The organism is Dactylosporangium cerinum (genome assembly GCF_042653625.1).
In the GTDB taxonomy this organism is placed as follows: domain Bacteria; phylum Actinomycetota; class Actinomycetes; order Mycobacteriales; family Micromonosporaceae; genus Dactylosporangium; species Dactylosporangium cerinum.
This window is the reverse complement of sequence record NZ_JBHSIU010000003.1, coordinates 1-57,671: the sequence shown is the minus strand read 5'-3', so window position 1 is coordinate 57,671 and position 57,671 is coordinate 1. Positions and strand designations below refer to the sequence as shown.

Genomic DNA, 57,671 nt, shown 5'->3' with positions numbered 1-57,671 from the left:
CGCCGAGCACACACGGCTTCCCGCTGTACAACCGGCAGCAGCACCTCACGAACGGACCGCAGACCGGGCAGAGCCCGTCCCCGGCGACGGGTGGCGGCATGCTGACCTTCATCCACCCCTGATGCGAGGCGACCCATGACGGTTCGTTCCGGCCTCAAACCCACTTCGGCCTCCCCGGCGCCGCGCCCGCTGCGCCGGGGAAGCCGGCGCGCACGCTTGGTCGGTGGCCTCGCGGGCATCCTCGTGACGGTCGTGGTCGTGGGGCTGGTGCTGTGGCTGTCGCATGCGTTCGACAGTGGCGCGAACCGGACGGCGACGAATGTTCCGGTGTCCTGGCAACGCCCCGTCGTCACCGCCGATGCGCTGGTAACGCAGAGCGGCGTGAAGATCACGCAGGTGGCGGTGACCGGCGATGGCGGTCTGGTGGATCTGCGCTACAAGGTCGTCGACCCGGCGCGGGCGAACACCCTGCACGACCCGAGAACACCACCGGCCGTGGTGGACGAGGAGTCCGGTCTGGTGGTTCACCAGCTCCTCATGGATCACTCGCACACCGGCCCGTACAAGACCGGCGTCACGTACTACCTGGTCTTCAACAACCCCGGCAACTGGGTACACCACGGCAGCAGGGTGAGCGTCATGCTGGGCAACGCGCAGGTCGAGCACGTGCTGGTGCCGTGAGCTGGCGCTACGCCCACAGATCTCCACAATTGAGCGAGTGGGGCTCGTGTAGGCCAGGCGTCCACCACCGCCACCTTTGCTGCGGTGCTGGTCCCCGCGCCCGCCCCGCCGCCAACGCCACCAGGATCACCTCAACACCGGTCGCCGTGATCACCTTCCGTCAGGACAACAACTGGTGGATGCAATCGTGCTTTTTCTCCTTCTTGAGCCGCACCTTCTGGGTGACCGGAGGGGCTTGGGTGTAGCCAGTCCCGTCGACACGGTAGTAGACCGTGGTTTCAATCGTCGCGTCGCCCGGGGTGAACTTGCCATTGGTGAGATTGAGTCCGGTGCTCCACGTATGTGCCTTACGGTCGCATGTGGGCGTGAAACCGAACAACCCCTCGACTTTGCGCTGTGTAATCTTGCCGTCCAGTAATGCAGCAGTGGCGGTGGTGCACTTGAACGTTCCTGAGATCGTGACGTCGCCTGTCCGGGAAATGCTGCCCGTCGGGTTGACGGTGAGCTCGAATGGCAGCCCCTGAGCAGCGTGGGCAGCGGGGACCGACACTCCTATAGTCAACGCGGTCGCGGGTAGCGCGGCAAGCACAAGCGTGCCGAGTCGTTTAGCGAATCTCATCTGGGCCTCTATACTTGATCGGCGACCAATTCGGCGATATCTGCGCAACCAACGTCGCACGCCGGACATCTCAACATCGCGGCGATGCGTGAAAATACCCTGTGTGAACGGGTGAAATTTGCCTCTGTGCTGTGCCACCCGAACGGCCCCCCACGGCGCCCGGCCGGCCGCATCCGCTCCGAACGCCGATGGGGCCAAACCCCGACCCGAACCGCAGCTTGACCCCGTGGGGCTCGTCACAGCCCCGAACCGTATTTACGAGCCCCACAGGGCGACAACGATGACCGGCATGAAGCGCAGTCTCCCGGCAGCGTCCGAGCAGTTGATCGCCGCGCTGATGCCTCAGCCACTCCCCCGTGTACCCGTGCCAGAACTGTTCGCACAGGGTGTGAGCCGTCGTTTGTGACTGCCACGCAGGATCGGGTGCTTGGCTATTCGGCTGCTGTACCTGCGCGATTCACTTGGGCCGCGCCTCCGGCTTGAACCTCGTTGTGCAGGAGAGGACGGCCCGCCCTCTCATACGACGGCGCTGCCCGCGGCGCGCGTCACCACCGCAGTCTCCGGGCTTTGCGTCCGCCCAACGCGTTCAGCGACTTGCGGTACGCCACCATGTCGGCCGGCTGGCCGCTCGCGAGCGAAGCGTGCAGGTGGTCGATGGCAACGTTCGCGAGTTGGTGCAGGATGTCGTGCCGGTCGACGCCGGCGGCCAGCAGCCGCTGCGCCGCCAGCCACGTCTCCTGCGGGTCGTTGTCCCAGAGCTGGTTCGTGACGACCGCATGCATAGCGAGGTGCAGGCGAGGGTTGACCCCGTCGACCTCGCTACCCTCAACCGAGGGGCCGGACAGGACCTCATGCCACTCCGGGTGTTCACCCAGGATGAGGACATCGCGGGCATCGGGGTCCGCCGGATCGAGCTCGATGTAGTCGTCATCACCAATCAGGGTGCTGAGCTGCGGCACCGCAAACAGCCGCCGCTCAAGAACGGCCTCCGCTTCGGGACTGTCCTCATCGACGTCCGCCAGGTAGGGCTCAGCGTCGATGTCATCGTAGGTCTCCACGAGGTGGCCGGCGCACCCCTCGGCTTGCTCGACAACGTTCGTGACGGCGGCCGCGGGCAGCTGCGAGCGCTCACCGGCCCAGCGCGTCCAGGCGACCAGGACCGCGGGCATGGCCTCGACCACCTCGTTGTCGAGCTCCTCGTCCGGCAGCCAGTCGTGCACGAACATCTCGACCTTGGCCGGGCTGACGCGCAACGGCCGCCCCTCGTCGAAGTCGGCACCGAAGTCCACGATGACCCGCGCGCAGGACCGCGTCTCCGGCGTATCGGGCAGTTCCTTCGCCTCCGCCGAGCCGAGGAACTCCTCGACCAGGCGCGCACGCTCCGGCTCCGGCACCTCGACCGGGTCGGCGACCGGTGCCGGCTCCGGCATGACCCGGCACCGGGCAAGGGCCAGCGCGCGGAACTCGCGGAACGACTCGGGCACCTCATCTTCATCTTCCCCGATCGGGCCGAGATCCCCGACCGCGTCCCGCTCGACGATGCCCTCCTCGATCATCCGGCGGGCCTCGGCAGGATCGATCCGGTCGAGCACGGTGAGCTCCGGGTCGTCGGCGGCCTGCTGCCGCACGCCCGCGAACAGCTCGTCCGGGTCGTTGGTGATCCACGCGTCGCTCACCCACCCGACCGGGTCGCTGTCCAGCAACACGGCCAGCGCATGCCGGTCTGAGCCATAGCGGAACTCGCAGTAGATCGAAGTCTGGTCGCCGTACACGTCACTGAGCCGCAAGCACTCGCCGACCTCGGCCCGGCCGATACTCTCCGCCCAGGGTGGATCGGCCACGCCGCGCTCCGCCAGCGCGTTGGCACCCGCGTCCGCCGCTTCCCGTAGCTCGGGCGTCGCGGCGACGGCGGCGAACGCACGCAGCATCGCCTGCGCTGCCGGCGTGCCCTGCTGCAGCCCGAACTGCACAGCGCCGAGCCCGATGACGTCGGCCGAGCCCTCGTCTGGTGGCACCCCGTGCCACCAGGCACCCACCAGGTCCGAGGTGAACACCTCGACGTCCAGCGGCTCACCCTCCGTAGTCATCACCTGGAAGGAGCGCACCATCTCGGCATGCACCGAGGCGAGCGACGGCGCGCCGCGACGGGCACGCGTCTTCTTGGTCTTCCGTCCGCGACTGACCGGGCTCATCCGGCCATCCTCGCCCACCCGTCCAGCCGCCATCCGACGGGGTGCCTGGTTCGTCACGCTCACATTTGCAGCCCCGGCGAGCGTCGTACGCCGTCATCGGCGACCCGATGCCCGCGATGGGCCGCTGGCACCCCGAACGCGAACAACTGATCCGCGCTTGCGGCATTCCCGCGACGCTCCTGCGGCCCTGCGGCTTCACAACCAACGCCTTCGACTGGCTGCCCACCCTCCGCGAGGAGGACTACGTCCTCGACCCGATCGGCCCAGTCCGCGCCGCACCGGCCGAGCCACCTGGCGCCGACATCGCCGTCGCCGTCACGCTGACCGAGTACGGCCATGAGTGCGAGGAGTACCCGACCTCAACCGGACGCGGCGGCTGATCGCCCGGGCAGCCTGGCTGCCGCAGCCCACGGTAACGTTCGGCGGCGAGCTCGTCGTCCGCCTGGCGACGCTCCTCGCCGTCGAGACCTACGGCGCGGCCTACCGTCAACGCCTTCGACCCCCGGACCGGAGCGACTGGCATACCGTCTATCGGTCGCGCGAAGAGTCGCCTTGGTGGTACGCCTTCCGCACGCGGCAAACCGACGCAAGGCAAGAGGGCCTCAGCGGTGGCCTGGCCGCAAGTCCGGCGCTGGACGGCAACGTGGCCCGGGTCAACACCGACGGGCTGCGGCGGCTCTCAGGGGCCGACGCCGGCTCGGCCAGCCTGTCCGTCCCCCGGACCGGCACGCCGAGCCCGGACCTCACCGACGCTCCCCGCTGGCCACGACTGCGGTGGCGGCGGCCCGTCGTCTGTGCCCACGCCGTTTCCCGCACCCCTATGGCTGTGGAAGGCCGTGGCGGCCTTGGTCGCGGCGCTGCTCACGCCGGTCTGCGTCATGTGGATCGTCCACCGCCGTCGCCGTTTGCCGCGGACGCCGACGATGGTGCCGGAACCGACCGGGCAGCCGGTCCGCTCCTGACACCGCAGCGGACCGCTCCTCCATGCGAGCGCGCCGCAAGGACACTGCGGATCCTCGGTCGCGGTGTTGTCCAGCGCTGCTTTCGACCGCGGTCGATACAGCGGACGCTCCATTGGCAGGACAATGGTCGGGGTGGCGGCGCCGATCTCCGTCGTCAGGGTGGCATCGGGATACCGGCGCAGCCGCAGGGCATGGGTCTCGATGCTGCGGAGCAGGTCCATGACCCGCCGGTTCTCCAGCCAGACCTGGTCGTCGAGGAAACGGCGCAGCTGCTCCGACAGGAGCCGGACCGTTGCCTGGGTCCTTTCCGCCGCGTCGAGCCAGTCGTAGTGGATGCGGCGCATCCGCGGGTCCGGGCCGCCGATACCCGGCAACGCCTGCACCCGGTCCAGCAGGGTCGTGAACTCCGCCTGCCGGGCGTGTGAGAGCAGGAAGTCGTAGAATGCGTGGAAGCTGCGGCCCTGATCGGGGTCGGCGATGGTGCTGCGGTCGCCGAGCACCTCGTCGAGGAACGCACCCTTCGAACCGTTCCACAGCGCGACGCGCTCCCGGAGCTCACGGTCCAGCGCGCGGAAGTTCGCCTCGACCTCACGGAAGTCCGCCAACAGGTCACGGGCGGTCGAGGTGAACTGCTGATACCGGTCGCGTTGCGCGGTATCGTCCAGCAGCGGCAGCTCTCCGCCGCGGATCCGGGCGATCTCCTCGTCGATCTCCGCGCGACGGCGGTACAGCTCGGTCAGCCGCACGTCCGGGTCGGTCTCTGCACCGAATGCCATTTGCCGCAGCAACTCGAAGACGATGTTGAGCCGCGACTCTGTGCCTACGAACGAGCGGGCCTGCAGCGACCGGACCCACGCCAGGGCCTTTTCCACCGCCGGTGTCGCGTCGAAATGCGCCTCGTCGGAGCCGGCCGGGTAGTACTTGCGCAGCCAGTCAGCGTCGGCATGGGCCCAGTCGTCCAGATACGCCCGGGCCGGCCGCGGGAATCTCGGCTCCTGCTCGTTGAAGCCGGACAGTTCGTCGTCGAGCCGCGCGGCGAGCTCGACCGCGGGTACCGATCGAGCGTTCTCGTCGACGAAGACCTTCCCCAGGAATGCCAGGATCGATGCCCAGCGGCGTCGGCAGGGTGTCGGTCGTCAGGCTGGCGGCCCCGGTCGTCACAGCACGGCTCCTTCTCCGACGCGACGCCCGCACCTACGACGGAAGGCCGACGGCCGCGCCAACCTACCGAATGTGGGTTACCCCTCCCCCGGGATCACGCACGTCGGCGGGCCATGATGGCGAGGCCTGTCACGGCGAGCAGCGCGGCCGCGGCCGGGATCAGGAACACCGCGGGGAGTCCGATGACGGCGGCGCCGATGCCTCCGGCGGCGCCGCCGAGCGCGGAGCTGACGGCGGTGGAGCTCAGGAAGACGGCCGAGGCCGTGGCCACGGCGGTGGGCAGCAGGTCCTGGGCGACGATGATGCCCAGCCCGGCGAAGATGCCCCACACGCCGCCCATGAGGACCTGCCCGGCGAACAGCCCGGCGGCCGTGCCGGTCGTGGCGAAGCAGACGTTGGCGGCGACGCCGAACGCCGCACCGATCACCATCAGGCGCATCATCCCGATCCGGCGGGCCACGAGCACCGCCACGGGCATCAGAATCAGTTCGACCAGCGGTTGGATGCCGATGACGGCGCCGCTGAGCGCGGCCGGGTAGTGCAGCTGGTCGGTCATGTAGATCGGCAGGTACGCGTACTTGATCGACTCGCCGGCGTACACCAGGACGTACAGTCCCGTGAACGCGAGCAGCGGCAGCATCGCGCGCAGGCGCGGGCCGGGTGCCGACGCCGCGGCCGCGGGGGCCGCGGCCGGCGAGGTCTTGAGGTTCCCGAGCGGGACGATCTGGGCGAGGGTGGCGACGGCGGTCGCGAGCAGCATGGTGCGCAGCGAGGTATGTGCGGCCAGGAAGGCGCCGGTGGCCGGGCCGACGACCCAGCCGGCGGTCAGGGCCATCCGCACAATGGAGACCACGCCGTCGGTGTTCGGGTTCGGGTGCGCCTTCGTCTCGTCGTGGATCGCGGCGAACAGCTGCGACGTCGCGGCGCCGCCGAACCCGCCGATGATGGCGCTGAGCACGAACGGCATCCACAGCTGGGTCGAGTACGCGATGGCCGCCCAGCTGACGAACCCCGCCACGGCACAGACGCGGAACAACCCCAGGCGGCGGCCGGTGCGGTCCGACCGCGCACCGACCAGGTAGCCGGCCACCGGCGCCGTCAGGTTGGTCAAGTAGAACAGCCCCGCGGCGGTCAGCGAGCCGCCCAGATCGTTGACCAGGAACCTGGCGATCTGCGGGGCCGCAGCGGAGAACCCGAGCCCGGACAGGAACATCGCGATGGTCGCCCCGCGGTACAGCGGTGAGGCGAGCGCCAGTCGGACCGCCGACCGGTGCACCACGGGCTCGGTGAGCGGCACGTCTGTGGGAGGCGCTGATTCGGGGAGTGCCATAGCTGTGCCCTTCCGTTTGCGTAAGGGCGCACGGTAGGGGCGAGAGCGCTCTCATGACCAGGTCAGGCTGGTGCCGTGCTCTCCCGCACGATCAGCTCGACCGGGAAACGTTGCCGGTAGCCGGTCGGGACGGGGCCGTCCAGCAGCAGCCGCACCGCCGCGGCGGCCATGTCCTCGACCGGCATCCGCATGGTGCTCAGCGGCGGGTTCGCGCACACCGCGGCGATACTGTCGTCGAATCCCACCACGCTGACGTCCTGCGGGACTCGCCGGCTGGTCGCAGTGATCGCCTGGACGGCGCCGGCGGCCGTCAAATCGCATGCCACGAACATCGCATCGACGTCCGGGTACCGGTCGAGCAGATCCCGCGCGGCGCTGAGGCCGACCTCCCGCCGGAACGCGCCGCCGGTGCTCAGATCCGGCAGCCCCAGTTCCGCGACGGCCCGCACGTATCCGGCCCGGCGGCTGGTCCCGCACGTGTCGTCGGCACCGTGAATCGCGGCGATGCGCCGCCTGCCGAGCTGATACAGGTACTGCACGGCGGCGTGCGCACCGCCGGCGTTGTCCGCCTCGACGGCCGGCACCGACGGCGCCGTCGCCACCAGCGACACCACCCGCCGGCATTGCCGGTGCAGCCGCGACGCGAGGGCCGGCGAACCGTCGGCCAGCACCAGACCGATCGACGCCCGGCGCGCGATCGCGTCGACGGCGTCGGCATCCTCCGCGGCTGCGACCGAATGGATGCGCAGCTGCACGTCCCGGCCGGCGAGCACGGTCATGATCCCGGCCAGGACCCGGCTGTAGTACGGGTGCGAACCGATCCACCCCACTGCGGGCGCAGGCGAGGCCACCACAACATCGATCGCCGGCTGCTGCCGCGACGCGAGCGCCCGCGCCGTCTGGTCAGGCACGTATCCCAGCTCGGCGATGACGTCCTTGACGTGCTGCCGGACCGCCTCGGTGGCACCGGGCACACCGTTCATTACCCGCGACACGGTCGACCGCGACACGCCGGCCGCACGCGCGACGTCCTCGATCGTCAGTTTGGAACCAGCCATCTTCGGCACCCTTCACGGACCTGCAACGTGCTGCCAGGCCCAATGCAAACATATTCAGCCCCGTTGCCCGTTGCCCGATGCCGCGAGCCGCCCGGAAGCGGTCCACGTCGGTCGTCTCGGGCGGCGGTCGGCGGTCGCGCTGGCGTTCGGCCCGTGGCGTCCCCGTACGCCGGCGGCCCCGGTGGGCATCGAGGCGTCGTTGCGTTGTGGGACCGGCGGGCGTGTTGAGCCCCGTGTCGGGTCCGCTGGTCAGACGCCGGGGCGAGTTCGGTAACGCAACGGCGACTCGCGTGCCAGGCCGGGCGTCGATGGCGAGTTCGTAGTGACCGCGGCGAAGGTTCTGCATGAAGGCATTCACCGAACTCGCCCGGGCGATCTGACCGTAGACCGACACGGGTTCAACGCGTCCGCCGATCCCGCAACGCAACGACGCCTAACCGAGTCCTCCACGATTCCAGGGGATTGACAGGGTCACTGGCGCGGTGGACCTGGGTATGCAGGCCGCGCGGCTCGAAGTGCCTAGTGCCTGAGGACTTGTCGATCTTGAGAGTATTGCGCGTCGTTGAGTTCAGGCGCTGGCGGCGGTGATGTGCAACGGGTCGTCGAGGAAGGCGTCGAAGCCGAGCTCTGCGGCTCCCAGCAGGGCCGCGTTCTGGCCGAGGATGCCGGGCCGCAGGTGGATCGGCCGTCGGGTGTCAGGCGTGGTGTGATGGGCGATCCTCGCGTGCACCTGTTCTGCGGCGCCGGCGTATAGGTAGCGCAGCGTGCCGTCGAGGATGACGACCTGTGGTCGGATGAGAGTAATCAGGTTGGCGACAGCGATGCCGAGCCAGTCGCCTGCGCTGGCGAGAGCTTTCGCCGCCGTATGGTCGCCTGCCGCGGCGTCACGCACCATCGCCCGGACAGCGTCGCGATGGCCAGCCTCGGAGTCACGTCCCGCGGCCGTCAGCAGGGCGTCGCGTCCGAGTTTGGTGTCGAGGCAACCGAGTGAGCCGCACGAGCATGGTAGTCCGTGCTGTGGATCGACCAGCATATGGCCGATGGCGGGCGGCTGTCCGTCGTGGCGGCCGAGTATCGCGCCGTCAACAACGATGCCGCCGTCCACGCGGTCGCCGCCCTGGAGGTAGACGACATCGCGGAAACCGGCCCCGGCGCCTCGTTCTCGCTCGGCGACGGCGGCCAGCTGGGCCCGGCGACCGACAACGACCGGTCGTCCCAGCAGGTGTCGCAGGTCGCTCCCAATGGTCGTGGGTTCTGCGCCGAGCGCGGCTCCCGCTCCTACACACGCGGAGCCCGGTGTGGCTGACTGCTGTATCTGCTGGCCGAGTTCCGCAAGGACGTCACACATGTCCCGGTCGGAGGCGCGCGTGGGCGTGTCGGCTTCGCGTCGGTCCAGCAGTTGCCCGCCGAGGCCGACTCGGGCGGCTGCCAGCCGGTCTGTTCCGATGTCGAAGGCCAGGACATAGGCACGCTCCGGTCGCGGGCGGACGACCAGCGATGGGCGCCCAGCCCCTGAGCCTGCGGCCGCATGTTGGTGCTCAAGTAGGCCAGCGGCGGCAAGTTCCCTTGTCAGGGCCATAATCGTGCTGCGGTTGACGCCCATCCGGCGGGCCAGAGCAGCGCGGGACATCGGACCGCTGCGATGCACATGCTTGAGCAGGGTGCCCAGGCTCGGCCGGGATCGGCTCATGGTCGCCGGCCGTTTGACCGGGGCTGCGGCCGGGTGGCGTCGATCACCTGGACCGTCTCGGCCAGGCTGGTGAACAGGTGGGTGTGCAAACCGAGGCGTTCAGCGGCGTGCACGTTCTCGGCGCGGTCATCGATGAACAGCACACGATCGGGTGCCAGGCCGAGTTCGCGGCAGCACCAGAGGTACGCGTCTGCGTCCGGTTTCGCCCGGCCGATACGGCAGGAGAAAGCGACGAGGTCGAAGTGCCGCAGCCACTGGCCGTGGTGCCGTTCGTAGTAGGCGGCCAGGTCCTCGGGAATGTTCGACAGCAGCGCCAGGCGTACACCCGCGGCTGCGGTCCGTTCGATCAGGGCGACCATGTCGTCGTCGATGACGCTCCAGCTTGCGACGTCCGCGGCTATGAGGGCGGTGACGCGGTCCTCGTCGAAGACGGTGCCCAGCGCGGTTGCGACCCATCGCCAGTACTCGGCGCCGGTGATCTGGCCCAGGTCGTAGGGGGCGCGCAGCTGCCAGTAGACGTCCCAGAACGCGGGCGCCGGGACGCCGGTGGTTGCGGCCAGTGTGCGCTTGGCCACTGGGGATTGCTGGCGGGCGATGACACCGAACAGATCGAGCAGGGCGACGTCGGGCATGTCGATCACACCTTGTGGACGATGGTGCCGGCGGCGGCGAGGGCGGTCGTGTCCTCGTCGGATGCGTCGTCGGTGGTGACGACCAGGCTGAGGGCGGAGACGGGCGCCACGAACGCCAGGGCGGTGCGGGAGAACTTGGCCGGTTCCGCGGCCACGATGACGCGGTGGGCGGAGGCAATGATCGCCCGTTTGATCGCGGCGTCGGCGAGGTCGTAGGCGGTCATCCCGGCCGGGGTCAGCCCGCAGCAGCCGAGGATCGCGGTGTCGAAACGCAGCGCGGCCAGCGACGCCTCGGCGAGCGGCCCGGTCAGCGCGAGCTCGTCGCGGCGGGGTTCGCCGCCGGGCAGCAGCAGCCGCAGTTGCGGGGCGCTGGCGAGGGCGTTGGCAGCGTGCATCGACAGCGGCATGACGGTGAGCCGGCGCGGCGCGAGCAGGCGGGCGACCTCCAGGCAGGTGGTGCCGCTGTCGAGCACGACGGCCTCACCGTCGACGATCAGGCCGGCGACCGCCTCGGCGATGCGGCGCTTGGCGTCGCTGCCCTCGTGCATGCGCACGGCGAAGGGAGGCTCCTCCCCACGCAGGGTGAGGCTGCGCGCGCCGCCGCGGTAGCGCTCCAGCATCCCTTGGTCGGCCAGCTGCTCCAGGTCCCGCCGCACGGTCATCTCAGAGGTGCCGGTCAGCTCCGCCAGCTGGGTCACGCCGACCTGACCGGCCTGCTGCACGGCGTCGAGGATCCGCCGGTGGCGGTCACTGATCGTCATGCCGCTATTGAACACTACTGCGGTGGCAGATGCAACATTCCGAACGCGTTTGATGTGCGTTATGTTTAAACGAACGTTCGTTACTTTGCCGGCGGCCCGGGCTGCCACCTTCGCCTACTTCCTGCTGTGCGGCATCGTGCAGGGGGTCTGGGTCGTGCACATCCCGGCCGCCGAGCACCGGGCCGGGATCAGCCACGCGACGCTCGGCTGACTGCTGCTCCTGCTCGGCGGCGGCGCCTTCCTCGGCATGCAGGTGATGGGCCCGCTGGCGGACCGGTTCGGCGCCCGCCGGGTGGTGCCAGTGGGCGGAGTTTTCCTCAGCCTCGCCCTCGTCCTGCCCGCCCTGGCGGCCAACGCCTGGATGCTGGGTGTGGCGCTGCTCGTGCTCGGACTCGCGCACGGCTGCCTGGACGTGGGCACGAACGCCCACGCTGTCCAGGTCGAGGCCGCCTACCGGCGACCGGTCATGTCGGCCTTCCACGCCATGTTCTCCATCGGCGGAGTCCTCGCCGCCCTGCTCGCCACCCGCACGCTCAGCTGGGGTTGGAGCGCCGGCACGACCATGACGGCGGTCGCGGCCGCCGGGGTGATCCTGGCTCTGGCCTCCACCACCGGCCTGCTGCCCCGCGCCGAGCCCACGATCGCTGCGCGGCCCGCCACCAAGCCCGGCCGCCGCTCCACCCCGCTACGGATCTGGATGCTCGCCGCGCTCGCCCTGATGCTCATGCTCGGCGAGGGCGCGGCCGCCGACTGGAGCGCCCCGGTGATGCGCGACGTCCTCGGCGCCGACCCGTCCACCGCCGCCCTCGCCTACGGCGCCTTCTCCACCGCCATGACCGCCGGCCGGCTGCTCATCGACCGCATCGCCGCCCGCGTCGGCCCGGCCGCCGTGCTGCGCTGGGGCTCCGCACTGGCCGCGCTCGCCATGGCCCTGGTTGTCTGGTCACCGTCGATTCCCGTCGCACTCGCCGGATGGACAGTCTTCGGCGCCGGACTGGCCGGCACTATCCCGCAACTGTTCAGCGCCGCCGGGCACATTGACCCCGCTGCCGCCGCCACCAACGTCTCCCGCGTCGCTGGCCTCGGCTACCTGGGCATGCTCGCCAGCCCCGCCGCCATCGGCGCCCTCACACATATCGTGCCGCTCAACATCACCCTCGCGCTCGCGCTCGCCTTCTGCATCATCGCCGCCCTCGCCGCGACGGCGGTGCGAACCAGTCACAGAGCGGATCGCATCTGTCCCGCACCACCCCAACCCCGGCCACGGACGCCGACATCCGTCCAGGTCAAACGCCCGTCAATCGACTACGCAAACACCCTGGCGCTCAATCCGCGGCCCTACCATCGCCTCGTCACCGAGCAGGTCGCGGAGTAGCCGCCACCGGCCGATGTTGTAGAGTGCGTCGGACTCGTACAACAGCGATAGAAGTCAGTGGTCACCTCGCACACGACGAACCTTTTACATAGGAGCCTGGCTATGGTCGACCCGGATTCCGAGCTCGCCGCGCAGCTTCGTTTCGATGTGCCGCACGCGGCGCGGATCTGGAACTACTGGATGGGCGGCAAGGACAACTTCCAGGCCGACCGGGCCGCTGGGGACGCAGTGGTCCAGGTCTATCCAGAGATCGCCGTCATGGCGCGCGAGTCCCGGCAGTTCCTCATCCGGGTCGTGCGGTTCCTGGCGGCCGAGGCGGGCATCCGGCAGTTCCTCGATATCGGGACGGGCCTGCCCACCATGCAGAACACCCATGAGGTCGCCCAGCAGGTCGCGCCCGAATCCCGGATCGTGTACGTCGACAACGACCCGATGGTGCTGGTGCACGCCCGTGCCCTGCTGACCAATTCCAGCGCCGAGGGCCAGACGGACTACGTCCACGCCGACTACCACGACCCGGAGCTGATTCTCGCCGAGGCGGCGAAGACGCTGGACTTCTCCGAGCCGGTCGCCGTGATGTTCATGGGCGTCATGGGCTACGAGCCCGACCTGGACGTGGTGCGTTCCATCGTCGGACGGGTGATGGACAGCGCCGCACCCGGCAGCCACCTGGTCCTGTGGGACGGCACCGACACCACCCCGGCCGTGGTCGAGGGCGCCAACAAGCTGGCGGAGAGCGGCGGTGTCCCGTACATCCTGCGCAGCCCCGACCAACTGGCCGGATGCTTCGAGGGTCTCACGATGGTGGACCCCGGCCTCGCGCCGATCACGCAGTGGCACGCGGAGGACCCCGCGGCCGAGCACATCGACGCGTATGGCGCCGTGGCCCGCAAGCCGTGACGCGTCCCTGATCGAACGGGGCTGCGTCCCGGGAGGTGTGCCGCAACAGCCGTCGAACAGGGCGTCAGTCATGGTCGGCGGGGCGTTGAGCCTCAGGAGCCGGGCGAGGGTGGCGCCGCGCGGACGGCAGGTCACCGTCGGCGCTGCCTGCGATGCACAGCAGTTGGGCTGACGGGCACCGACCTCGTGCAGCGCCCATGACGTCTCAGACGTCATGGGCGCTGCTGCTTCCGACTGCGGGTTACGGGGTTACGGTGCTCGCGGTGGGCGTGTAGTCGCCGTCCTGGTCCACGAAGAAGCTTCCGTTGGTGAGGCCGTCGATGGCCGTGCGCCGCAGCCATTGCTCGGACAGGTCGTGCAGGACTCGGGACTGGCGCTCCCAGGGCATGAAGTGACCGGTGCAGGCCACTCGGAACATCAGCTTGCGGGCACCGGGGACGGCGTCGTAGAGCGCGGGGACCGAGAAGTGGAGCACGGGGCCCGAAGAAGTCGGCGTGTTCGCCTGGGTGTCCAGGTCTCCGTACACGATGAGCACGGGCACCGTATTGCCGAGGGTGCCGTTCAGCGGCACAGTGGTCTTGTTCCAGCCCCACCAGAAGGCGTTCCGGATCCGCATCACACCTTGCGGCGTTCCGGACTGCACGGGTCCCCAGGTCCGGCCGACCGCGTCGTTGTCCATGATCGCGTTCCACACCGCGTCGACCATGCCGCTCTCCCGCTGTTTATTGCAGTGCACCTCGCTGTTCCATGAGGTCTCGAAGGCGGCTTTGGTGCCGATTCTCATCGGGAATCCGAACTGGGCCGGCGGGTTGGACAACGGCAGTTGGGCGGGCTCGACCGCCGTGCTGTCGGGCGGGAAGATCGGTGCGAGCAGGAAAACGCTGGACACCTTTTCCGGGTGCTGCAGCGTATACGGTCCGACCTGGAAGGCGGCCGCGGAGTAGCCGACAAGAGCCACCTTCTGCACGTTACGCAGGGACCTGATGTAGTCGACGACGGTGTTCAATTCGTCCCAGTCGCTCTTCGCGTTGTTCAGCTGATGCGGATAGTTCGCCGGGCACGCGGCCGGCAGCGGATTGGGGATCAGGACGCCCTGTGCGGCCGGGTCGGCATTGCATGGATCGTCCATTTTCGGGCGAGGTGAACGCCCGGATCCCTGCAGTTCCATGATGAACACGTCGAAACCCGCCTGTGCCAGATCCAGGGCCCAGTTGTAACGACCGGTCCCGAAGTCGAGTCCCGCGAGCGCCGGAACGGTCCTGCCGTGCAGCATAAGGACGGCCTTGCGTGGCTGGTGCGGCCGGGTGCCGTTGCGCTCCCGCACGAAGAGCTTGACCGACTCTCCCGCGTTCGCGGGGACGGTCGAGATGTGCGGGACCGCATGGTCGGTGGCAACGATGCGCCTCGTTGTGATCCGATCCGTCGAGTCGGCACCAGATGCATTGGGGGCGGCTCCCACGAGGAGTCCGAGCACGACCGTGAGTGCGGTGAAGCTTCGTAGTAGGGCCGCCTTCTTCATGCCATTTCCCTTCTTTCGGCACCCTTTCGCAGGATCTGCAATATTCGCGCGTCACGCATCTGCGCGCATGGATCAATGCGAGGTTCAGGGTACTCGTGAGGATGGGAAGCCGTGTCGCCTGAGATGCCAGGCAAGGCTGGATGATCGGCCCATTACTCGGGTTTCCTGACGATCATGTGGCCGAGAATCCACGAGTTGACCTTTCGTCACCGACCCGCATCCGTCGGTGTTGAAAATCGGAACGGCGGCTTTTCACTAGAACAGTCCCGCGCCTGGGGCACGATCAATTGCCAATAGCGAAGGTCGACTCGATACATCGGGCGGTCGGCCCGTCCGGGAACCGCAGGGCGCTGAGGCACCGGGTCTGACCCGCATCAGCCGGCGATGTGCGCGGTCATAGCGGCGATCTCCGCCTCGCGGGTGGCGCGGTCCTTGGGCCACCCCCGCGCGTCCGGGCGAGTCTGCCATGGCAGTGGTCCGGTTCCGGGCCGGTACTCCACGCCGAGGGCGTCCAAGCGGCCCAGGTGCGTGCCCAGCCGGTCCCGGAAGCCGGCCGGGTCCCGCTCCGGCGCCGACCACACGGTCTCGGCGAACGCGCACAGCCGGGGGAACGCGGCGTAGTCGACGGCCCGCGCGGACGCCAGGTGCTCGGTCCAGATGTTGCACTGCGCGCCGAGCACCCGGTCCCGCTCGGCGCCGGTGAGCTGCGCGGGCAGCGGTTCGAAGGCGTAGACCGTCTCGACGTCAAGCACCGTGCCGACCGGGATCGGCTCGTCCGGGCGGTCGGACTGGCGGTAGTCGAGGTACACCGAGGTGTCCGGGCAGAGCACGACGTCGTGGCCGGCGCGGGCGGCGGCGAGCGCGCCGGTGGTCCCGCGCCACGAGGCCACGGTCGCGCCCGGGGCGAGGCCGCCCTCGAGGATCTCGTCCCAGCCGAACAGCCGCCGCCCGCGCGCGGTCAGGTGCTCGTCGAGCTGCCGGACGAACCAGCTCTGCAGCTCGTCCTCGTCGCGCAGGCCGAGTGCCCGGATCCGCTGCTGTGCCTGCGGGCTGGCCCGCCACTCGTCCTTCGGGCACTCGTCGCCGCCGACGCCGATGTACGTGCCGGGGAACAGCTCGAGGACCTCGTCGAACACGTACCGGTAGAAATCCAGGGTCGTGTCCGCGACGTTGAGGACCCGACTGGAGACGCCCCAGCGGGTGGACACCTCGACGGGATCGCCGGTGTTGCCCAGTGCCGGGTACGCCGCGATGGCGGCCTGCGAGTGCCCCGGCACGTCGATCTCCGGCACGACGGTGACGAACCGTTCCGCGGCGTACGCGACGATCTCGCGGATGTCGTCCTGCGTGTAGTAGCCGCCGTGCGGCCGGCCGTCGAAGCGCTCGTGCTGCCGGGAGCCGACCATCGACTCGCGCCGCCAGGCGCCGACGCGGGTCAGTTCGGGGTACCGGCGGATCTCCAGCCGCCAGCCTTGGTCGTCGGTGAGGTGCAGGTGCAGCACGTTGAGCTTGTGCACGGCGAGCAGGTCGACGAGGCGCAGCACGTCGGCCTTGGGCAGGAAGTGCCGCGCCACATCGAGCATCGCGCCACGCCAGCCGAACCGCGGCGCGTCGGTGGTCTCGCCGCACGGGACGAGCCAGCGCGCACCGGCGACGGCAGCCTTCCGGTACACCGCGGCGGGCAGCAGTTGCCGCAGTGTCTGCGCGCCGTAGAAGACGCCGGCGGGGTCACCGCCCACAATGGACACCTGGTCGGGCTCGACGCGCAGCCGGTACCCTTCGGCGGGCACGCCGTCGGACAGGGCGAGCGTGACGGCGCCGGGGCCGGGCGGGCCGGGTGGCAGCGACAGCCCGGTGGGCGGCGCCAGCGCGCCCCGCAGCCAGCGCGCGACGCCGGCGAGGGCCGGTGGCGCCGCGATGACCGTCGCGTCGTGGAGCCGGAATGCGCCCTCGCCGGTGGTGGACACCATGGGCTGCGGAATGATGGCGTTCAATCCTTCACCGCCCCGCCGAGGCCGGACACCAGCCGGCGCTGGATGAAGACGAAGAACACCAGGACGGGCAGCGTCATGAGCGTCGAGGCGGCCATGATGCCGCCCCAGTCGTTCTCGTCCGGTTTGAAGAAGACCAGCAGCGCCGCGGGAAGGGTCTGGTTCTGGGTGGCGCTGATGATGAAGGTCTTGGCGAAGATGAAGTCGTTCCAGGCCGTGATGAACGAGAATACGCTCGTGGCGGCCAGCCCGGGCGCGACGAGCGGCAGCAGGATGCGCCACAGGATGGTGGTGCGGCTCGCGCCGTCGATGAGCGCCGCCTCCTCCAGCGCGTCGGGCACCGCCGCGACGAACCCGCGCAGCATCCAGATCGCGAACGGCAGGCTGAACGCGAGCTGGACCAGCACCAGCGAGGCCAGGGTGTTGAGCCCGACGCCGGGCACGGTGCGGCCGAGGTCGCGGAACTCGAAGAACAGCGGGATCGTGAGCGCCTCGACGGGCACCATCTGCGCGACGATGAACAGCACGAGGATGGTGGTGCGGAAGCGGAAGCGGTACTTCGTCAGCGCGACGGCGGCGAGGAACGCGATCGCACCGGCCAACCCGACGACGCAGAGCGCGACCACGGCGCTGTTGAGGAAGTAGCGACCGAACCCGCTGACGCCGAGCGCGTGGCGGAAGTGTTCGAGGGTCGGGTGCCAGGTCCACGGCCGCGGGTGGGCGGATTCGATCTCGCCGGTCGGCCTGAACGCCGACAGGACCATCCAGTAGATCGGGAACGCGGTCACCAGCGCGGCCACGACCGCGATGCTGTTCGGCAGCCAACGATGCCTCATAGGTCCTCTCCGGTCCTGCGCAGCGCGCGAAGGTAGAGCAGCGTGACGACGACGAGGATCGCGGTCATGACGACGCCGATCGCGGAGCCGAGGCCGTACTGCGAGGAGGCGAATGCCTGCTGATAGGCGTAGACGTTGAGCACCATGTTCTGGCCGGCGATGCCGCCGCCACCGGTCATCACATACACCTGCGTGAAGACCTTGAAGTCCCAGATGACCGACTGGATGACCACGATGGTGATGATGGGGCGCAGCATCGGCACCATGATGCGCCGCCAGGCCAGCCACGGCCCGGCGCCGTCGAGCTCGGCGGCTTCGAGCACCTCGTGCGGCACGGCCTGGATGCCGGCGTAGAGCGTTACCATGACGAACGGGAACGAGTGCCATACGACGACGGCGCCGATCAGCGTGAAGGCCACGTCGCGGTCGTAGAGCCAGTTGTAGCCGTCCAGCCCCAGCACCTCGTTGACCAGCCCGAGGTTGGTGTCGAACAGGAACATCCACACCACGGAGCCGGTCATCGCCGGCGCCGACCACGCGGCGAGCGCGGCGAAGGACAGTAGCAGCCGCGGGACGCGGCCGACCCGGGTCAGCAGCACGGCGAGGGCCGCGCCGACGGCGAGGGTGGCGGCGACGCAGGCTGCGGCGAAGCCGACCGTCTGGGCCAGGACGGTCCAGAACTCGCCGTCGGAGAACAGCGTCGCGTAGTTGCCGGTGCCCAGGAACCGGGCCGGGACTCCCCCGCTCACCTGTGGCTGGCCGAACTCCAATGTGGACAACAGGCCGAGCTGGTAGAGCGGGTAGGCGAACAGCGGCACCAGCACCACGAGGGTCGGCAGCAGCAGCCACAGGGGCACGAGCCGGCTGCCACGCCGCCCGCCGCGCCAGCGGGTCGGGGAGGTCCCCGGGTCCGCCGGCACGGTCCTGGTCGGCAACGTGGTCGTCACCGGTTCCCTACTTGCCCGCGAACGCGTTGTTCATCAACGTGTTCGCCTCGTCGGTCGCCTGGTCGACGGTTGCCTTGCCGGTGATGACCTTCTGGAGCATGGTGATGACGACCTTCTGCGAGTCGATCGTCGTCCATGCCGGGTCGGCAGGCACGAACCGGGTGCCCGCGGCGATGGTGTCGATGAACGGCTTGAGGAACGGGTCCTTCGCGACCACCTCGGCCCGGGCGGACGTCATCGTCGGCAGGTTGCCGAGCGCGTCGTACAACTTCAGCTGGTACTTCTTGCTGGCCAGCAGCTCCGCGAACTGCACCGCCAGGGTGCGGTGCTTCGTCGAGCGCATGATGCCGAGGTTGTTGCCGCCGGCGAAGGCGGGCGCGACCGATCCCGGCTTGGCGCCCGGCAGCGGCACGACGGCGTACTTGCCCTTGGCCGGGCCGGCGTCGATGGCGCTGCGGTTGAAGTTGCCGATGATGCCCATGCCCGCGGTGCCGGCGGCGAAGGTGGAGACGGTCTTGCCGCCGGTCAGGTCGACGCACTGCTGCGCCGGGCAGATGTCGGCGGCGAAGAGGTCGGTGTAGGCCTTGACGCCGGCCTTCGAGGCGGGCGAGTTGATCGTCGCGGTATAGGTGGGGCCGGACCTGGTGGCGAGGTCGCCGCCGGCGTCCCAGACGAACGGCATGGCACCGAAGACGTACTGCCCGCCGACGGTGATGCCGACCATGTCGGGGTGCGCCGCACGGATCCGCCGGGCGGCGGTGACCAGTTCCGCATACGAGGTCGGCGGGGTGAGACCGAGCGCGGTGAAGAGGTCGGTGCGGTAGTAGAGTGCCCGCACCCCGACCCACCACGGCAGCCCGTAGACCTTGTCGCCGACGGTCACCGTCTTGACGAGGTCGGCCGGCAGCTCACCCTTGGCCTCCCAGGCGTCGAGGTCTTTGGTGACGTCGGCCATCCCACCGGCGGCGACGTAGCCGGCGAGGTCGGTGCTGCCGAACTCGGTGACGTCGGGGGCGCTGGCGGGGTCGTTGAAGGCGCCCTTGAACTTGGCGGCGCGGGCCGCCGCGTCGGTGGCGAGGTAGCTGACGTCGACGGTGACGCCCTTGTGCGCGGCCGTGAACTCGGCCACGGCCTCCTTGACGAGCGCCTCCTTCGGCGCCCGGCCGGCCTCGTCGAAGAGCCAGACCCGCAGGGTGCCGGTCTGTTCGTCGCCGGTGTCGGTGGGCTGTGCGGTCGAGGGCGCGCACGCGCCGAGTGCGAGCGCGGCGGCCAGGAGCGGAGCGCTGACGAGCATGAGTGTTCGTCTCACAGGAGGCACCTCTCGCGAAGCGTATTAACGGACCACGTTCGGAAATGGTTCGTTGTTGGGGGTTGCTTCATCCTGCGCGCCGGACCCGCCCCGGTCAAGGGTCAGAAGTAGGTGTCGATGAGGTCGGTGACCGCGTAGTCGTCCTCGATCACGGGGATGACCCGCCACTTGTCGAAGGCGGTGCACGGGTGGGAGATGCCGAAGCAGACCAGGTCACCCGGGCGCAGCCGGACCCCGGCGCCGAGCCCGAGATACGTGTGGTGGTCATTGAGCCGGCGCACCTCGATGCCCCGCGCCGCCTCCACCGTGCCGTCCCGGCGCCGCACGCTCCTCGGCACCGGCAGCCCCTCGTCGTACGGGGCCTCACGTTTACCCAGGCCCACGATCGCGAGGCCCTCCTCCGGCGTGGAGATCACCTGGGCCCAGAGCTCCAGGGCGGGATCCAGCGAGCCCTCCTCGGGGATCCGCCGGAACGGCGTCCAGCCGCGGTAGATCCCGTCGTCGTGCGACACGTACGCACCGCTGCGCAGCACCGTCCGCAATGCCCGTCCGGGGAGCCACGCGCCACCGAGGTGCACCGGCACCAGGTCGAAGTAGCGGCTGCCACCCGCGGTGACGGTCACGTCGGCACCCAGCAGCCCCTCCGCCGCCAGCTCCAGGGTCGCCGAGCGTACCGAGGCGAGGTACGCCCCAGCATCCTCCACTGTGGACAATCCACCTTCATATCCCGCCACCCCGGCCAGTTCCACGCCCGGCGCGGCCACGGCGGCACGGGCCACCGCGGCGAGCTCGGAGACGGTGCGGCACCCGGTGCGGCCGTTGCCGTGGCCCAGCTCGACCAGCACCCGCAGCGTCCCGCGCCCCGCGGCGGCCGAGGCGACCGCGTCCACACCGTCCACCGAGTCGACGTAGCACAGGAACTCGAAGTCGGGCCCGACCTCTTCGGCCAGCCAGCGCAACGGTGCCCGGTCGAGCAGTTCGTTGGCGAGCAGCACCCGCGGCACGCCGAGGCGCCGCATGGCGAGCACCTGGTTGGCGGTCGCCGCGCTGATCCCCCATGCCCCGGCGCGCAGCTGCGCGGCGAACAGCGACGGCGCCATCGTCGCCTTCCCGTGCGGCGCGAACGCCAGGCCATGGCGGGCGCAGAACGCGGCGAGGGTGTCGATGTTGTGCTGCAGGGCGGCACGGCGGGCGACCATGACCGGCCACGTGAAGGCGCCGTCGAACAGGTCGTGCCGGGCGACCGCGAACTCCTCCCGCGTCCGCGCCCCGTCCGGCTGCCAGAACCCCTTCGTGCGCCAGTCGACGCCGGTCACGGCCGGCTGAGAACGGCGTCGACCTCGATGTCGAAGCCGTCGAGGGCGACCGGGATCGTCGTGCGGGCCGGCAGGTTCGCGGTGCCGAAGAACTCGACGTAGATCTCGTTCAGCTCCGGGAAGTCGGCCATGTCGCGCAGGTACACGCCGACCCGCACGGCGTGGGTCAGGTCGGTGCCGGCGGCCTCGGCGACCCGGGCGAGGTTGGTGAAGGCGGCCCGCGCCTGCTCGGCGAAGGAGCCCCGCACCCAGGTGCCGTCCGGCCGCACCGGGCACGCGCCGGCGAGGAACACCAGGCCCCCGGCGATGACCGCCTGCGAGTAGGGGCCGCCGGGCGGTGCGGCGAGATCGGTGGAGACCACGTGCTTGGTCATGTTCACGATGTCCTTTCGTCGTCAGGTGTACGAGCCGGGCGCGGAAACTGCTCGCTCAGCCCTTCCGCCGCCACGAGCGGCGCGGTGAGCAGGTCGCGGACGCTGCCGGTCCGGCGGCGCACCGCGGAGCGCTGCGTGTCGGTCAGCGGCACCCACGGCCGGGGCTCCGCCGGCAGTGCCGGTGGCAGTAGCCGGCCGCCCACGTAGGTCGCCTCGTTGACGAGCCGCTGCAGGGCCGTGCGGCGCTGCTCGTGCGAGTCGACCACCTCGAACGGGCCGTCCCGCACCGTGAAGACGGCGATGTCCGCCGGTGCGCCGACGGCGAGGGTGCCGGCGCCGCCGGGCAGGTCCAATGCCCGCGCCGGACGCACGGTGGCGGCCGCGACCACGTCGGGCAGCGGCAGCCCCACCGCGAGGAGCTTCGTCATCGTGGTCGGCAGGTCGAACACCGGCCCGTACAGGCATCGCGCGTGCAGGTCCGAGGAGATGGTGTGCGGCACCAGCCCCGCCTCCAGCTGCGCCTCGAGCACGTCGAACGCGAAGCCGCCGGAGCCGTGGCCGAGGTCGAACAGCACACCCGCCGCGTACGCCTCGCGCAGCGCCGGCTCGACCCCACCCCTGCCCACGACGCCCTCGGCGATGCCGCTGGCGCAGTGCGTCAGGATGTCGCCGGCGCGCAGCAGGGGCAGCATTGCATCGACGGTCGGCGGTGCGACGCCGACGTGCACCATCACCGGCACGCCGGTGGCCCCCGCGACCTCCACCGCGCGGCGCAACGGCTCTAGGCCGTGCCGGCCGACGGTGTGCCGATCCATCCGGACCTTCACACCGGCGACGAGGTCGCGGTTCGCGACGATGGTGGCGATCGCCAGGTCGACGTCGCAGTTGGCGAGGTCACGACTCTCCCCCGTGGCCCCGGTGAGGCCGACCGCGGAGATGTTGAGCAGCACCGGCACGCGGACCCGGAACCCCGCGGCGGCGGCGCGCAGCGCGTCGAGCGTGTACGCCCCGGCCGAACCGGCGTCGACCCAGGTGGTGACGCCGGTGTACCAGGCGACCGGGTCGGGGGCGATCCCCCAGTAGGTCGCGGCGGGGTGCACGTGGGTGTGCAGGTCGATCAGGCCGGGAACGACGAGCTTGCCGCTGACGTCGACGACCTCGCGGGCGTCCGCGTGTGGCAGGCCCGCACCGACCGCCGCCACCCGGCCATCGCGCACGGCCACGTCGAGCCGCCCTGCGGGGCCGCCGCCGGCGTCAATGACGTCACCGCCGGCCAGCAGCAGATCGTAGGACATGATCCTCCCGTTGCTCGTCTTGCGCTTTTGTTCTGCCGTTCTTCGTCCTGGCGGGCTGCCGCCGGGGGCGTCAGCCGGTCTCCGCACCGCGGATCGCCTCGGCGATGGTCAGCCGGTACAGCCGCGTCGGCCGGCCCTTGCGGTGGACCTGGGCGCTGCCCTCGTCGCTGACCAGACCGGACTCGCTCAGCTTGCGGATCAGCCGGCGGCCGCTGGGCTCGGTGATGCCCAGCGACTTGGCGAGGTCACTCGGTGAGATCGGCCGGCCCTCCAGGCCGCCCTCGAGCGCGGCGAGCCGCGACAGGGTCGCCGCGCTCAGACCTGCGCCGCGGGACAGGTGCTCGATGCTCGCGCCGTGCTCGCGGTAGGTGAAGGTGAGCGGCGACCCGCCCGAGCTCAGCGGACCGATGATGACCCCGCTGTCCTCGATGAGGTACGCGCTGGGCCGCTCCTCCTGCTCGGCCCGCGCCGCGGCACGCTCGGCCAGCAGCACCGACGTGCGCGCCGAGGCGCCGACCCCGAACCCGGCGGCGACGCGGATGCCCAGCGTCTCCTGCGCCTGGGCGAGCGCGGGCAGCGACACCCAGTTATGGGTCACCCGCTCGAACAGCGCCTGGTGCGCGAACACCACGACGCCGCGCCGGTCCCGGTTCTCGATCCACGCGTCGGCGAACTCCGGGGTGTTGACGAGCAGGTTCATCACGCCGACCCGGGCCCGGTCGAGGTCGGCCGCCGCGTCGCGGTTGACCACCACGAAGACGCCGGCGGCGAACCGCAGCGCGGCCGCTCGCCTCGACTGGATGCGCAGCGCGAGCTCGTGCAGCTGGGCCCGGATGGTGGCCGCGCCCGGAACGCCGCTGACCACCGGCACATCCGCGGACAGCCGCGCGGTGACGGCCGTGCGGAGGCTGATGACGTACTGACCGCCGAACCGCTCCAGGTGACGCCGGTGGAACTCAACGATCTCCTCGACGCTCTGCGCCGGGTCGTAGGGCAGGCAGGCCACCTGGTCCGGGTCCAGGTCGAGCGCGCGGACGACCTCGTCGACGGTCTCCTGGTCGAACGTGTCGATGCTGACCGGGGTCGCCGCCCGGCCGCGGCCCAGCGCCCGGCAGAACGCCAGCGAAAGGTCCAGGCCGGCGGAGCGGACCACCGCCACGGACAGGTCGTCGGGCAGGAGGTCACGGCACTTCGCGTACGGCACCGGTCCGAGCATCAGCCCGTCCAGGTGACCGCGGGCCAGCAGGTCCTCGATGCCGGGCCGGATGCCCGCCTCGTGCTCATAGGTGACCCACGCGATGCTCACGCCGGCGAGGGTGCGGGCGGCGTCCTCGAAGACGGCCCGGTGACTCGCGTGCAGCACGAGCCCGATCACGATCGGCATGACACCCCATTGCGAACCAGGTTCTGAAGTAGTTCGTTGATGGTCGCACATGAGTCACCACCGGACAAGCACGCGCCGCGCGGGCTCCTTTCGCGCACGACTCGCCGGACGTTCACGATCCCTACAGGCGCGTTCCATCCCGTTCCATCGCGTCGCGCCCCGCACGACGCACGCGGACGGGCCCGGTGCCCACTGGGGACACCGGGCCCGGCCGTGTGCGGTCAGGGCGCCCAGAAGTTGCCGCTGGCGACGATCATCACCTGCAACTGGATGCTCGTCGAGTAGTAGTCGTTGCTGGTGAACGAGGTGTTGACCATCTTGGTCCACAGCGCGTCCAGCCAGGCCTGGCCGCCGGGGTCGGTGAGCGCCGCCACCGCGAAGGGTGCGAAGAACGCCGGCTCGCTGCCCGACGAGATCGCCGATCCGCTCAGCGAGTAACCGACCGCGATGCTGTTCGGGTTGCCGCCGGTCTTGCCGCGCACCCAGGTGTTGAGCTTGCGGGCGGAGGCGAGCGACGCGGCGTCGCCGCTGGTCACCGCGTCCGCGCCGATCCGCCATGGGGTGCGGCACGAGTTCCAGAAGTACTTGCCGTCGTTCGGGTCCTCGAGCACCTCGCCGGGCGCGGGCTTCGGTGTGGTGTTGGTGTTCACCACGAAGTCCGGCAACAGCCCGGTGCCCGACGCGTACTGGGCCTGCAGGTTGGTGATGAGGTTCTGGTGCGCGGTGCGGATCGTGTCCCACGCCGTGTCGCCCGTGGCAGCCCTGAACGCGCGGATGTGGTCGATCATGAAGTCGGACGGCCGGGTGGTCCAGTAGAGGCTGTCGCCCGGGGTGCTCCAGTCGCCGAGGAGCAGCAGGTGCGTCGTGGGGTTGACCTCGTTGGCCTTGATCGCGTTGATGTGCCTGATGGCCAGTTGCTTGTAGTTGTACGTTCCGGCGCTGCCCCACTGCTTGTCGGCGAGCAGCAGCCCATACGCGACGTCGAGGTCACCGTCGGTGGCCGAGTCAGAACCGTTGACGCTCTTGCAGGCCGTGTCCTGCTCGGCCGCCAGCAGATCCGGATTGTTGACGGAGGGATGCGCCAGCATGTACTTGACCATCCCGTCGAACACGGTCTTCGCGTTCGCGTCGGCGCCGGCCATGGTGGCCACGATCACCATGCCGTAGCCCTGCGCCTCGGCGACGTACGGGTGATCGGCGTCCGGTGAGATGACCTCGTACCAGCCGTTGCCGCAGTTCTGCTTGACGAACGCGGCCTTCCACTTGTTGTAGTAGGTGACGACGGCCTGGTCCAGGGTCGACTGTGAGCCGGTCGGCTTCAGCGTGCCGGCCCGGTACGGGAAGAGGTGGCTGCCGAAGGGCACCGCCGGTCCGGTCGGCGGGGTGGTGCCCGCGTCGACGCTGAGCCAGTCGACGTTGGGACCGCCGTTCGCCGTCGTGGCCGTCGCCCGGATCGTGTTGGTCCCGGCGTTCAGGGTCGCCGTGATCGTCTTGCTCTGCCAGGTGTCCCAGTTCGTGGTGCTGCCGAACGCCGTGGCCGCCGCGACGACCGTGCCGTTGACGGCGATGTCCATCGGCCGGTTGGTGGTGGTGCCGTTGGCGTAGCGCAGGACGATCGTGGCGGCACCGGCCGCGGCGGCGGTCACCGACCACTGCACCGACGAGCCGACGACGTTGTCGTAGTTGACGAATCCGGTTCCGCTGAATCCGGTGTGGTTCGACTCGACCACACCTTGCGAGATCGTGGCCGATTCCGCCTCGTAGCGGGTCGCGGCCGCTGCCGCCGGCGTCGCCGGCGACGTCAGCGCCGCCACGACCCCGAGCACCACTACCGGCAGACCGAGCTGCTTGCGTCTCATGGGCTTCCCTTCTCAGCCGGTGTACTGGACGAAGATCTTGGTGTACGCGTATGCCGCCTGCGAGACACCGCTGCACGAATCGGCGTCGGAGCCGCTGCCACAGGCCCGGTCGCGGTTGACCGACCAGAACGTCAGGCGCGCCAAGTGGTGCTGTTGTGCGTACGCCAGGATCGTCTGGAAGTCGGCGAGCGTGACCGTCTCGTCGGACTCGTCGGTCACGCCGTTCATCGACGAGATGCCGATCCTCGTGTAGGCCACCGCGTCGCTGTAGCCGTAGGCGTTCTTGACGGCGTTCTTCAGGCCGTTGGCGGCGCTGACCGACGCGGCGCCCATCGTGCCGCTGTGCCCGCCGAAGTCGAACGGCATGATGGTCCAGCCGTCGTTGCTCAGGCCGGCCGCCGCGCCCTTGTTGATGAGATCGATGCCGTCGGAGTCCGGCCCGGTCGGGGTCGTGCCGAACGTGACGAACGTCTTGATGCCTGGGTTGTTCGTCTTGATGGTCTTCAGTGCGGAGATGACCCGCTGCCGGACGGTGGCGTTGGAGAACTCGGTCGCCTCGATGTCGATGTCGATCGCCTTGAGCCCATAGGCGTTGATGACCTTCTGGTACGCGCCGGCGAGCGCGGATGCCGACGAGCACTTCTCGCCGAGCTTGTTGCCGCTCCAGCCGCCGAAGGAGACGATGACGTCCCCGCCAGCGCCGCGGATGGCGTTGATCTTCGCCTGATCGTCGCCGCCGGTCAGCGGCCGCGAGCCGTCCCACAGCGGGTTGCATCCGCCGTCGGAGAGCATGAAGGCGAGCGTGAAGAACTTGATGCCGGTCGCCGACATCACCGACGTCGGGCTCTGTGGGTTGCCCCAGCCGAAGTACTCGTACGGCGCGACCGCCATGCTCGGGCCGGTGGTGCCGCCCTCGACGACGGTGAGCTTGTCGACGTTCGGGCCGCCGCCGGCCGTGGTCGCGGTGGCCCGCACCGTGTTGGCGCCGGCGTTCAGCGTCGCGGTGAGCGACGTCTCCTGCCACGTGGTCCAGGCGCCGGTGCCGTTGAACGCGACGCCGGACGCGACGGTCGTGCCGTTCACCGCGATGTCCATCGGGCGGTTGGTGACCGTGCCGTTGGCGAATCTGATGCTGAGCGTCGCGCTGCCGGTCGCCGCGGCGGTCACCGACCACTGCACGGACGAGCCGGTGGCGTTGTCGTAGTTGACGAATCCGGTGCCGGTGTAGCCGGCGTGGTTGGACTCCACCACACCATTCGTGATCGTCGCGTTCTCCGCCTGGTAGGCGGTGGTCGTGGCGGCCTGGGCGACACCGGTCGGCAGGCCGATCGCCGCCAGTGCCGCCACTACGCCCGCCGCCAGCGCGGCGCGCCGTCTGTTGAGTCGCATCGTTCCTCCGGGAGGGCTAGGTGATCGTGATGCGGAAGATCTGGTCGGAACCGGCGGCGGCACCGCCGTTGTTGTCGCAGTTGGTCGTCGACAGCCACAGCTGGTCGGCGCCTGGCACCTTGACGACCGTGCGCAGCCGCCCGTACGTGCCGACGTAGTACGACGTCGGCGTGCCGGTGTTCTCGGCGTCGAGCAACGGGATGCGCCACAGCCGCTCGCCGCGCAGCGCCGCCATGTACACGACGTCGCGGACGATCGCGATCGCGCTCGGCGAGGCGGTGCTCACCGACCACTGCCGCTTCGGGTTCTCCATGCCCGAGACGCTGCAGGTGCCCTCACACGTCGGCCAGCCGTAGTTGCGGCCCGCCTTGATGAGGTTGAGCTCGTCGAACTGGCTGTTGCCGAACTCGGCCTCCCACAGCCGGCCCTGGGAGTCCCAGGCGAGGCCCTGCGGGTTGCGGTGGCCGTAGCTGTACACGAGGGTGCCGAACGGGTTGCCGGGCGCCGCGGTGCCGTCGGTCTTCATCCGCAGGATCTTGCCGTTGAGCGAGCTCTTGTCCTGGGCAAGGTTGGGCGTCTGCGCCTCGCCGGTGGTCGCGTACAGGTAGCCGTCGGGGCCGAACGCCAGGCGGCCGCCGTTGTGGTAGCGGTTCTTCATGATGCCGGTGACCAGCGACGTGTACGCCGTGAGCGTCGTGCCGTTGTAGGTCATCCGGGCGATGCGGTTGCCTTCCGCGGCGGTGTGCATGAAGTACACGAAATGGTTGGTGGTCCAGGCCGGGTCGGCCGCGACGCCGAGCAGGCCGCCCTCGCCGTTGGTGGTGACCGTGTTCGGCACGGTGCCGACCTGCGTCCGCGTCCCACCCAGGGTGACCTTGAAGACCTTGAACGAGTCGCGCTCGGTGGCGATGGCGGTCTGGCCGTCGGGCATCCAGGCGATGCCCCACGGGATCGTCCAGCCGGTGGAGACGGTGGTGATGCCGGACGGCACGCCACCGCTGCACGCGGTGGTGGTGATCGTCCGGGCGTTGCTCGGAGCGGAGACGTTGCCGGCCGCGTCCCGCGCGACGACCGTCAGCGTGTAGGTGGTGCTGCAGGCCAGCCCGGTGACCGTTGTCGAGGTCACGTTGCCGGCCGACTTGAGGACCGAGCCGCCGCCCATCACGTCGTATCCGGTCACGCCGACGTTGTCCGTCGACGCCGTCCATGACGTGTCGACGGTGCTGCCGGCGACATTCGCGGTGGCGAAGCCGGACGGCGCGGTCGGCGCCTGCGTGTCGGTGCTGGCGAGGGTCCGGCAGATCGCCTGGGCGCTGCTCGTCGACACGTTGCCCGCGGCGTCGCGGCCGAAGACCGACAGACGGTACTCGAAGTTGGGCTGCAGCCCGGTCAGGGCCTTCGCGGTGACGTTCCCGGCGGCCTCGCTGATCTTGTTGCCGTCGTGGTAGATGTCGTACGCGACGACGCCGACGTTGTCCGTCGAGGCACCCCACGACAGGTTGATGCTGTTCTCGGTGATGGTGCCGCAGACGGGCTGTCCGGGCGCGGTCGGCGGCGCGGTATCGCCGGGGACGCCGGTGCTGAGCCGGTCGACGTTGGGTCCGCCGTTGGCGGTCGTCGCGATGGCCCGGATGCGATTGGTACCGGCGGAGAGGCCGACCGTGAGCGTCACCGTCTGCCAGGTGTCCCAGTTGCCGGTGCTGGGGAACGACAGGGCACTGCGTACAAGGGTGCCGTTGACCGTCACGTCCATCGGCCGGTCGACGCTGGCGCCGTTAGCGACACCGTTGGCGTACCGGATGGCGACGCTGACGTTGCCGGCGGTGGCGGCCGGGATCGACCACTCGACGTAGCTGCCGATGACGTTGTCGTAGTTCACGAAGCCGGTGCCGGTGAACCCGGTGTGGTTCGCCTCGACCGCGCCCTGCGAGACGGTCGCGTTCTCCGCCTGGTAGTCCGAGGTCGGCGGCACGACGTCGACGTCAATCCGGTCGACGTTGGGCCCGCCGTTCGCGGTCGTCGCGACGGCGCGGATCCGGTTCGTGCCGGCGTTCACCGCGGCGGTGATCGTCTTGGTCTGCCACGTGTCCCAGTTGCCGGTGCCCGGGAACGACAGCGAGGCGGTGACCACCGTGCCGTTGACGCTGATGTCCATCGGCCGGTCGGTGGTGGTGCCGTTGGCGAACCGCAGCCCGATCGACGCGGTGCCCGCCGTGGCGGCGTTGACGGTCCATTCGACGGCGCTGCCGGTCGCGTTGTCGTAGTTGACGAACCCGGCCCCGGTGAAGCCTGTGTGGTTCGATTCCACGGCGCCGCCGGAGATCGTGGCGCTCTCGGCCTCATACCGGATCGCGGCGGCCTGCGCGGGTTTCGCCAGCGGGAGGATCGCGGCCACCACTGCTGCCGCCATCAGGGAGGTGATCCAGCGTCTTGCCTTTCGTGGTCCTCCGGAACTCATCGAGCCTCCAAGCCTGAGAAGCCTGAATTGTTAGGCAAGTTGCCTGACAGTTGCTAGGATGGGACCACCGCATCGACGGAGCTGTCAAGCGTTTACGAGCATCAATCTCACGCGTCGGCAGACCGGCGCGCACCGATACGCCGCACTGCGCGCGGCCCGCCCTTGCGCGGGGTGACGGTCGCGTCCTAGCCCGTCGGAGATCAATTAGGGCGTGTCTCAGATGGTGAGGCCGTGGCCTGGGGCATGATCTTCGATTCGTGACCGATGTGGTTGAGGACATGATCCGGACTGGGCGCCGGAAGGGTTGTGGAATGTGGCGCAACCGATGATCCGGTACCGCCGCCGCGGCCGCAGGGTGGCGGGAAACGGCGGGCAGATGACCGGGCAGTGCTGGCCGCGCTGCTGTACATGGTCCAGGCGGGCTGTTCGTGGCGGAAGCTGCCGGTGGCGTTCTTCGGCGTCTCCCGGCCCACGGTGCGACCGGCGCGGGATCCCGCTCAGCGCACGAGGCTGCCCCCGCGGCCGGCCGGGTTGACCCAGATGGCCGGGTCGTCGGCGTTGGCGTCGCCGCCGGCCTCGTCGTCGTAGAGCGCCGGCGTCTCCACGGTGGCGCGGAAGGCGTCGATGCCGTGGGCGGCCGCCGCGGTCGGCAGGATGAGCACGCCGGCGGACACGGTGGTTGCGATCAATGCTGTGGTCATCATCCGTCGCATGAACCGACACCGTGAAAGGCCGGCGAGCGCACGGTGCTCGCGCACCGCTCACGGAAACGACGGGTGAACTCGACGCTCAGTCGCAGCCGAGTGTCCGCTTCGTGCGTGGCCAGGCCTCTACCCGGTGGGAGTCCGGGTAGACCACGTAGGCCAGGTCGTCGGAGTTGCTCGGCGCCAACCACAGTTGTTGCCCGTCCGGCCCGGTGTAATCGGTGGTGCGGGCGTCAGCCGGCAGTTCGGTGCGTGGGGCGTAGGTAGCGCGTACCTCCGCGCTGAGCCGTCCCTGAGGTTCCCTGACGTACTGCAGGTTGGCCGCATCGCCGGTCTGCCCGGGCAGCGGCCACTTGACGTGCAGAAAGGTCACGTCCTGCCACCCGCAGTGCGCCGAACCCGCGTAGGACTCGACGGCCTTGTCCTGGTCGGCGCCACTGCTCCAGTAAACGACGTCAGCGGCGCCCGAACCGCAGGCCGCGGCGACGAGGACGCCGCCGATCAGCGCGCAGAGCACGGCCCACCTGGATCGGGAGCCGACCACTTCTTGCGCCCCCTTCACCGGTGAGCCGCCAAGTCGTCCCTGACTCGCCTACCCGCTACTTGTGACCCGCTTATCAAGCTGGGTTGTGCGCGAGGTTCAGCGCATGGCCGAGCTCGTGCACCACGACGCTGGTCACGAAATTGCTGAAATTGCTGGCGTCCCGGTGGAGCTGGACAGCGAGTCCTTGTAGAAATACGCCGGAGCAGCTACCGCACCCGCCCGCACGGCTGCGCGCCCGCCGCGGAACCCGCCCCCGCCAGCTCCTGCCAGGTCGTCGCCCACCTCGGCCGCAAACCAGCGCCCCGACCAGCCTCGACATCGCCCGCTGAGGCACTGGGCAAAGCGGCCTGCCGAGCGGACCGGGCCGTCGAGCCGGTTCGACGGCCACCGAGGCGAACCCACCCGATCAGGCGGCGAGCGCCACCGGCACCGGCGAAAGGTCGAGCCGCACAGCCGCGCCCGGCGTCAGCTCGGCCAGCCGGGCGCTGGAGACCTGCGCGGTGACCAGCACGTCGCCTGGCATGGCGACGGTGACCCGGCTCGTGGGTCCGAGGAAGCTCGCCGAGAGGATCCGGCCGGTGCCCTCCGCATCGGCGACGACGTCGACGGACTCGGGACGCACGAGCGCGGTCACCGGCGCGGTCCGGTCGGCCGGTGCCGCGGTCGGATCGATCAGCGGCAGTGCAACGCCGAGCACCTCGACGGTGCCGGCCGAGAGGCGGCCCGGCAGGCGGTTGCTCAACCCGACGAAGTTGGCCACGAAGGCGGACGCGGGTCGCTGGTAGACCTCGGCCGGCGGGGCCAGTTGTTCCAGCCGGCCGTCGCGCATGACGCCGACCCGGTCGCCGAGCGCCAGCGCCTCCTCCTGGTCGTGGGTGACGAACAGCGTCGTGGTGCCGACCTCGATCTGGATGCGGCGGATCTCGTCGCGGAGCTGGACGCGCACCTTCGCGTCGAGCGCCGACAGCGGCTCGTCGAGCAGCAGCACCTGCGGGCGGATCGCCAGGGCGCGGGCCAGCGCCACGCGCTGCTGCTGGCCGCCGGAGAGCTGATGCGGGTACCGGTCGGCGTGTGTGCTGATGCCGACCAGCTCCAGCATCTCCGCGGCGGTGCGGCGGCGCTCGGCGGCCGGGCGGCCGCGCAGCTGCAGGCCGAACTCGACGTTCTGCAGTGCGGTCAGGTGCGGGAAGAGGCTGTACGCCTGGAAGACCATGCCCATGTCCCGCCGGTTGGCCGGCAGCATCGTGATGTCCTTGCCGCCGACCAGCACCGAGCCGGAGTCCGCGTCCTCCAGCCCGGCCAGCACCCGAAGCGCGGTGGTCTTGCCGCAGCCCGACGGTCCGAGCAGCGCGATCAGTTCGCCCGGTGCGATGTCGAGGTCGAGTCCGTCGAGTGCCTGCACGCCGCCGAACCGCCGGCGCAGTCCGGCCAGCCGCACCGCGACGCTCCGCTCGCCGCTCACGACGTCACCTCCGCTTCGCTCCGGCGCCGCCGCGAGCCACCACTGTCATACCGTGAGCGGCCCAAGCCGCTCCGCTGCCCGCTCACAACGCCACCTCCGCTTCGCTCCGGCGCCGCCGCGAGCCACCACTGTCATACCGTGAGCGGCCCAAGCCGCTCCGCTGCCCGCTCACAACGCCACCTCCGGCGTCACGGCGGGCTCACTGCTCGTACTCACGGTTGGCTCCTTTGAACGGTTGCGTCGCCGGCCTCTGACGGCACCGACGAATGACAGCAGAAACAGCAGCACGAAGGCCAGGATCAGCGCGGCGAGGGAGACCGCGACCGACATGGTCGCGCTGCTCTTGCCGAGCAGTTCGATCGCGACCTGCAGGTTGGTGCGGCTGAGCAGGGACGCGAGGGTGAACTCGCCGAGCACCAGCGCGACGGACAGGAACGCGGCGGACAGCACGGCGGACTGGATGTTGGGCAGCACCACCCGCCAGATCACGGTGGCCCAGCCCGCACCGAGGGAACGGGCCGCTTCGGCGAGCGTGCGCACGTCGATCGCCGACAGCCCGGCGTCGATGGCCCGATAGGCGTATGGGAGCACGAGGACGGTGTAGGCGAAGGTCAGTGTCAGCGACGAGCCGCCCAGGAAGTACGTCACCCACGCGTACACCGGCGCCAGCCCGACGACCAGCACGATCGCCGGGATGGTCAGCGGCAGCAGGCACAGGAACTCGATCGTGCGGCGCAGCCGGGGCAGCCGCAGGCGAACCCAGATCACGGTGGGGACCAGGAGCACGAGCATCAGTACCGTGGTCAGCAGGGCGAGGCCGAACGAGGTCGTGATGCCGGCCGACAGGTCGGGGTAGGTCTCGCTCAAGCGCGGCCAGTCGACGAGCAGGCGCCACGTGTCGAACGACAGCTTGCCTCCGGCGCCGCGGGTGGTGAACTCCAGCATGGCCAGCAGCGGCAGCGCGAAGAACAGCCCGAGCAGCCCGACGACGACCCATCGGAAGACCCGCTGCCGCCGGGCGCGACGGCGGCGCAGGCCGCCTCGCCGGGCCGGCGCGTCCGCCCGGGTCAGCCCAGCCATCGCGAGGTCCTCCGCTGCAGCAGCGCGTAGAGCCACATCACGATCGCGACGACCACGATCATGCCGAGTGCCATCGCCTTGCCGAGGTTGGCCCGTCCGAGGACCACCTCGCTGGTGATCGTCCCTCGGATCTGCAGTGGCACGATGGGGTTGCCCTGGCTGACCAGCGCCGCCGCGGTGGCGTACGCCGAGAACGCGTTGGCGAATAGCAGCAGGGTCGAGCCGAGGAACGCGGGGGCCAGCAGCGGCACCGCCACCCGGCGCCAGTACTGCCACGTCGAGCCGCCCAGGCTCTCGGTGGCCTCACGCCACTGTGGACGGATGCCGTCGAGGGCCGGCAGGAACACGATGACCATGAGCGGGATCTGGAAGTAGGTGTACACGAGGATCAGGCCGGGCAGCTCGAACAGCCAGACGCCGCCGGCGTAGATGTCGGCGCCGAGATGGTCGCGCAGGAACACCGTGACGAAGCCGCTGAGTCCGATCGTGGCGATGAAGGCGAAGGCGAGGGTGACCCCGCCGAACTGCGCCAGCACCCCGGCGGCGGCGGTCACCGCGCGGCGCAGCAGCCCGCGTGGCTTCGCCGTGACGAGCGCGTAGGCGAGCAGCGCGCCGAGCACCGCGCCGAGCAGGGCGGTGGCGGCCGACAGCACGATGCTGCGCATGAACGCGTCGAAGATGTATCCGTCGGTCAGCCCTGCCAGGTTGTCCAGCGTCGGGCGGTTGTCGTCACCGGCGAACGCACCGATCGCCACGACGAGGGTGGGGATCGCGAGGAACACCGCGACGAACGCGAAGAACGGCGCGACGCCGAACAGGTCAAGGCCGCGGCGCAGGCTTCGCCGGCCGCGGGCTCGGACCCCGGGCGCGGGCGCCGCGGGGTCCGAGCGTTGTTGGACGGTGCTCATGCCGACGGTCAGCTGACCGTCTTGGCCCAGTTGGCGGCCAGGTAGTCCTTGGCCTTCTGGGTCTGCGCGTCGGTGAGGAACGCCGGCGTTCCGGTGACGGGCGGCAGCGACGCGTACGCCGCCTTGTCGAGCGTGCCTGCCTTGTCCATCGCGTCGGCGCGCACGGGCCGCGCGCCGCCCTTCAGCCAGAGGTTCTGCCCGGCGTCGGAGTACAGGAACTCCTGCCACAGCCGGGCCGCGGCCGGGTGCGGCGCGTCCTTGCTGATGGCCTGCACGTAGTAGGAACCCACCACGGCGTTGGCCGGCACGACCGTCTTCCAGTCGAGCTTGCCCTTGAGCTTCGTGCCCTGCGCGACGTTGAGGTAGTCCCAGTCGATGACGACCGGGGTCTGACCGGACTCGATCGTGGCCGGTGTCGGGTCGACGGGCAGGAAGTTGCCCGCCTTCTTGAGCTGGCCGAAGAAGTCGACGCCCTTGGCGACGTCGTCGGCGGAGCCACCGTTGCCCAGGGCCGCCATGACGACGCCGCTGAAGGCGGCGCCGGCCTGCGTCGGGTCGCCGTTGAGTGCGACCTTGCCCTTGAACTCCGGCTTGAGCAGGTCGGCGACCGAGGTCGGCGCCGGCACCTTGCCCGCGTCGTAGCCGATGGACATGTAGCCGCCGTAGTCGTTGATCCAGGCGCCGCCCGCCTCCTTGAGCGCGTCGGGCACCTCGGCCCAGGTGGCGACCTTGTACGGGGCGAACATCGCCACGTTCGCCAGCGCCACGGCGCCGCCCAGGTCGAACACGTCCGGCGCGTTGCCCTGGCCCTTCAGCCGGGTCGCGGCGTTGATCTCATCCTGGCTGGAGGCGTCCGGCTGCGCGGAGTTGACCTTGAGGCCGTACTTCGCCTCGAACGCCTTGATGATCTCGCCGTAGTTGGCCCAGTCCGGCGGCAGCGCAATGACGTTGAGCTGGCCTTCCTTCTTCGCGGCCGCGACGAGCTGGTCGATGCCGCCCAGGTCGGCGGCGCTGACCGCCGTCGCGGCGTTGCTCGACGATGCCGGGCTTTCCTTCTCCGGCGGCGAGCACGCAGCGACGGAGACGGCCAGGAGCGAGGTCGCCACGAGTGCGCCCGCGCGGGCAAATCGGGTGTGCATAGGAGCCTCCTTCAAGCGGCCGGGCATGGAGCCGCCCGGCCGGACGTGATCATTGCCCATCCGGGCAGGACATTCGGTAGCCATTCGATGGCCTGTGGATGACGATCATGGGTGCGGCCTGTCCGCGGCCCCGTGCTGGTAGAACTCGACGTCGGCGGGCGTGAGCGGGGTGTTACCGAGGATGAGATCGGCGCTCTTCTCGGCGAGCATCATCACCGGTGCGTAGATGTTGCCGTTGGTGACGTACGGCATGACCGAGGCGTCGACCACGCGCAGGCCGTCGACGCCGTGCACCCTCAGGCTCGACGGGTCGACGACCGCCGACTCGTCGGTGCCCATCCGGCACGAGCACGACGGGTGCAGCGCCGTCTCCGCTTCCCGGCCGATCCAGTCCAGGATCTGCTCGTCGGTCTCCACGCCGGGCCCGGGCGAGAGCTCTCCCCCGTCGTACCCCTGCAGCGCCGGCTGTCCGAGGATGTGCCGCGACACGCGGATCGCCTCGACCCATTCCCGCCGGTCCTTCTCCGTGGACAGGTAGTTGAAGCGCAGCGCCGGCGGCACCTGCGGATCGGCGCTCGTGATCTTGACCGAGCCCACCGCGTCGGAGTACATCGGGCCGACGTGCACCTGGTAGCCGTGGCCGCCGGCGGGGGCGGAGCCGTCGTAGCGCACCGCGAGCGGCAGGAAGTGGAACATGAGGTTCGGGTAGGCGACCTCCTCGTTGCCGCGGACGAATCCGCCGCCCTCGAAGTGGTTCGTCGCGCCGGGGCCCGCGCGCAGGAACAGCCAGCGGAAGCCGATCCACGGGTAGCGCCACTTCTGCAGGTTCGGCTGCATCGAGACGGGAGAAGTGCAGGCGTGCTGGACGTAGACCTCCAGGTGGTCCTGGAGGTTCTCGCCGACGCCCGGCACATGCGCGACCGCGTCGATGCCGAGCACGGCCAGCTCCGCGGCGTTGCCGACGCCCGACAGCTGCAGCAGCTGCGGCGAGTTGATGGCGCCGCCGCACAGGATGACCTCGCCGGCGCGGACCTGCCGGAGCGTGCCGCCGTGGCGGTATTCGACGCCGACGGCGCGGGTGCCCTCGAACAGCACCCGCGTCACGAACGCCCGCGTGCGCACCCGCAGATTCGCTCGGCGCATCACCGGGCGCAGGTAGGCGCGCGCCGCGGAGAGCCTCCGTCCACGGTGGACGTTGCGGTCGAACGGCGCGAACCCTTCCTGCCGGTAGCCGTTGACGTCGTCGGTGAGCGGGTAGCCGGCTTCCTGCACGGCGGCGAAGAAGGCCTGGAACAGTGGGTTGCCGGCCGGTCCGCGTTCCAGCACGAGCGGGCCGTCGTGGCCGCGGAACGCGTCGTCCGGTGCGGCGGCGAGGCAGTTCTCGATCCGCTGGAAGTAGGGCAGGCAGTGCGCGTAGTCCCAGGCCGACATGCCGGGATCGGCGGCCCACCGCGCATAATCCAGGGGGTTGCCACGCTGGAAGATCATGCCGTTGATGCTGCTCGATCCGCCGAGCACCTTGCCGCGGGCGTGGTAGATCCGGCGGCCGTGCAGGTGTGGTTCCGGCTCCGAGGTGTACCGCCAGTCGTAGAAGCGGCTGCCGATCGGGAACGTCAGCGCCGCCGGCATGTGGACGAACACGTCCCACGGGTAGTCGGACCGGCCGGCCTCCAGGACCAGTACCCGGTGCGCGGGGTCGGCGGAGAGCCGGTTGGCCAGCACGCTGCCGGCCGATCCGCCGCCCACGATGACGAAGTCGACGTCGGTCATCGCACGCCCAACCGACTGGTGATCCAGGCGTGGAAGTCGCCGATGTGATGCTCGTTGGGGACCAGCACGCCGCCCCGCGCGTACATGCGGGAGCTCATCGCCGGCTGGCACCGCTCGCAGGCCTCGAAGTCCTGCAGGTTGACGCGGTGGAACAGCTCGACCGAACGTTCGATGTCCTTGCCGGACCCCACGACGTCCGGCAGGTAGAGCCAGTCGCACTCCACGACGGTGTGGTCGGCGGCGAGCGGGAACATCCGGTGCAGGATCACGTGGTCGGGCACCAGGTTGAGGAACACCTGCGGCCGGATGGTGGCCGCGTAGTAGCGGCGGTCCTGCTCCGGCGCGATGCCCGGGATACGGTCGAGCCCGGGCGAGCCGTCGACGGTGAACCCCTCGATGTCGGCGCCGAACTGCGCGCCGTGCCCGACGTAGTACTGCGCCGCGTAGCCGTCGGCGAACTCGGGGAGCACCTCGACGAGTTCCGGGTGGATGGTCGCGCAGTGGTAGCACTCCATGAAGTTCTCGACGATGAGCTTCCAGTTCGCCTTGACGTCGTAGACGATCCGGCGGCCGAGGGCCAGCTGCTCGATGCCGTATCGCTCGATGGCGGCCGGGTCGCCGAGGCGCTCGGTCACCGCGCCGATGACCTGCTCCTCGAACGACGGTGGCGCGTCGGCGAGGCACAGCCACACGTACCCGAGCCATTCGCGGACGTGGACCGGCACCAGGCCGTAGGCGTCGCGGTCGATGTCGGCCATCTTCGTCAGGTTCGGGGCCGCGATCAGGCGGCCGCCGAGGTCGTAGGTCCACGCATGGTAGTAGCACCGGAACGCCCGCTGCACCGTGCCGCTCGGTTCCGTGCACAGCCGGGCGCCACGATGCCGGCAGACGTTGAAGTACGCCCGCACGGACTGATCGCGGGCCCGGGTGACCAGGATGCCCTCCCGGCCGACCTGGACGGTCCGGAACGCACCCGGCGCGGCCAGCTCGTCGGATCTGGCCGCGCAGAACCACATCGCCTCGAAGATGCGCTCCTGCTCCTGGGCGAACACCTGCGGGTCGGTGTACGCGTTGCCCGGCAGCGTTGCGATGAGACTGGGTGGCAGGCTGAGGGTCACGGCGCCTCCAAGGGCAGTGGGGCAGCGAGCCGGCGTCGCCAACGGGAGAAGGCCGGCGTGCGGTTCATGCCGAGGACGGCGACCGGGCGCCCTGCGCGCCGGTACACCGCCAGGAAGCTGCGGCCGGCCACGTCGCCGTCCTCGATGCTGACGTCGTCGCCGGCGAGCGCGTGTCCGGCGAACTGGATCCGGGCGCCGTACTGGTCGGACCAGAAGTACGCGGGCGCCGGGGTGGGTGGTGCCGCGCCGAGCAGCGTCGCCGCGGCCGTCCTGGCCCGCTCGCGCGCCGAGGTCCAGTGCTCGGTGCGGTGGTGGGCACCCAGGTCCGGGTCGTACCAGCTGGCGCAGTCGCCGACCGCCACGACGCCGGGCGCGCTGGTCGCGCCGTGCGCGTCGCAGCGCACGCCTCCCTCGACGGTCAGGCCGGAGCCGGCCAGCCAGTCGACCGCCGGGCGGCTACCGACGCCGACGAGCACCACGTCGGCGGGCAGGTGCCGGCCGTCGCGCAGGCTCACACCCTCCACGCGCCCGGTACCGCCGACGGTGACGCGATCCACGCCGACGCCGCAGATCAGCGTTGTCCCGTGCTCGGCGTGCAGGGCCGCGACCGCCGCGCCCATCGCGACGCCGAGCGGGCCGGCCAGCGGCGTCGGCAGCGCCTCCACCACGGTGACATCCACGCCCATCGCGCGGGCGGTCGAGGCGACCTCGGCGCCGATGAAGCCGGCACCGACGATGACGAGGCGGCGCGCCGTCGCCAGTTCGGCGCGCAGTGCCCGGGCGTCCTCGAGCGTCCGCAGCGTGTGCACGCCCGGCGGCCGACCGGTCCGGGGGTGGCCCGGCAGTTCGCGCGCGACGGCGCCGGTGGCCAGGACGATGCCGTCGGCGCGCAGCGTGGCGCCGCCGTCGAGGTGGACGGTCCGCGACGCCGGGTCGAGTCCGGTCGCCGTCCGCCCGAGCAGCCAGCGCGCCGAGAGGTCCTCGCCGTCGCTCTCCAGAGTCAGGTCCTCCTCCGTGTACCGCCCGGCCAGGAACTCCTTGGACAGCGGCGGCCGGTCGTAGGGGCGGTGCGCCTCGGCGCCGACGAGCACGAGCTCGCCGTCGAAGCCGTACGCGCGCAGGGCGCGGGCGGTGCACAGGCCCGCCAGGGAGGCGCCGACGATGACGACCCGCTTCATGGCGCGCTCACCGACGGCGTCACGTAGACGGTGCCCTCGACCACGTCCACCCGGTGCGTGCGCACCGGCCGTTTCGCCGGCGGCGCGTCGACCCGGCCGGTCCGCAGGTCGAACCGCGAGGCGTGCAGCGGGCACTCGACCTCGCACCCCTCCAGCCAGCCGTCGGTGAGGGACGCGTCCTGGTGGGTGCACGTGTCGTCGATCGCGTACACGTCGCCGTCCTCCGTGCGGAACACCGCGATCGGCGGGTCGACGTCGAGCCGCCGGGCCTCGCCGGGCGCCAGCTGCGCGAGGGCGCACACCGCGATCATGCCGGTACCCCCGCCGCCGTCACATACTCGACCATTGCGTCGAGCAGCCAGCGGGCCAGGTAGTCGGCGAACGAGGCGCGCACGAACACGTGGTAGCGGTCCGGGCCGGGCCGGTGCAGCACGACCTGCGCCTTGGCCAGGTTGGTCTGCGCGCACCCGCCGACGATGAACACTCCCGGGTGCAGGTCCAGCGAACAGCCGTGGGCGAGCACGTCGCGCGCCCGCGGTCCGGTGAGCTGCAGCACGGTACGCGCCGCGGAAACATCGACGACCGAGCAGTGCTCGTCGCGCAGTTCGCTGCGCAGCAACGGTTCCAGCGACTCGCCGGGCTCGTCGACCAGCAGGTGCCAACCCGGGCCGAGCCAGAGCAGGGTGCGCGTCGCGGCAACGGCGGCCAGCCGGGTCGCGGCGGCACCACCCGGCTCGACGCGCACCTCCAGCTGTTGCAGGAACGCCAGTTCCTGCAGGTGCACCGTCGCCGCGCTGCCGGTCGCGGCCAGTTCGCCCGCGAGGTGCTCCAGCGGGCTGCGGCGCGGATGCGGTCCACTGTGGACGTCAACCGTCACGGTGCGCGCCTTCCTTGTCGTAGAACACCGGCTCGACCACCACGACCGGATGGGTCTGCCCGTCCGACACCGCGAACAGGGTCTCGCCCCGCCGGTCGAGCCCGCCGGCGAGCAGGCCGAGCGCGAACGTCCGGCCCAGCGCGGCGCTGCGGTAGCTGGAGGTGACGTGCCCGAGCATCGCCGCCGGTATCGGTGGCGGGATGCCCGCCACCAGTTGTGCGCCCTCGGCGATGACGGTGTCCGGGTCGGCCGGGAGCAGCCCGACGAGCTGCTTGCGGCCGGCGCGGGCGGTGTCGGCGCGCTGGAACGAACGCTCGCCGATGAAGTGCTTCGCCGTCGACACCGCCCAGCGCTGGCCGGCGTCGGCCGGGGTGACGGTGCCGTCGGTGTCCTGCCCGACGATGATGAACCCCTTCTCGGCGCGCAGGACGTGCATCGCCTCGGTGCCGTACGGGGTGATGCCGTACGGCATCCCGGCCGCGTGCACCGCCTCCCACAGCGCGAGGCCGTGCCACGCCGGCACGTTGATCTCGTAGCTGAGCTCGCCGGTGAAGCTGATGCGGAAGATCCTCGCCGGGATGCCACCGTCCGCGGTCCGCAGCGTCGCTTCCCGCACCGTCATGAACGGGAACGTCTCGGCCGAGACGTCGAGGTCGGGCGCGAGGACCCGCACGACGTCGCGGGCGCGCGGCCCGACGACCGCCACCGCCGCCCACTGGTCGGTGACCGAGGTGGCGTGCACGCGCAGGTCCGGCCACTCGGTCTGCAGCCACTCGTCGAGCCAGTCGAGCACCGCGGCCGCGTTGCCGGTGGTGGTGGTCAGGTGGTACCGGTCCGGGGTGAGCCGGGCGGTCACCCCGTCGTCGAAGATCATCCCGTCCGGCCGGCACATCACGCCGTACCGGCAATGGCCGACGGCGAGCGAGGAGAACCGGTTGGTGTAGATCCGATCCAGCAGCACCCCGACGTCGGGGCCCTGCAGGTCGATCTTCCCGAGCGTGCTGACGTCCATCATCGCCACGCCCTCGCGAGCGGCGCGGCACTCGCGCAGCACCGCGGCGTCGGGATCCTCGTCGGGCCGCGGGTAGCACCAGGGGCGCTTCCACTGCCCGACGTCCTCGAAGACCGCGCCGTTCGCCTCGTGCCATTCGTGGATCGGGGTCCGGCGCACCGGGTCGAGCAGTTGGCCGCGGTCCCGGCCGGCGAGCAGTGCGAACGAGATCGGTGTGGCCGGTGGCCGGTGGGTGGTGGTGCCGAGCTCGCCGACCGGCCGGCCGAGGGTGGCGGCGAGCACGCCGGCGCCCGCCACGCCCGAGGTCCGGCCCTGGTCGGCGCCGGTGCCGATGGTGGTGTACCGCTTGACGTGCTCGCTGGAGCTCATCCCTGCGCCGACGGCCCGGCGCAGGTCGCGCAGGGTCGCGTCGCGGTGCGCGTCGACGAAGACCTGGTCCTCGCGACCGGCCCCGGGCTCGACCAGCCACAGCGTGGCCGGCCCGGTGCCCGGCGCCACCGGCCGCGCACGCGGGCGCGTCGGCGCCTCGTGACCGGCGGCCTGGTGACCGGCGGCCTGGTGACCGGCGGCCTCGCCCTCGGCGATCGCCTCGGCCAGGTCGAACGTGCCGTTGGCCGCGCCGACCGGGCGGTGCCCGTCGACGGCCGCGCCGGGCACGAACGCCGCCACGGCGTCGGACCAGGAGGTGCGCCCGCCGGCCTGGCTGTACAGGTGCACGTTGGGATTCCAGCCGCCGGACACCGCGAGGAGGTCGCACTCGATCCGCCGCGCCGGGCCGGACGGCGAGCCGTGCACGTCGATGGGCGCCACGTGTGCCGCGGTGAGCACGCCGCCCGCATCGCCGTGCGTGCCGGTGACGCCGTGCCCGGTCCAGACCGGCACTCCCCTGCCCCGCAGCGCCTCGATGAGCGGCCCCTGTGCGCCGGCGCGCGCATCGAGGACACCGGTCAGCTCCACGCCCAGGTCGAGCAGGTCCAGCGCGTCGCGCAGCGCGCGGTCGTGGGCGCCGAACACGATCGCGCGCTGGCCGGTGCGCACCCCGTAGCGCCAGGCGTACCCGGCGGCGGCTCCGGCGAGCATGACACCGGGCCGGTCCCCGCCGGCAAAGAGGATCGGACGCTCGTGCGCGCCGGTGGCCAGGATGACGCGCCGCGCGCGGATGTGCCAGAGCCGTTGCCGCGCCACGTGCGCCGGTGCCGCGCCGCCGAGGTGCTCGGTGCGCCGCTGCACCGCGACGAGGAAGTTGTGGTCGTACGAGCCGGTGACGGCCGTCCGGTTGAGCACGCGCACCTCGGGCAGCGCGGCCAGCTCGGCGGCCATCGCCGGCACCCGGTCCAGTGCCGGCGAGGGCCGCTCGGCCAGCAGCGCACCGCCGAGCTCCGGTTGTTCGTCGGCGAGCAGGACGCGGGCGCCGGTCCGGCCGGCGGCGAGCGCGGCGGCCAGCCCGGCCGGGCCGCCACCGACGACGAGCACGTCGACGTGGATCCAGGTCTTGTCGTACCGCGAGGGGTCCGGAGTGTCCGGCAGCTCGCCCTTGCCGGCGAGCGACCGGGCGGTCAGGCCGTCGTAGACCTCCAGCGTGGTCGCACGGACCATCGGTTCGCCCGGACCGCTGTCGACCTGGACGAACGCGTGCGGCTCGGCCGGGCCGAGGTCGGCGACGCCGCGCGGGCGACCCGTGTACGGGCCGCGCGCGACGATCCGCACGCCGTTGGCCAGCAGCGCCGAGGCGAGGGTGTCGCCGGGGTGCGCCGGGTACTCCCGGCCGTCGAACCGCAGCGTGACGGCGCGGGTCCGGTCGACGCGACCACCGACCGGCAACCGGAACTGCCCCGCTGTCATCGCCCGTCTCCGGTGGCAGGACCGGCGGGCTGGATCTCGTTCGAGACGGTGTGCCGCACGACGGTGAACCAGCGGCGGCATCCGGCCGTGTGGCACCACCGCTCGGCGAAGAATCCCTTGGGGTTGTCCCGCATGAAGACGTACTCGGCCCACCGGGTGTCCGGCAGCGCCATCGGGTCCGGCGGGTAGGCGACGCCGGCCTGCCCGCCGTAGCGGAACTCGGTCTCGTCGCGGTGTCCGCACCAGGGGCACGGAATGGACAGCATCTCGGCGATCCCTCCCCTCAGTGCGCCACGGCCGCGGCGCCGTGCTCGTCGACCAGCGCACCGGTGGTGAACCGTTCGAGCGCGAACGGTGCGGCGAGCGGGTGGGGGCGCCCGCCGGCGATCGTGTCGGCGTAGACCCAGCCGGCGCCCGGCGTCGCCTTGAACCCGCCGGTGCCCCAGCCGCAGTTGATGAAGAGGTTCTCGACCGGGGTGAGCCCGAGGATCGGCGACGCGTCCGGCGACACGTCGACGATGCCGGCCCAGGTCCGCAGCACGTGCGCGCGGGCGAAAATCGGGAACAGCTCGACCGCGGCGGCGAGCTGGCTCTCGATGACGTGGAACGAGCCACGCTGGCCGTAGCCGTTGTACGCGTCGATGCCGGCGCCCATCACCAGCTCGCCCTTGTGCGCCTGCGACACGTAGACGTGCACGGCGTTGGACATGACGACCGTGTTGAGCACCTGCTCGAGCAGTTCGCTCACGAGCGCCTGCAGCGGGTGGCTCTGCAGCGGCAACCGGAACCCGAGCGACGCGGCCAGCACCGACGTGTGCCCGGCGGCGCACAGCGCCACCCGGCCGGCCTCGATCGTTCCCCGGCTCGTCGTGACGCCGGTGACCCGCTCGCCGTCGCGGACGAACCCGGTCACCTCACAGTTCTGGATGAGGTGGACGCCGAGGCGGTGCGCGGCCCGCGCGTACGCCCACGCGACGTAGTCGTGCTTGGCGATGCCGCCACGCGGCTGGAAGGTGGCCCCCATGATCGGGTACCGGAGATCCTCGGAGACGTTGATGATCGGCACGAGCTTCTTCACCTCGGCCGGGGTGAGCCACTCGGCGTCGATCCCGTTGAGCCGGTTGGCGTTGACCCTGCGCCGGCCTTCCCTGACGTCGGACAGGTTGTGCGCGAGGTTGAGCACGCCGCGCTGGCTGAACAGGATGTCGTAGTCGAGGTCGTCGGCGAGCGTCTCCCACAGCCGCAGCGAGTGCTCGTAGATCGCGGCGCTCTCGTCCCACAGGTAGTTGGAGCGGATGATCGTGGTGTTGCGGGCCATGTTGCCGCCCGCGAGCCAGCCGCGCTCCAGCACCGCGACGTTCGTGATGCCGTGGTTGAGGGCCAGGTAGTACGCGGTGGCCAGGCCGTGCCCGCCGGCGCCGACGATGACGACGTCGTATCCGCGCCGCAGCTGCGGCTCGGTCCACAAGAACTCCGGCGGCTCCGTCATGACCGCAGCCTTTGCATTTCCGGGTCGAACAGCGGTTCCGCGCGCACGACCGCGTCGACGCGTTCGTCGAAGTAGCCGATCTGCACGCACGTGCCGGGCACCGACAGCTCGGCCGGCAGCCACGCGTAGGCGATGCCGCGCCCGATCGTGTAGCCGTACGCGGCGCTGGTGACGTAGCCGACGCAGCGCTGCCCGTCGTACACCGGTTCCTTGCCGAGCACCACCTGGGCCGGGTCCTCGATGGTGAGGCAGGTCAGCTTCCGCCGGGGTGCGTCGCGCCCCTCGATGGCCGATCGTCCGACGAATTCGCCTTTTTTCAGGTGTACCGCGAAGCCGAGGCCCGCCTCGTACGGGTCGTGCTCGGGCGTCATGTCCACGCCGAACGCCCGGTACCCCTTCTCCAGGCGGAGGCTGGTGAACGCGCCCCGGCCGGCGGCGATGACGCCGAGGTGCTGCCCCGCCTGCCACAGCGTGTCCCACAGCTTCAGCCCGAGATCCGCGGTGGTGTACAGCTCCCAGCCCAGTTCGCCCACATAGGACAGTCGCAGCGCGGTGACCTGCACCGTGCCGACGTAGGTGCGGGTGCCGCGGAAGTAGCGCAGCCCCTCGTTGGACAGGTCGGTGGTCGTGAGCGGTTGCAGGAGCTGCCGGGCGAGCGGCCCCCACACCCCGACGCAGCAGGTGCCGGCGGTGATGTCACGCACGACGACGCCCGTCCCGACCGCCCGCCGGGTGAGCAGGTCCAGGTCGAGGTTGCCGTTGGCGCCGACCTGGAACTCCTCGGGGCCGACCCGCGCGACGGTGATGTCGCTGCGGATGCCACCGCGCTCGTCGAGCAGCAGGCAGTAGGTGACCGAGCCGACGGACTTGTCCAGCTGGCCGGTGCTCAGCCCCTGCAGGAAGGCGAGGGCGCCCGGCCCGCTCACCTCGATGCGCTTGAGCGCCGACATGTCGAACAGCGCGACCCGCTCGCGCGTGACCTGTGCCTCGGCGCCGACGATCGGCGACCAGTACCGGGCCGCCCACGCGTTGGGCCGGGGGATGTCACGGCCGTCGAGCAGGCCGGCGTTCGCCTCGTACCACTGTGGACGTTCCCAGCCGGACGCCTCCAGGAAGTACGCACCCAGCTCCTGCTGCCGCGGGTAGAACGGGCTGGTCCGCAGCGGCCGCGGCGCCTCCATCGGCTGCAGCGGATGGATGATGTCGTACACCTCGACGTAGTTCTGGCAGTCGCGCATGCGCACGTACTCGGGGCCGCGCTGGTGCGGCTCGAACCGGTTGACGTCGCAGTCGTGCAGGTCCGTGGTGGCGGCGCCGTCGACGAGCCACTCGGCGACGGCGCGGGCCACACCGGCGGAGTGCGTCACCCAGACCGCCTCGGCCACCCAGAAGCCGCCGACCTGCGCGGACTCGCCGAGCAGCGGCATGTTGTCGGGGGTGAAGGAGAAGAGCCCGTTGAACCCGGTGTCCAGCTTCGCCTCCCCCGTCGACGGCAGCAGCTGCAGGGTGTGCTGCCAGGCGGGGGCGAAGTCGGCCTCGGTGAACGGCAGCATCGACGGCATCGTCTCGGCCGCATCGACGGCGACGATCTCGTCCGCGTCGATCGGCAGCGGGCGGTGGCCGTACCAGCCGATGCCGAGCCGGTCGTGGCGTTCGCGGTAGTACAGGTCGTGGTCCTGGTGGCGCAGGATCGGGTGGGTCGCCTCGGCGGTCTGCCCGGCGAGCGCCGGGACCTGGCCGGTCCACGCCAGCTGGTGCGCGAGCGGCGTGAGCGGCAGGGTCATGCCGACCATGCGGGCCACGCGCGGGCCCCAGATGCCGGCGCAGCAGACCACGACGTCGGCCGGGAACTCGCCCTGGGCGGTGACGACCGCCCGCACCCGCCCGCCGGTGACCCGCACGTCGAGGACCTCGTGGCCGCCGAGGAACGTGGCGCCGCGGGCCTGCGCCGCGCGGGCCTGTGTTTCGGCGGCGGCGACGGTACGGGCAAGGCCGTCGCTGGGCACGTGCAGCCCGCCGAGTACCCGATCCGCCGCGATGAGCGGGTGCAGGTCGGCGCATGCCTCCGGCGGGATGATCTCCGCGCCGATCCCCCATGCGGTGGCCCAGCCGTGACGGCGGTGCAGTTCCGCGAGGCGTTGCGGCGTCGTGGCCAGTTCGAGACCGCCGACCTGGTTGAAACAGCCCAGCTCCACGTATTTGCGCACCGTGTACTGCGCGAAGTCGGCGAGGGTCTTGCTGCCGTTGGTCTGGAACACCAGCCCGGGCGCGTGCGAACTGGAGCCGCCGGTGGCGAACAGGGGTCCCTGGTCCAGGACGGTGACGTCGGTCCAGCCGCGCGCGGTGAGTTCGTCGGCGAGGGCGCACCCGACGATGCCGGCGCCGATGATGACGACCCGAGGCATGGCACCTCCACTTGTTTCGCTCTACGCAACGCACAACGTATTACGCAACAGTCTGCGGCGATGTCGCCGCGCCCGTCAATGGCGCGGCGACCGCTGCGAGCGATTAACCGAGCCAGGCCTTGACCTTGTCGGGGTTGGCGTCGATCCACTTCTTCGCCGCCGCCTGCGGCGTCATGTTGTTCACGGAGATGTCCTGGGCGACCAGGTTCTGGTCGTCGTTGGTCCAGTTGAAGTTCTTCACCACGGCCACCGCCGGGCTGCCCGAGTCGGCGAACTTCTTGCTCACGACCTTGTTCAGCGTGTACGGCGGGTACCCGCACGCGACCTTCTGCGCGTCGGCGTCACACCCGGCGGTGTACGGCGGCAGTTCCACGCGTACGAGCTTGAGTTCGCTGAAGAACCACTGCGGCTCGTAGAAGTAGCCGATGACCGGCTTCTTCTGCGCCTCGGCCTGCCGGAACGCCTGGATCAGCGCGGTCTCGCTGCCCGCGTAGACCACCTTGTAGTTCAGCTTCAGGTTGGTGACCAGCGCGGCGTCGTTGGTGACGAACGACGGGTCGCCGTCCAGGAGCTGGCCCTTGCCGCCGGATTCGGAGGTCTTGAACAGGTCCGCGTACTTGTTGAGGTTCTCCCACTTGGTGATGTCCGGGTACTGCTGTGCCATCCACGGCGGCACGTACCAGCCGATGTAGCCGGAGTTCTTGGTCGGCCCGAAGTCGACCGCCACCTTCTGCTCGGTGATGTACTTCTTGGCCAGGTCCTCGTGACCCCAGTTCTCGATGATCACGTCCACCTCGCCGGTGCCGAAGCCCTGCCAGGAGACCTGCTCGTCGATGTTCTTCTCCACCACGGTGCATCCGAGCTTGTCCTTGAGGACCTGCCCGAGCACCGCGCCGTTGGCCGTGTAGCCAACCCAGGCGTTCATCGCGAGGTTCACCGTGCCGCAGGGCTTGGCGCTACCGCTGGCGGCCGGAGTGCCACCACCGATCTTCTCGCCACCGCAGCCGGCGAGCGCCAGGCCCACGACCGCGGTGAGCGCCACCCACTGGACCGACCGTTTCGACGTACTCGACACCGCTCCTCCTTCTGTCGTTAGTCAGTGGTGCGCCCGCCCGGTCCGGTTGGCGGCCGCCCGCGCGGTCCGGTCCAGCAGAACCCCGAGCAGGACGATCGCGGCGCCGGCGGCGAGGCCTTTGCCGAACTGGCTGATCTGCGCGAAGCCGGCGACGACGTCGTAGCCGAGCGCGCCGGCCCCGACGAGGCCGCCGACCACGACCATGGAAAGGACGTAGATGATCCCCTGGTTGGCGGCCAGGGCCAGACCGCGTCGCGCCATCGGCAGCTGGACCTTGGTGATGATCTGCCAGGTCGTCGACCCGGAAGCGGTGGCGGCCTCGACGGCGGAGGGCGACACGCCCCGCACGGCGTCGGCGACGAGCTTGACGGCGGCCGGCGCGGCGTAGACGACCGCCGCGGTGATCGCGGTCAGCCGGCTCGCCCCGAACAGGCCGAGGAACGGCACGAGATAGACGAACGCCGGCATGGTCTGGCCAGCGTCCAGGACCGGCCGGATCACCCGGTCGGCGGCGGCGCTGCGGGCCATCCACACGCCGACGACGACGCCCAGGAGCATCACGATGACCGTGGCGACCAGGGTGGCCGCGAGCGTGAACATGGCGTCGTACCAGACGCCGAGGGCGACGATCAGCCCGAGGCAGCCGGCCGTGACGAGGGCCGCGACCCGCCCGCCGAGCAGCAGCGACAGCAGCACGACGGCGGAGCCGGTGAGGTACCACGGCCCCTCGGCCAGGACCGCCTGCAGCGGGTTGAGCAGGCCGTAGCTGATGACGTCCTTGAACGCGCCGGTGACCCCGGCGAGGTGCAGCTGCACCCAGTTCGTGGCCGAGTCCACCGCGCTGATGATGGTCCCGCCCAGGTCCGGGGCGGTGCCGGGGAACGTGGCGGCCCACACGTAGGTGTGCGAGAGGTACACGCAGACGATCGTCACCGCCGTCAGGGCGAGCACGGCGAGCCGCCGGTCGAACCAGGTCCGGCCCCCGGCGCGGTCGGTGCGGTGGGGCCGGGCCCGCTGGCTCGCGGCCGTCGTCGTGCGGTCCAGGACGATCGCCATGACGACGATCGCGAGCCCGGCGTTGAAGGCCACCCCGACCTTGAGCGTCGTCAGCGCGCGGATGATGGTCTGCCCGACGCCGGGCGCGGCGATGAGCGCCGCGATGGTCACCATCGACAGCGCCGCCATGATGGTCTGGTTCAGGCCCACCACGATGGTCCGCTTCGCCATCGGCAGCTGCACCCGGGTGAGGATCTGCCATCGGGTGGAGCCCATCGCCCGGGCGGCCTCGACGGTCGACTCGTCGACGTCGCGGATGCCGTGCGCGGTGATCCGGATGATCGGCGGTATCGCATAGATGAATGTCGCGATGACCGCGGACGCCGGCCCGATCAGGAAGAACAGCGCCAGCGGCGCCAGGTACACGTACGACGGCATCGTCTGCATGAAGTCGAGCACCGGGGTGACCACGGCGTCGACCCGGCGGTTCACGCCGGCCCAGATGCCCAGCGGCAATCCGAACAGCACGGTCAGCAGCACCGTGGCGAGGGTCAGCGCGAGCGTGTCCATGCTCTCCTGCCACAGCCCCTGCAGGCCGAAGAGCACGAAGCCGGCGGCGGTGAGCAGCGCGACGCGCCAGTTGCCGAACCCGTAGGCGAGGGTGGTGGCGATCGCCACGACGCCGAGCCAGCCGATCTGCGGCACCGGGCGATCGGCGCTCGGCTGGCTGATGAGGTGCTGGATGAACGTGACGAAGGCGTCGATCGCCGAGCGGATGTCGTTGAGGAAGTACACGAAGACCGGGTTGGAGTTCCGGCTCGCGCCGATCGCGTCGTTGAGCCGGTTCAGCCGCAGATGCACCGAGGTCAGCTCCGCGTTGTCGAGCGCGAGCGTGGCGTGCCCGCGCAGGACGACCCACAGCAGGAGCCAGACGGCGAGGACGACCGGCACGCCCCAGCGTGGGTCCAGGCGGGCGAGCCGGCGCCGTGGCACGCTCATCCCGGCCGTGGCCATCAGCCCTCCCCCGCCCGTTCCGCGGCGATCACGGCCAGGATCTCCGGCGCGCCGACCACCCCGAGGACCTCGTCGCCGGCCTGCACCCGGATCGGGCGGTCCGCGCCGAGCACGGCACGGACCGCGTCGCGGATGACCACGTCGGCGGCGAGCACCGGACCGTCCAGCGGATCGTCCGGCGTCGCGGGCCTGGCGATCCAGCGCAGCGTGAGCACGTCGGAGCGGGGCACGTCGCGGACGAAGTCGCGCACGTAATCGTCGGCCGGCGCGCCGACCACCTCGTCCGGCCGTCCGATCTGGACGATCTCGCCGTCGCGCATCACCAGAATGCGGTCGCCGAGCTTGAGCGCCTCGCTCAGATCGTGCGTGATGAAGACCATCGTCTTGCCCACCTCACGGTGCAGCCGGATGACCTCGTTCTGCATGTCACGGCGGATCAGCGGGTCGAGCGCGGAGAACGGCTCGTCGAAGAAGAGGATCTCCGGATCGACGGCGAGGGCGCGGGCCAGGCCGACGCGCTGCTGCATGCCGCCGGAGAGCTGGTCGGGGTACAGCTGCTCGCGGCCCGCCAGCCCGACCAGGTCGACCATCTGCTGTGCGCGGGCCCGCCGCTGCGCCTTCTTCTCGCCGCGTACCTCCAACCCGTACGCGACGTTGTCCAGGACCCGGCGGTGCGGTAGCAGACCGAAGTGCTGGAACACCATCGAGAAGCGGTGCCGGCGCAGCTCGCGCAGCTCGCCGGCGCCCGCCTCGCGGATGTCCTCGCCGTGCAGGAGGATCTGCCCGGCCGTCGGCTCCACCAGCCGGGTCAGGCACCGGATGAGCGTCGACTTGCCCGAGCCGGACAGCCCCATGACGACGAACACCTCGCCGGGCCGCACGTCGAAGGAGACGTCACGGACCGCGGCGACGCACCCGGTCCGGGCCATCAGCTCGGCGCCGCGCAGGTCGGCCTCGGGCCGGCCGATGATCTTCCCGGCCCGGGGACCGAAGATCTTCCACAGTCCCTTGACCGCGAAGACCGGCTCGAGCTGCTGCTCGGCGCCCTGCACGGGCACCTGGAGCACGGACATGCGCCTCACCGTCCCTCTGGTTCGGATCCGAACCACCGCTGCGGCCGCGGCCGGACGTTCTGCCAGATGTGCTTGGTCTCGCGATACTCGGCCAGGCCGCTCGGCCCCAGCTCCCGCCCGACGCCGGAGCGCTTGAAGCCGCCCCACTCCGCCTGCGGGACGTACGGGTGGTAGTCGTTGATCCAGACGGTGCCGTGGCGGAGCCTCGCCGCGACCCGCTGGGCCTTGCCGGCGTCCTGCGTCCACACCGCGCCGGCGAGGCCGTAGATCGTGTCGTTGGCGATGCGGACCGCCTCGTCCTCGGTCCGGAACCGCTCGACGGTGAGCACCGGGCCGAACGACTCCTCCTGCACCACCCGCATTCCGGTGTGGCACCCGTCGAGGATCGTCGGCCGGTAGAAGTGCCCGAGCCCGCCTTCGCGCCGGCCACCGCAGACGAGCCGGGCGCCCTCGGCCAGGCCCATCGCGACGTACGCCTCGACCTTGGCCAGGTGCGCCGCCGAGATGAGCGGACCGGCCTCGGCGTCCGGATCGAACGGGCCGCCGAGCCGGATCCGGCCGGCCCGCGCGGCCAGCTCGGCGACGAAGTCGTCGTGCATGCCGTCCTGCACCACGAGTCGCGCGCCGGCCGAGCAGACCTGGCCCGAGTGCAGGAACACGGCGGTCAGCGCGTAGTCGAGTGCGGTCTCGACGTCCGCGTCGGCGAACACCACGTTGGGGTTCTTGCCGCCCAGCTCCAGCGCGACCTTCTTCACCGTGTCGGCGGCGGCGGCCATGACCCGCCGCCCGGTGTCCAACCCGCCGGTGAACGACACCAGGTCGACATCGGGGTGTGCGGCCAGCGGCGCGCCCGCCGCCGGACCGGCGCCGAGCACGAGATTGGCCACGCCGGGCGGGACTCCTGCCTCCTCCAGCAGGTGTACCAGCAGGATGCTGGTCGACGGCGTCAGCTCGCTCGGCTTGAGGACGAACGTGTTGCCCGCGGCGAGGGCCGGCGCGACCTTCCACGAGGCCTGCAGCAGCGGGTAGTTCCACGGCGTGATGAGCCCGCAGACGCCGACCGGCTCGTGCACGATCCGGCTGATCGCGTCCGGGTTGCCGGTGTCGACGACGCGACCCGCGTCGGCGCCGGCCAGGCCGCCGTAGTAGCGGAACACGGCCGCGGCGTCGGCGACGTCGTACTCGCTCTCGACCAGCCGTTTGCCGGTGTCCAGCGACTCGGCCCGGGCGATCTCGTCACGGTCGCGCATGAGCAGGTCGGCGATGCGAAGCAGCATGGCGCCGCGTTCGACCGCGGGCGTCGACGGCCACCGGCCTTCGTCGAAGGCGGCCCGCGCGGCGGCGATGGCAGCCTCGGTGTCGGCCGGGCCGGCCTCGTCGACCGTGGCGACGTGCCGGCCGTCGGCCGGGCAGACGATGTCGCGCCGTCCGCCTCCCGAGGACTGCGTCCACTTGCCTGCGATAAACAGTTCCGGCATGAGACCTCGATGTCCGGGGCGCGTGTCTCTGCGGGGGTGTTGCTTAGGGCGCAACTCGTCTTGCTATGCGCGACAGTGTCCGCCCGGCAGACATCGGCAGTCAAGGCTTTCGAAGAGTCGTGAGCGATCCTCTACATCGCCGAAACGCGGTCGCGATGTTCGGGAACGTCCGGCAGCGTCCCGGGAGCGTCAGGACGCGCCCAGCCGGCGGGAGACCTCGTCGGCGCAGCGCCGTACGGCCTCGGCCACCTCGGGCACCCGCAGCGGGGTCAGCCGGAAGCTCGGGCCGGACGCGCTCACCGCCGCCACCACCGCGCCGTCCAGGTTGCGTACCGGCGCGGCGACAGCGGTCAGGCCGATCTCCAGCTCATCGACGGTCGTGGCGTAGCCGCGGGCGCGCGTGTCGACCAGTTCGGCCTCCAGCCGGGCCGCGTCGACCAGCGTGTGGTCGGTGTAGCGCTCCAGCGGCCGGGCGAGGCACTCGGCAAGCAGGTGCGGCGCGAGGTACGCGAGCAGCACCTTGCCGTTGGAGGTGGCGTGCAGCGCAAGGCGTTGGCCCACCCAGTTGCGGGTCTGCAGCGCCGACGGCCCGGCGACCTGGTCCACGTACAGCGCCGCGCCGTCCGCCAGCACCGCGATGTTGATCGTCTCGCCGACCTCCCGGGCCAGCGCCTCGCACACGGGCCGGCTCTCCTGCACCAGGTCGAGGCGGGCGGTGGTGGCGCCGGCCAGGCGCAGGATGCCCATGCCGAGCCGGTACTTGCCCCGGTCGACGTTCTGAGCCACCAGGCCACGGTTCTCCAGCGCAGTCACCAGCCGGAACGCGGTGGACTTGTGCACGCCGAGCTCCGCGGCGATCTCGGTGACCCCGGCCTCGCCCGCACGGGCCAGGATCTCCAGTACCGTAACCGCCCGATCCACCGACTGGACCGGCGAGCCGTTGTGTGAACTGTTGCCCATAGAGCAACAGTATGTCTCACCGGGGCGTACTCATGGATGGCCTCGGTCAGCATCGCCGAGGTGTCGGTGGATCGCGATGATCACGGCTCAGGCGTATCGCTCGACGAGCGCCCTGCCGATCGAGGCCAGGTGGTCCCGCACGCCCGGAGGGCCGGTCACCTCGAGCCATTCGACCAGCCCGGCGAGCTCGCCGGCGAGCACGTACTCGTCGTTGCCGCGGATCACGACCTCGACGCGGCCGTCGGTGGTGGGACCTCCCACCTCGAGCCGGCCGCCGAACCCCATCCGGAGCAGGCCTATCCCGTGCGGCACGCAGACCGCCCGGGCCTCGAGGGGCATTCGCTTGCGGTCGACCTCGTCGGCGATCTCGCGCCAGCTCCCGGCGAGGTCGAAGCCCTCGGGCCGGTGCACGGGATCGGCGGTCGGGTCGACGGACGACACGCGGTCGATCCGGAAGGTCCGCCGGCCGGCCTCGGTGTTGCAGATGAGGTACCACGACGGCCCTTTGGCGACGATGCCCAGTGGGTGGACGGTTCGCTCGGTTTCGGCGCCTGTGCGGTCGACGTAGCCGAGCCGCACCTGGACGCCGCGGATCACCGCGTCCTGGAGTTCGTCGAGGAGGCGCGGCGGGCGGTGCTCCACCCGATCCGCCCCCCATCGTCGGGGGTCCGTGACCAGCGCCGACGCGGCCGCCTCGGCCTGCACCCGGAAGGGCTCCGGCAGGGCATGGACGAGCTTGCGCAGCGCCGCTTTCACGGCCGGCGTCGCGGCCGAGGCCGGGCCGGCCACCAGGAACAGGGCGCGGGCCTCACCCGCGGTCAACCCGGACAGGTCGGTGCGGGCGCCGCCCACGAGGCGCCAGCCGCCGCCCCGGCCCTGCACGGAATACACGGGCACCCCGGCCATGCCCAGAGCGTCGAGGTCGCGGCGGGCGGTGCGCTCGGAGATCTCCAGCTCCCGGGCGACCTCTGCCGCTGTCACCTGCTCGCGCTGCTGCAGCAGAAGCAGGATGGCCATCAGTCGGTCGGCTCGCATCCCGACAACATTTCCACAGGAAACCGGTCATGGGGTGACCGGTTTCGGTCGGCAGGATGGCGGCATGACCACCGACTTTCAATGTGGTCAGCGCCCTGGGAGGAACCCTCGTGCCGCGGCGGCGTCGCGGCAGGCGGAGACGAGTACGTCGATGACCTGGCCGTGCTGGTCGACGGCGCGGTACACGTACCGCCAGACGCCGTGGGAACCGGAACCCGGCGAACGCTGAGTGCTTCACCGTTCAAGCCTGCCTGACCAGGGCATCGATCAATGCAACGGGCTCTGCGGCCGGCACTGCGGGCGTCGCCGTCGCGCGCACGGGTGGTGCGTCGTCCCCGGCGGCTTCCAGCTGTGCTGTGGCGTCCGCTGGTTCCTCGGGGCGCATGGGCCGCAGGCCGGGCGATGCGGTGGCCGCCAGCCGGCGGGCGCAGGTGGCCAATGCGACGACGGCGGCCTCCAGCGGGCCGCGGCCCACGGTGTACCGCACAGCGAGTGCGATGAACACCACGGCGATGAGTTGGACGAGACAGCCGGCTGTCGCACTGTAGGTGTCGTATTCGGAGTTGATGAACATGACGTGCGCGGCGTAGAAGCTCAGGGTCATACTGCCGACCGCGGCCAGCGGCACCAGCACGGCCGTGATCAGATGGCGCAGGAACCGGACGTTCACGTGGCCGAGCAGCAGCAGGAGGCCGAGCACGGCGACGGCGATTCCGGTGGTGCCCAGGATGTCGAACTGGGTGCTGGTGTGCGGGGCTTCGATGGTCAGCCACCACCAGGTCGACGACGGGGTGTAGCCGTTGCCGCCGAACGTGAGCAGGTCGTTGGTCTGCGCCACGCTGAGCCCGCTGGCCGGTTGCGCCGACCAGATGTGCGCCAGCCCGTACCGGTGCAGCAGGAAGGACGAGGCCGTCTTCGCGGCGACGGCGAGGACCGTGCCGCCGGCGAGCAGCACGGCCCCGGTCCGGATCTTGGCGAGGTTCAGTCGGCCGATGACGATCCCGGCGCACATGTAGGCCAGCCAGACCGGCGACGGGTAGAAGCCGGTGAGTGACAGTTCGGTGAGCATTCCGACCGGGTCGTCGGCCAGGCGAGCGAATGTCGGGTTCGCCAGGCTGGGTTCCGGCAGGTGCGGCAGCAGGATGTGGTTGGCGACCGGCCCGGCGGTGGCCAGGACCACGCCGATCACGGCTACGGCCCAGGTCCGCAGGAACACCAGCGGGATCGCCAGCAGGAATACCACGGCCAGGTAGGGCAGAATCACCGAGTTCAGCATCGTGTCGGAGCCGCTGAGGAACAGTCCGATCGTGCCGATCGCCAGTGCGCGGACGGCGAGCATCGCCACCGTGGGCCGGGCGTCGGCCCGGCGGACCGGCCGGCGGCCGGTCGCGAATGTGATGCCGACCCCGGCCAGCAGTGCGAACGCGGCCGCGGCCTTGCCGCTGAACGCGAGTTCCGACCAGGTCGGGTGGCCGGCGGCGTCGGCCTCGTACAGGGCGTGCAAGGTGATCATGCCTAACAGGGACACGCCCCGGGCGGCGTCCACCCCGACCAGCCGCGCCCGTTTCTGGTCCGGCGTCGCCGGTGGCGGCGGTGCAGTGCCGGCCGGGCTGGCCAGGTCGGGTCTCTGTGTCGCGAGCTGGGTCATGGCTGCATCCCGCATTTTCGAGGTCGAGTCCGAGGTCGATGCCGAGTTCGTCGATGGCCGGCCCGGCGTCGGTGTATCAGTCGTCGGCGGCCTCGGGGCGCGGCCCGGCAGCGCCGACTTGATCGGAGGAAGGAGTTGACGCCGTACGGACGGCGCTGACCGATGCTGGCAGTTCTCGGCTCAGGCCCGGGCCGGTTGGCAAAGATTTCTCACTACGAGATCACCCACTCGGCGAGGACGCCCTGAAATCGCCTGCCGTGCCATGCTGGCGACAGCCAGGGATCTCACGCGCTGCCTCATACGCCAGGCCCATCGCCCGAGCGGCGAAGCCCTCGATCGCGCTGTGGTGGCTCATCGACTCGCGCGGACTGCGCTGCAGCGAAGCCTGCGGACTGCGCTGCAGCGACGTCGAACTCGACTGCGGCGTGCGTCAACCGAGCAACGCGCCGGCGCGTCACCGTCGGCAAGACATGGCACGGCGCTGTCGACGTGTTCGTCCGCGCTGATGGGGCACACCGAACCACCAGCCACACCAGCTGCCGATTCCCCAGCTGATCCCGTCAGTCCGACGCCCCACCGATCCGGCTCCATGAACTCCGCCACGACGTCGCATCCATCGCCCACGACACCTACGCCGATTTCAAACCTGCACGGGTTGTCCGCTGGGTAGCACACGATCGAGTGGCGGCTCGGGCTGACGATACTGAGGTATGCCCTCCGCCCGGCGGTGCACCGGGCATTTCGGGTCGGGTTGGTCGAGTTCGTGCCAGGCGTCTTCGACGCACTTGCCGTCAAGCAGGTCGATACGCGCGGTGTGGCGACCCCA

The 57,671-nt window shown here is 70.7% G+C and carries 48 protein-coding genes and 3 pseudogenes (1 of these 51 running past the window's edge); 6 read left to right on the top strand and 45 right to left on the bottom strand.

What is annotated here, in order from left to right; translation table 11 throughout:
- Both ACFPIJ_RS00750 and ACFPIJ_RS00745 read left to right on the top strand, forming a co-directional pair.
- Positions 1–122, top strand: the end of a protein-coding gene (locus ACFPIJ_RS00750) for a multicopper oxidase domain-containing protein (RefSeq protein ID WP_380112553.1). 856 nt of this gene lie to the left of the window's left edge; the window shows 122 of its 978 coding nt (coding positions 857–978); its start codon lies beyond the left edge, outside the window; it ends in the stop codon at positions 120–122.
- Between the two features lie 13 nt (positions 123–135).
- A complete protein-coding gene (locus ACFPIJ_RS00745) occupies positions 136–681 on the top strand; it encodes a hypothetical protein (RefSeq protein ID WP_380112552.1) in 546 nt (181 codons plus the stop codon).
- Positions 682–841: 160 nt separating this feature from the next.
- Here ACFPIJ_RS00745 and ACFPIJ_RS00740 read toward each other — a convergent pair whose 3' ends face one another.
- Complete coding sequence (locus tag ACFPIJ_RS00740) at positions 842–1,300, bottom strand: DUF6299 family protein (RefSeq protein ID WP_380112551.1); 459 nt, start codon at positions 1,298–1,300, stop codon at positions 842–844.
- Between the two features lie 545 nt (positions 1,301–1,845).
- Positions 1,846–3,492: a DUF1841 family protein gene (locus tag ACFPIJ_RS00735; protein WP_380112550.1), complete on the bottom strand. Its 1,647-nt coding sequence runs from the start codon at positions 3,490–3,492 to the stop codon at positions 1,846–1,848.
- Positions 3,493–3,557: 65 nt separating this feature from the next.
- Between ACFPIJ_RS00735 and ACFPIJ_RS00730 the strand changes: the two genes are divergently transcribed.
- Positions 3,558–3,872 (top strand): hypothetical protein, encoded by a 315-nt coding sequence (locus tag ACFPIJ_RS00730; RefSeq protein ID WP_380112549.1) that lies wholly within the window; start codon positions 3,558–3,560, stop codon positions 3,870–3,872.
- A gap of 299 nt (positions 3,873–4,171) precedes the next feature.
- On the opposite strand, the gene ACFPIJ_RS00725 is transcribed toward ACFPIJ_RS00730, so the two are convergent.
- The 7 genes and pseudogenes from ACFPIJ_RS00725 to ACFPIJ_RS00695 all read right to left on the bottom strand — a co-directional run bounded on the left by ACFPIJ_RS00725 (position 4,172) and on the right by ACFPIJ_RS00695 (position 11,086).
- Positions 4,172–5,554: a DUF3375 domain-containing protein gene (locus ACFPIJ_RS00725; protein WP_380112581.1), complete on the bottom strand. Its 1,383-nt coding sequence runs from the start codon at positions 5,552–5,554 to the stop codon at positions 4,172–4,174.
- Positions 5,555–5,709: 155 nt separating this feature from the next.
- The gene (locus tag ACFPIJ_RS00720) at positions 5,710–6,945 is read right to left on the bottom strand and encodes an MFS transporter (RefSeq protein ID WP_380112548.1); all 1,236 of its coding nucleotides are present in this window, start codon (positions 6,943–6,945) and stop codon (positions 5,710–5,712) included.
- A 62-nt stretch (positions 6,946–7,007) separates the two neighbouring features.
- A complete protein-coding gene (locus ACFPIJ_RS00715) occupies positions 7,008–8,003 on the bottom strand; it encodes a LacI family DNA-binding transcriptional regulator (protein ID WP_380112547.1) in 996 nt (331 codons plus the stop codon).
- Positions 8,004–8,254: 251 nt separating this feature from the next.
- Positions 8,255–8,355 (bottom strand): annotated as a pseudogene (locus tag ACFPIJ_RS00710) (IS6 family transposase); the annotation flags it as partial.
- A 216-nt stretch (positions 8,356–8,571) separates the two neighbouring features.
- On the bottom strand, positions 8,572–9,582 hold the full coding sequence (locus tag ACFPIJ_RS00705; protein ID WP_380112580.1) for an ROK family protein: 1,011 nt from the start codon (positions 9,580–9,582) through the stop codon (positions 8,572–8,574).
- Between the two features lie 107 nt (positions 9,583–9,689).
- The gene (locus tag ACFPIJ_RS00700; RefSeq protein ID WP_380112546.1) at positions 9,690–10,325 is read right to left on the bottom strand and encodes an HAD family hydrolase; all 636 of its coding nucleotides are present in this window, start codon (positions 10,323–10,325) and stop codon (positions 9,690–9,692) included.
- 5 nt (positions 10,326–10,330) lie between these two features.
- Positions 10,331–11,086: a DeoR/GlpR family DNA-binding transcription regulator gene (locus ACFPIJ_RS00695; protein WP_380112545.1), complete on the bottom strand. Its 756-nt coding sequence runs from the start codon at positions 11,084–11,086 to the stop codon at positions 10,331–10,333.
- Positions 11,087–11,147: 61 nt separating this feature from the next.
- Between ACFPIJ_RS00695 and ACFPIJ_RS00690 the strand changes: the two are divergent.
- Positions 11,148–12,461 (top strand): annotated as a pseudogene (locus ACFPIJ_RS00690) (MFS transporter).
- A 102-nt stretch (positions 12,462–12,563) separates the two neighbouring features.
- Positions 12,564–13,361, top strand: a complete 798-nt coding sequence (locus ACFPIJ_RS00685) for an SAM-dependent methyltransferase (protein WP_380112543.1) — start codon at positions 12,564–12,566, stop codon at positions 13,359–13,361.
- 241 nt (positions 13,362–13,602) lie between these two features.
- Here the strand turns inward: ACFPIJ_RS00685 and ACFPIJ_RS00680 are convergent, their stop codons facing one another.
- The 12 genes from ACFPIJ_RS00680 to ACFPIJ_RS00625 form a co-directional block, all read right to left on the bottom strand.
- Positions 13,603–14,880: an alpha/beta fold hydrolase gene (locus tag ACFPIJ_RS00680; protein ID WP_380112542.1), complete on the bottom strand. Its 1,278-nt coding sequence runs from the start codon at positions 14,878–14,880 to the stop codon at positions 13,603–13,605.
- Between the two features lie 374 nt (positions 14,881–15,254).
- Positions 15,255–16,874: a beta-N-acetylhexosaminidase gene (locus ACFPIJ_RS00675; RefSeq protein ID WP_380112541.1), complete on the bottom strand. Its 1,620-nt coding sequence runs from the start codon at positions 16,872–16,874 to the stop codon at positions 15,255–15,257.
- The gene (locus ACFPIJ_RS00670; protein WP_380112540.1) at positions 16,871–17,707 is read right to left on the bottom strand and encodes a carbohydrate ABC transporter permease; all 837 of its coding nucleotides are present in this window, start codon (positions 17,705–17,707) and stop codon (positions 16,871–16,873) included. Before ACFPIJ_RS00670 ends, ACFPIJ_RS00675 begins: the two co-directional genes overlap by 4 nt.
- Entirely contained in the window at positions 17,704–18,654 is a 951-nt protein-coding gene (locus tag ACFPIJ_RS00665; RefSeq protein ID WP_380112539.1) for a carbohydrate ABC transporter permease, read from the bottom strand. Before ACFPIJ_RS00665 ends, ACFPIJ_RS00670 begins: the two co-directional genes overlap by 4 nt.
- A gap of 7 nt (positions 18,655–18,661) precedes the next feature.
- Positions 18,662–19,963, bottom strand: a complete 1,302-nt coding sequence (locus ACFPIJ_RS00660) for an extracellular solute-binding protein (protein WP_380112538.1) — start codon at positions 19,961–19,963, stop codon at positions 18,662–18,664.
- 101 nt (positions 19,964–20,064) lie between these two features.
- Positions 20,065–21,279 carry an alanine racemase gene (locus tag ACFPIJ_RS00655; RefSeq protein ID WP_380112537.1) on the bottom strand — a complete coding sequence of 405 codons (1,215 nt, stop codon included), beginning with the start codon at positions 21,277–21,279 and terminating at the stop codon, positions 20,065–20,067.
- The gene (locus ACFPIJ_RS00650; protein ID WP_380112536.1) at positions 21,276–21,653 is read right to left on the bottom strand and encodes a RidA family protein; all 378 of its coding nucleotides are present in this window, start codon (positions 21,651–21,653) and stop codon (positions 21,276–21,278) included. The genes ACFPIJ_RS00655 and ACFPIJ_RS00650 overlap by 4 nt, the downstream gene beginning before the upstream one ends.
- 2 nt (positions 21,654–21,655) lie before the next feature.
- On the bottom strand, positions 21,656–22,948 hold the full coding sequence (locus ACFPIJ_RS00645; protein ID WP_380112535.1) for an amidohydrolase/deacetylase family metallohydrolase: 1,293 nt from the start codon (positions 22,946–22,948) through the stop codon (positions 21,656–21,658).
- A gap of 70 nt (positions 22,949–23,018) precedes the next feature.
- Positions 23,019–24,332 (bottom strand): helix-turn-helix domain-containing protein, encoded by a 1,314-nt coding sequence (locus ACFPIJ_RS00640; protein ID WP_380112534.1) that lies wholly within the window; start codon positions 24,330–24,332, stop codon positions 23,019–23,021.
- Between the two features lie 221 nt (positions 24,333–24,553).
- Complete coding sequence (locus ACFPIJ_RS00635; RefSeq protein ID WP_380112533.1) at positions 24,554–26,191, bottom strand: glycosyl hydrolase family 8; 1,638 nt, start codon at positions 26,189–26,191, stop codon at positions 24,554–24,556.
- Between the two features lie 12 nt (positions 26,192–26,203).
- A complete protein-coding gene (locus ACFPIJ_RS00630) occupies positions 26,204–27,580 on the bottom strand; it encodes a carbohydrate-binding protein (protein WP_380112532.1) in 1,377 nt (458 codons plus the stop codon).
- Positions 27,581–27,596: 16 nt separating this feature from the next.
- A complete protein-coding gene (locus ACFPIJ_RS00625; protein WP_380112531.1) occupies positions 27,597–29,990 on the bottom strand; it encodes a PQQ-dependent sugar dehydrogenase in 2,394 nt (797 codons plus the stop codon).
- Between the two features lie 354 nt (positions 29,991–30,344).
- On the opposite strand from ACFPIJ_RS00625, the gene ACFPIJ_RS00620 reads away from it, so the two are divergent.
- Positions 30,345–30,626, top strand: a complete 282-nt coding sequence (locus ACFPIJ_RS00620; protein WP_380112530.1) for a transposase — start codon at positions 30,345–30,347, stop codon at positions 30,624–30,626.
- On the opposite strand, the gene ACFPIJ_RS00615 is transcribed toward ACFPIJ_RS00620, so the two are convergent.
- From ACFPIJ_RS00615 to ACFPIJ_RS00500, 24 genes and pseudogenes are all read right to left on the bottom strand, one after another.
- Positions 30,536–30,751 (bottom strand): hypothetical protein, encoded by a 216-nt coding sequence (locus ACFPIJ_RS00615; protein WP_380112583.1) that lies wholly within the window; start codon positions 30,749–30,751, stop codon positions 30,536–30,538. The two genes, ACFPIJ_RS00620 and ACFPIJ_RS00615, sit on opposite strands and share 91 nt — an antisense overlap.
- Positions 30,752–30,827: 76 nt before the next feature.
- Positions 30,828–31,259, bottom strand: coding sequence for a hypothetical protein (locus ACFPIJ_RS00610; protein WP_380112529.1), 432 nt, complete (start codon positions 31,257–31,259; stop codon positions 30,828–30,830).
- A 433-nt stretch (positions 31,260–31,692) separates the two neighbouring features.
- Complete coding sequence (locus ACFPIJ_RS00605; protein WP_380112528.1) at positions 31,693–32,748, bottom strand: ABC transporter ATP-binding protein; 1,056 nt, start codon at positions 32,746–32,748, stop codon at positions 31,693–31,695.
- A gap of 168 nt (positions 32,749–32,916) precedes the next feature.
- On the bottom strand, positions 32,917–33,828 hold the full coding sequence (locus tag ACFPIJ_RS00600) for an ABC transporter permease (protein WP_380112527.1): 912 nt from the start codon (positions 33,826–33,828) through the stop codon (positions 32,917–32,919).
- On the bottom strand, positions 33,816–34,736 hold the full coding sequence (locus tag ACFPIJ_RS00595; protein WP_380112526.1) for an ABC transporter permease: 921 nt from the start codon (positions 34,734–34,736) through the stop codon (positions 33,816–33,818). Before ACFPIJ_RS00595 ends, ACFPIJ_RS00600 begins: the two co-directional genes overlap by 13 nt.
- An 8-nt stretch (positions 34,737–34,744) precedes the next feature.
- Positions 34,745–35,875 (bottom strand): ABC transporter substrate-binding protein, encoded by a 1,131-nt coding sequence (locus tag ACFPIJ_RS00590; RefSeq protein ID WP_380112525.1) that lies wholly within the window; start codon positions 35,873–35,875, stop codon positions 34,745–34,747.
- A 105-nt stretch (positions 35,876–35,980) separates the two neighbouring features.
- Positions 35,981–37,645 (bottom strand): choline dehydrogenase, encoded by a 1,665-nt coding sequence (gene betA / locus ACFPIJ_RS00585; RefSeq protein WP_380112524.1) that lies wholly within the window; start codon positions 37,643–37,645, stop codon positions 35,981–35,983.
- Positions 37,642–38,763, bottom strand: coding sequence for an aromatic ring-hydroxylating oxygenase subunit alpha (locus tag ACFPIJ_RS00580; RefSeq protein WP_380112523.1), 1,122 nt, complete (start codon positions 38,761–38,763; stop codon positions 37,642–37,644). The genes betA and ACFPIJ_RS00580 overlap by 4 nt, the downstream gene beginning before the upstream one ends.
- A complete protein-coding gene (locus tag ACFPIJ_RS00575; RefSeq protein WP_380112522.1) occupies positions 38,760–39,941 on the bottom strand; it encodes an NAD(P)/FAD-dependent oxidoreductase in 1,182 nt (393 codons plus the stop codon). The genes ACFPIJ_RS00580 and ACFPIJ_RS00575 overlap by 4 nt, the downstream gene beginning before the upstream one ends.
- Positions 39,938–40,252, bottom strand: a complete 315-nt coding sequence (locus tag ACFPIJ_RS00570; protein WP_380112521.1) for a bifunctional 3-phenylpropionate/cinnamic acid dioxygenase ferredoxin subunit — start codon at positions 40,250–40,252, stop codon at positions 39,938–39,940. Before ACFPIJ_RS00570 ends, ACFPIJ_RS00575 begins: the two co-directional genes overlap by 4 nt.
- A complete protein-coding gene (locus tag ACFPIJ_RS00565; RefSeq protein WP_380112520.1) occupies positions 40,249–40,818 on the bottom strand; it encodes a sarcosine oxidase subunit gamma in 570 nt (189 codons plus the stop codon). Before ACFPIJ_RS00565 ends, ACFPIJ_RS00570 begins: the two co-directional genes overlap by 4 nt.
- The gene (locus tag ACFPIJ_RS00560; protein WP_380112519.1) at positions 40,808–43,672 is read right to left on the bottom strand and encodes a 2Fe-2S iron-sulfur cluster-binding protein; all 2,865 of its coding nucleotides are present in this window, start codon (positions 43,670–43,672) and stop codon (positions 40,808–40,810) included. Before ACFPIJ_RS00560 ends, ACFPIJ_RS00565 begins: the two co-directional genes overlap by 11 nt.
- Complete coding sequence (locus ACFPIJ_RS00555) at positions 43,669–43,938, bottom strand: sarcosine oxidase subunit delta (protein WP_380112518.1); 270 nt, start codon at positions 43,936–43,938, stop codon at positions 43,669–43,671. The genes ACFPIJ_RS00560 and ACFPIJ_RS00555 overlap by 4 nt, the downstream gene beginning before the upstream one ends.
- Positions 43,939–43,955: 17 nt before the next feature.
- Positions 43,956–45,161, bottom strand: a complete 1,206-nt coding sequence (locus tag ACFPIJ_RS00550; RefSeq protein WP_380112517.1) for a sarcosine oxidase subunit beta family protein — start codon at positions 45,159–45,161, stop codon at positions 43,956–43,958.
- Positions 45,158–47,566 carry a GcvT family protein gene (locus ACFPIJ_RS00545; protein ID WP_380112516.1) on the bottom strand — a complete coding sequence of 803 codons (2,409 nt, stop codon included), beginning with the start codon at positions 47,564–47,566 and terminating at the stop codon, positions 45,158–45,160. Before ACFPIJ_RS00545 ends, ACFPIJ_RS00550 begins: the two co-directional genes overlap by 4 nt.
- Positions 47,567–47,669: 103 nt before the next feature.
- Complete coding sequence (locus ACFPIJ_RS00540; RefSeq protein WP_380112515.1) at positions 47,670–48,641, bottom strand: ABC transporter substrate-binding protein; 972 nt, start codon at positions 48,639–48,641, stop codon at positions 47,670–47,672.
- Between the two features lie 21 nt (positions 48,642–48,662).
- On the bottom strand, positions 48,663–50,651 hold the full coding sequence (locus tag ACFPIJ_RS00535; protein ID WP_380112514.1) for an ABC transporter permease subunit: 1,989 nt from the start codon (positions 50,649–50,651) through the stop codon (positions 48,663–48,665).
- Positions 50,651–51,724, bottom strand: a complete 1,074-nt coding sequence (locus tag ACFPIJ_RS00530; protein WP_380112513.1) for a quaternary amine ABC transporter ATP-binding protein — start codon at positions 51,722–51,724, stop codon at positions 50,651–50,653. Before ACFPIJ_RS00530 ends, ACFPIJ_RS00535 begins: the two co-directional genes overlap by 1 nt.
- Positions 51,725–51,729: 5 nt before the next feature.
- Complete coding sequence (locus ACFPIJ_RS00525; protein WP_380112512.1) at positions 51,730–53,202, bottom strand: aldehyde dehydrogenase family protein; 1,473 nt, start codon at positions 53,200–53,202, stop codon at positions 51,730–51,732.
- Positions 53,203–53,391: 189 nt separating this feature from the next.
- Positions 53,392–54,162, bottom strand: coding sequence for an IclR family transcriptional regulator (locus ACFPIJ_RS00520; RefSeq protein ID WP_380112511.1), 771 nt, complete (start codon positions 54,160–54,162; stop codon positions 53,392–53,394).
- A gap of 87 nt (positions 54,163–54,249) precedes the next feature.
- Complete coding sequence (locus ACFPIJ_RS00515; protein WP_380112510.1) at positions 54,250–55,179, bottom strand: helix-turn-helix transcriptional regulator; 930 nt, start codon at positions 55,177–55,179, stop codon at positions 54,250–54,252.
- 120 nt (positions 55,180–55,299) lie between these two features.
- A pseudogene (locus ACFPIJ_RS00510) lies at positions 55,300–55,398 on the bottom strand (DDE-type integrase/transposase/recombinase); the annotation flags it as partial.
- 40 nt (positions 55,399–55,438) lie between these two features.
- Complete coding sequence (locus tag ACFPIJ_RS00505; protein ID WP_380112509.1) at positions 55,439–56,845, bottom strand: heparan-alpha-glucosaminide N-acetyltransferase domain-containing protein; 1,407 nt, start codon at positions 56,843–56,845, stop codon at positions 55,439–55,441.
- Between the two features lie 640 nt (positions 56,846–57,485).
- Positions 57,486–57,671 (bottom strand): hypothetical protein (locus ACFPIJ_RS00500; protein WP_380112508.1); only part of this gene is annotated, 186 nt, incomplete at its 5' end.

Excerpts from the sequence above, each read along its gene's own strand:
- ACFPIJ_RS00745 (WP_380112552.1), top strand. The coding sequence starts at position 136 with ATGACGGTTCGTTCCGGCCTCAAACCCACTTCGGCCTCCCCGGCGCCG.
- ACFPIJ_RS00740 (WP_380112551.1), bottom strand. The coding sequence starts at position 1,300 with ATGAGATTCGCTAAACGACTCGGCACGCTTGTGCTTGCCGCGCTACCC.
- ACFPIJ_RS00735 (WP_380112550.1), bottom strand. The coding sequence starts at position 3,492 with ATGAGCCCGGTCAGTCGCGGACGGAAGACCAAGAAGACGCGTGCCCGT.
- ACFPIJ_RS00720 (WP_380112548.1), bottom strand. The coding sequence starts at position 6,945 with ATGGCACTCCCCGAATCAGCGCCTCCCACAGACGTGCCGCTCACCGAG.
- ACFPIJ_RS00715 (WP_380112547.1), bottom strand. The coding sequence starts at position 8,003 with ATGGCTGGTTCCAAACTGACGATCGAGGACGTCGCGCGTGCGGCCGGC.
- ACFPIJ_RS00705 (WP_380112580.1), bottom strand. The coding sequence starts at position 9,582 with ATGGCCCTGACAAGGGAACTTGCCGCCGCTGGCCTACTTGAGCACCAA.
- ACFPIJ_RS00700 (WP_380112546.1), bottom strand. The coding sequence starts at position 10,325 with ATGCCCGACGTCGCCCTGCTCGATCTGTTCGGTGTCATCGCCCGCCAG.
- ACFPIJ_RS00695 (WP_380112545.1), bottom strand. The coding sequence starts at position 11,086 with ATGACGATCAGTGACCGCCACCGGCGGATCCTCGACGCCGTGCAGCAG.
- ACFPIJ_RS00685 (WP_380112543.1), top strand. The coding sequence starts at position 12,564 with ATGGTCGACCCGGATTCCGAGCTCGCCGCGCAGCTTCGTTTCGATGTG.
- ACFPIJ_RS00680 (WP_380112542.1), bottom strand. The coding sequence starts at position 14,880 with ATGAAGAAGGCGGCCCTACTACGAAGCTTCACCGCACTCACGGTCGTG.
- ACFPIJ_RS00670 (WP_380112540.1), bottom strand. The coding sequence starts at position 17,707 with ATGAGGCATCGTTGGCTGCCGAACAGCATCGCGGTCGTGGCCGCGCTG.
- ACFPIJ_RS00650 (WP_380112536.1), bottom strand. The coding sequence starts at position 21,653 with ATGACCAAGCACGTGGTCTCCACCGATCTCGCCGCACCGCCCGGCGGC.
- ACFPIJ_RS00645 (WP_380112535.1), bottom strand. The coding sequence starts at position 22,948 with ATGTCCTACGATCTGCTGCTGGCCGGCGGTGACGTCATTGACGCCGGC.
- ACFPIJ_RS00640 (WP_380112534.1), bottom strand. The coding sequence starts at position 24,332 with ATGCCGATCGTGATCGGGCTCGTGCTGCACGCGAGTCACCGGGCCGTC.
- ACFPIJ_RS00635 (WP_380112533.1), bottom strand. The coding sequence starts at position 26,191 with ATGAGACGCAAGCAGCTCGGTCTGCCGGTAGTGGTGCTCGGGGTCGTG.
- ACFPIJ_RS00630 (WP_380112532.1), bottom strand. The coding sequence starts at position 27,580 with ATGCGACTCAACAGACGGCGCGCCGCGCTGGCGGCGGGCGTAGTGGCG.
- ACFPIJ_RS00625 (WP_380112531.1), bottom strand. The coding sequence starts at position 29,990 with ATGGCGGCAGCAGTGGTGGCCGCGATCCTCCCGCTGGCGAAACCCGCG.
- ACFPIJ_RS00615 (WP_380112583.1), bottom strand. The coding sequence starts at position 30,751 with ATGCGACGGATGATGACCACAGCATTGATCGCAACCACCGTGTCCGCC.
- ACFPIJ_RS00600 (WP_380112527.1), bottom strand. The coding sequence starts at position 33,828 with ATGGCTGGGCTGACCCGGGCGGACGCGCCGGCCCGGCGAGGCGGCCTG.
- ACFPIJ_RS00595 (WP_380112526.1), bottom strand. The coding sequence starts at position 34,736 with ATGAGCACCGTCCAACAACGCTCGGACCCCGCGGCGCCCGCGCCCGGG.
- ACFPIJ_RS00590 (WP_380112525.1), bottom strand. The coding sequence starts at position 35,875 with ATGCACACCCGATTTGCCCGCGCGGGCGCACTCGTGGCGACCTCGCTC.
- betA (WP_380112524.1), bottom strand. The coding sequence starts at position 37,645 with ATGACCGACGTCGACTTCGTCATCGTGGGCGGCGGATCGGCCGGCAGC.
- ACFPIJ_RS00575 (WP_380112522.1), bottom strand. The coding sequence starts at position 39,941 with ATGAAGCGGGTCGTCATCGTCGGCGCCTCCCTGGCGGGCCTGTGCACC.
- ACFPIJ_RS00570 (WP_380112521.1), bottom strand. The coding sequence starts at position 40,252 with ATGATCGCGGTGTGCGCCCTCGCGCAGCTGGCGCCCGGCGAGGCCCGG.
- ACFPIJ_RS00560 (WP_380112519.1), bottom strand. The coding sequence starts at position 43,672 with ATGACAGCGGGGCAGTTCCGGTTGCCGGTCGGTGGTCGCGTCGACCGG.
- ACFPIJ_RS00555 (WP_380112518.1), bottom strand. The coding sequence starts at position 43,938 with ATGCTGTCCATTCCGTGCCCCTGGTGCGGACACCGCGACGAGACCGAG.
- ACFPIJ_RS00550 (WP_380112517.1), bottom strand. The coding sequence starts at position 45,161 with ATGACGGAGCCGCCGGAGTTCTTGTGGACCGAGCCGCAGCTGCGGCGC.
- ACFPIJ_RS00545 (WP_380112516.1), bottom strand. The coding sequence starts at position 47,566 with ATGCCTCGGGTCGTCATCATCGGCGCCGGCATCGTCGGGTGCGCCCTC.
- ACFPIJ_RS00535 (WP_380112514.1), bottom strand. The coding sequence starts at position 50,651 with ATGGCCACGGCCGGGATGAGCGTGCCACGGCGCCGGCTCGCCCGCCTG.
- ACFPIJ_RS00530 (WP_380112513.1), bottom strand. The coding sequence starts at position 51,724 with ATGTCCGTGCTCCAGGTGCCCGTGCAGGGCGCCGAGCAGCAGCTCGAG.
- ACFPIJ_RS00525 (WP_380112512.1), bottom strand. The coding sequence starts at position 53,202 with ATGCCGGAACTGTTTATCGCAGGCAAGTGGACGCAGTCCTCGGGAGGC.
- ACFPIJ_RS00520 (WP_380112511.1), bottom strand. The coding sequence starts at position 54,162 with ATGGGCAACAGTTCACACAACGGCTCGCCGGTCCAGTCGGTGGATCGG.
- ACFPIJ_RS00515 (WP_380112510.1), bottom strand. The coding sequence starts at position 55,179 with ATGGCCATCCTGCTTCTGCTGCAGCAGCGCGAGCAGGTGACAGCGGCA.
- ACFPIJ_RS00505 (WP_380112509.1), bottom strand. The coding sequence starts at position 56,845 with ATGACCCAGCTCGCGACACAGAGACCCGACCTGGCCAGCCCGGCCGGC.